The 57,671-nt window shown below is 39.2% G+C and carries 55 protein-coding genes and 2 pseudogenes (1 of these 57 running past the window's edge); 50 read left to right on the forward strand and 7 right to left on the reverse strand.

Annotated features, from left to right (window positions below; genetic code table 11):
• Positions 1–132: 132 nt before the first annotated feature.
• From ispE to SFC32_RS03455, 4 genes are all read left to right on the forward strand, one after another.
• Entirely contained in the window at positions 133–981 is an 849-nt protein-coding gene (gene ispE / locus SFC32_RS03440; protein WP_039697348.1) for a 4-(cytidine 5'-diphospho)-2-C-methyl-D-erythritol kinase, read from the forward strand.
• Positions 982–1,061: 80 nt separating this feature from the next.
• The gene (locus SFC32_RS03445) at positions 1,062–1,508 is read left to right on the forward strand and encodes a zinc-dependent MarR family transcriptional regulator (protein ID WP_039697349.1); all 447 of its coding nucleotides are present in this window, start codon (positions 1,062–1,064) and stop codon (positions 1,506–1,508) included.
• Positions 1,505–2,215 carry a metal ABC transporter ATP-binding protein gene (locus tag SFC32_RS03450; RefSeq protein ID WP_039697350.1) on the forward strand — a complete coding sequence of 237 codons (711 nt, stop codon included), beginning with the start codon at positions 1,505–1,507 and terminating at the stop codon, positions 2,213–2,215. The genes SFC32_RS03445 and SFC32_RS03450 overlap by 4 nt, the downstream gene beginning before the upstream one ends.
• Positions 2,205–3,023 (forward strand): metal ABC transporter permease, encoded by an 819-nt coding sequence (locus SFC32_RS03455; RefSeq protein ID WP_020915966.1) that lies wholly within the window; start codon positions 2,205–2,207, stop codon positions 3,021–3,023. The genes SFC32_RS03450 and SFC32_RS03455 overlap by 11 nt, the downstream gene beginning before the upstream one ends.
• 76 nt (positions 3,024–3,099) lie before the next feature.
• Here the strand turns inward: SFC32_RS03455 and tyrS are convergent, their stop codons facing one another.
• A complete protein-coding gene (gene tyrS / locus SFC32_RS03460) occupies positions 3,100–4,356 on the reverse strand; it encodes a tyrosine--tRNA ligase (RefSeq protein WP_074564832.1) in 1,257 nt (418 codons plus the stop codon).
• Between the two features lie 161 nt (positions 4,357–4,517).
• Here tyrS and pbp1b point away from each other — a divergent pair, with 161 nt between their 5' ends.
• From pbp1b to SFC32_RS03545, 17 genes are all read left to right on the forward strand, one after another.
• Positions 4,518–6,839 carry a penicillin-binding protein PBP1B gene (pbp1b, locus tag SFC32_RS03465; protein WP_411049737.1) on the forward strand — a complete coding sequence of 774 codons (2,322 nt, stop codon included), beginning with the start codon at positions 4,518–4,520 and terminating at the stop codon, positions 6,837–6,839.
• Between the two features lie 342 nt (positions 6,840–7,181).
• Positions 7,182–10,751: a DNA-directed RNA polymerase subunit beta gene (rpoB, locus tag SFC32_RS03470; RefSeq protein ID WP_039697354.1), complete on the forward strand. Its 3,570-nt coding sequence runs from the start codon at positions 7,182–7,184 to the stop codon at positions 10,749–10,751.
• A 178-nt stretch (positions 10,752–10,929) separates the two neighbouring features.
• A complete protein-coding gene (gene rpoC, locus SFC32_RS03475) occupies positions 10,930–14,568 on the forward strand; it encodes a DNA-directed RNA polymerase subunit beta' (RefSeq protein ID WP_411049736.1) in 3,639 nt (1,212 codons plus the stop codon).
• Between the two features lie 155 nt (positions 14,569–14,723).
• Positions 14,724–15,092 (forward strand): DUF1033 family protein, encoded by a 369-nt coding sequence (locus tag SFC32_RS03480; RefSeq protein ID WP_074564836.1) that lies wholly within the window; start codon positions 14,724–14,726, stop codon positions 15,090–15,092.
• 72 nt (positions 15,093–15,164) lie between these two features.
• Positions 15,165–16,106 carry a competence type IV pilus ATPase ComGA gene (gene comGA, locus SFC32_RS03485; protein WP_411049735.1) on the forward strand — a complete coding sequence of 314 codons (942 nt, stop codon included), beginning with the start codon at positions 15,165–15,167 and terminating at the stop codon, positions 16,104–16,106.
• Positions 16,030–17,073 carry a competence type IV pilus assembly protein ComGB gene (gene comGB / locus SFC32_RS03490; RefSeq protein ID WP_411049734.1) on the forward strand — a complete coding sequence of 348 codons (1,044 nt, stop codon included), beginning with the start codon at positions 16,030–16,032 and terminating at the stop codon, positions 17,071–17,073. Before comGA ends, comGB begins: the two co-directional genes overlap by 77 nt.
• On the forward strand, positions 17,073–17,375 hold the full coding sequence (comGC, locus tag SFC32_RS03495; RefSeq protein WP_411049733.1) for a competence type IV pilus major pilin ComGC: 303 nt from the start codon (positions 17,073–17,075) through the stop codon (positions 17,373–17,375). Before comGB ends, comGC begins: the two co-directional genes overlap by 1 nt.
• Positions 17,350–17,781, forward strand: coding sequence for a competence type IV pilus minor pilin ComGD (comGD, locus tag SFC32_RS03500; protein ID WP_411049732.1), 432 nt, complete (start codon positions 17,350–17,352; stop codon positions 17,779–17,781). The genes comGC and comGD overlap by 26 nt, the downstream gene beginning before the upstream one ends.
• Positions 17,735–18,028 carry a competence type IV pilus minor pilin ComGE gene (comGE, locus tag SFC32_RS03505; protein WP_411049731.1) on the forward strand — a complete coding sequence of 98 codons (294 nt, stop codon included), beginning with the start codon at positions 17,735–17,737 and terminating at the stop codon, positions 18,026–18,028. Before comGD ends, comGE begins: the two co-directional genes overlap by 47 nt.
• Positions 18,012–18,449: a competence type IV pilus minor pilin ComGF gene (comGF, locus tag SFC32_RS03510; protein ID WP_411049730.1), complete on the forward strand. Its 438-nt coding sequence runs from the start codon at positions 18,012–18,014 to the stop codon at positions 18,447–18,449. Before comGE ends, comGF begins: the two co-directional genes overlap by 17 nt.
• Positions 18,421–18,771, forward strand: coding sequence for a competence type IV pilus minor pilin ComGG (gene comGG, locus SFC32_RS03515; protein ID WP_411049729.1), 351 nt, complete (start codon positions 18,421–18,423; stop codon positions 18,769–18,771). The genes comGF and comGG overlap by 29 nt, the downstream gene beginning before the upstream one ends.
• Before the next feature lie 53 nt (positions 18,772–18,824).
• On the forward strand, positions 18,825–19,781 hold the full coding sequence (locus SFC32_RS03520; RefSeq protein WP_074561136.1) for a class I SAM-dependent methyltransferase: 957 nt from the start codon (positions 18,825–18,827) through the stop codon (positions 19,779–19,781).
• A 53-nt stretch (positions 19,782–19,834) separates the two neighbouring features.
• Positions 19,835–21,034 carry an acetate kinase gene (locus SFC32_RS03525; protein WP_411049728.1) on the forward strand — a complete coding sequence of 400 codons (1,200 nt, stop codon included), beginning with the start codon at positions 19,835–19,837 and terminating at the stop codon, positions 21,032–21,034.
• A gap of 159 nt (positions 21,035–21,193) precedes the next feature.
• Entirely contained in the window at positions 21,194–21,391 is a 198-nt protein-coding gene (locus SFC32_RS03530) for a helix-turn-helix transcriptional regulator (RefSeq protein ID WP_039697420.1), read from the forward strand.
• A 15-nt stretch (positions 21,392–21,406) separates the two neighbouring features.
• The gene (locus tag SFC32_RS03535) at positions 21,407–21,607 is read left to right on the forward strand and encodes a hypothetical protein (protein WP_006531740.1); all 201 of its coding nucleotides are present in this window, start codon (positions 21,407–21,409) and stop codon (positions 21,605–21,607) included.
• Positions 21,608–22,063, forward strand: a complete 456-nt coding sequence (locus SFC32_RS03540) for an ABC transporter permease (RefSeq protein WP_411049727.1) — start codon at positions 21,608–21,610, stop codon at positions 22,061–22,063.
• 15 nt (positions 22,064–22,078) lie between these two features.
• Entirely contained in the window at positions 22,079–22,714 is a 636-nt protein-coding gene (locus SFC32_RS03545) for a CPBP family intramembrane glutamic endopeptidase (RefSeq protein WP_411049726.1), read from the forward strand.
• Between the two features lie 34 nt (positions 22,715–22,748).
• On the opposite strand, the gene proC is transcribed toward SFC32_RS03545, so the two are convergent.
• Together proC and pepA are read right to left on the reverse strand one after the other, a co-directional pair.
• Positions 22,749–23,519, reverse strand: a complete 771-nt coding sequence (gene proC / locus SFC32_RS03550; protein WP_039697503.1) for a pyrroline-5-carboxylate reductase — start codon at positions 23,517–23,519, stop codon at positions 22,749–22,751.
• Positions 23,520–23,580: 61 nt separating this feature from the next.
• Positions 23,581–24,648, reverse strand: coding sequence for a glutamyl aminopeptidase (gene pepA, locus SFC32_RS03555; protein WP_411049725.1), 1,068 nt, complete (start codon positions 24,646–24,648; stop codon positions 23,581–23,583).
• Between the two features lie 117 nt (positions 24,649–24,765).
• Between pepA and SFC32_RS03560 the strand changes: the two genes are divergently transcribed.
• Genes SFC32_RS03560 through ytpR form a run of 3 tightly spaced genes read left to right on the forward strand, consistent with a single transcriptional unit; the run spans position 24,766 to position 26,004 of the window.
• Positions 24,766–25,059 (forward strand): DUF4651 domain-containing protein, encoded by a 294-nt coding sequence (locus SFC32_RS03560; RefSeq protein ID WP_411049724.1) that lies wholly within the window; start codon positions 24,766–24,768, stop codon positions 25,057–25,059.
• Positions 25,052–25,369 (forward strand): thioredoxin family protein, encoded by a 318-nt coding sequence (locus SFC32_RS03565; RefSeq protein ID WP_039697426.1) that lies wholly within the window; start codon positions 25,052–25,054, stop codon positions 25,367–25,369. The genes SFC32_RS03560 and SFC32_RS03565 overlap by 8 nt, the downstream gene beginning before the upstream one ends.
• Positions 25,370–25,377: 8 nt before the next feature.
• Positions 25,378–26,004 (forward strand): YtpR family tRNA-binding protein, encoded by a 627-nt coding sequence (gene ytpR / locus SFC32_RS03570; RefSeq protein WP_411049723.1) that lies wholly within the window; start codon positions 25,378–25,380, stop codon positions 26,002–26,004.
• Positions 26,005–26,040: 36 nt separating this feature from the next.
• On the opposite strand, the gene SFC32_RS03575 is transcribed toward ytpR, so the two are convergent.
• Positions 26,041–26,757, reverse strand: coding sequence for a class I SAM-dependent methyltransferase (locus tag SFC32_RS03575; RefSeq protein WP_411049722.1), 717 nt, complete (start codon positions 26,755–26,757; stop codon positions 26,041–26,043).
• A 110-nt stretch (positions 26,758–26,867) separates the two neighbouring features.
• On the opposite strand from SFC32_RS03575, the gene SFC32_RS03580 reads away from it, so the two are divergent.
• The 19 genes and pseudogenes from SFC32_RS03580 to SFC32_RS03670 all read left to right on the forward strand — a co-directional run bounded on the left by SFC32_RS03580 (position 26,868) and on the right by SFC32_RS03670 (position 48,358).
• On the forward strand, positions 26,868–27,263 hold the full coding sequence (locus SFC32_RS03580) for a single-stranded DNA-binding protein (protein WP_411049720.1): 396 nt from the start codon (positions 26,868–26,870) through the stop codon (positions 27,261–27,263).
• Positions 27,264–27,436: 173 nt separating this feature from the next.
• Positions 27,437–28,237: a Cof-type HAD-IIB family hydrolase gene (locus SFC32_RS03585; RefSeq protein WP_411049719.1), complete on the forward strand. Its 801-nt coding sequence runs from the start codon at positions 27,437–27,439 to the stop codon at positions 28,235–28,237.
• A 191-nt stretch (positions 28,238–28,428) separates the two neighbouring features.
• A pseudogene (locus SFC32_RS03590) lies at positions 28,429–31,296 on the forward strand (GH32 C-terminal domain-containing protein); the annotation flags it as partial.
• A 99-nt stretch (positions 31,297–31,395) separates the two neighbouring features.
• A pseudogene (locus SFC32_RS03595) lies at positions 31,396–31,497 on the forward strand (LPXTG cell wall anchor domain-containing protein); the annotation flags it as partial.
• A 144-nt stretch (positions 31,498–31,641) separates the two neighbouring features.
• Positions 31,642–32,607 (forward strand): sugar ABC transporter substrate-binding protein, encoded by a 966-nt coding sequence (locus SFC32_RS03600; RefSeq protein WP_074561142.1) that lies wholly within the window; start codon positions 31,642–31,644, stop codon positions 32,605–32,607.
• Positions 32,598–33,923, forward strand: a complete 1,326-nt coding sequence (locus SFC32_RS03605; protein WP_200769394.1) for a sensor histidine kinase — start codon at positions 32,598–32,600, stop codon at positions 33,921–33,923. Before SFC32_RS03600 ends, SFC32_RS03605 begins: the two co-directional genes overlap by 10 nt.
• On the forward strand, positions 33,920–34,603 hold the full coding sequence (locus SFC32_RS03610) for a response regulator (protein ID WP_411049718.1): 684 nt from the start codon (positions 33,920–33,922) through the stop codon (positions 34,601–34,603). The genes SFC32_RS03605 and SFC32_RS03610 overlap by 4 nt, the downstream gene beginning before the upstream one ends.
• The gene (locus tag SFC32_RS03615; protein ID WP_411049717.1) at positions 34,590–35,903 is read left to right on the forward strand and encodes an ABC transporter substrate-binding protein; all 1,314 of its coding nucleotides are present in this window, start codon (positions 34,590–34,592) and stop codon (positions 35,901–35,903) included. Before SFC32_RS03610 ends, SFC32_RS03615 begins: the two co-directional genes overlap by 14 nt.
• A gap of 145 nt (positions 35,904–36,048) precedes the next feature.
• Complete coding sequence (locus SFC32_RS03620) at positions 36,049–36,477, forward strand: PTS sugar transporter subunit IIA (protein WP_074482733.1); 429 nt, start codon at positions 36,049–36,051, stop codon at positions 36,475–36,477.
• 17 nt (positions 36,478–36,494) lie between these two features.
• The gene (locus SFC32_RS03625) at positions 36,495–36,989 is read left to right on the forward strand and encodes a PTS system mannose/fructose/N-acetylgalactosamine-transporter subunit IIB (RefSeq protein ID WP_074561147.1); all 495 of its coding nucleotides are present in this window, start codon (positions 36,495–36,497) and stop codon (positions 36,987–36,989) included.
• Between the two features lie 156 nt (positions 36,990–37,145).
• Complete coding sequence (locus SFC32_RS03630; RefSeq protein WP_411049716.1) at positions 37,146–37,994, forward strand: PTS mannose/fructose/sorbose/N-acetylgalactosamine transporter subunit IIC; 849 nt, start codon at positions 37,146–37,148, stop codon at positions 37,992–37,994.
• A gap of 1 nt (position 37,995) precedes the next feature.
• Positions 37,996–38,829, forward strand: coding sequence for a PTS system mannose/fructose/sorbose family transporter subunit IID (locus SFC32_RS03635; RefSeq protein ID WP_074561149.1), 834 nt, complete (start codon positions 37,996–37,998; stop codon positions 38,827–38,829).
• Positions 38,830–38,855: 26 nt separating this feature from the next.
• Positions 38,856–39,140: a PTS fructose transporter subunit IA gene (locus SFC32_RS03640; RefSeq protein ID WP_074561150.1), complete on the forward strand. Its 285-nt coding sequence runs from the start codon at positions 38,856–38,858 to the stop codon at positions 39,138–39,140.
• Between the two features lie 583 nt (positions 39,141–39,723).
• Positions 39,724–41,697: an ABC transporter substrate binding protein gene (locus tag SFC32_RS03645; RefSeq protein ID WP_411049715.1), complete on the forward strand. Its 1,974-nt coding sequence runs from the start codon at positions 39,724–39,726 to the stop codon at positions 41,695–41,697.
• Complete coding sequence (locus SFC32_RS03650) at positions 41,697–42,500, forward strand: ABC transporter ATP-binding protein (protein ID WP_411049714.1); 804 nt, start codon at positions 41,697–41,699, stop codon at positions 42,498–42,500. Before SFC32_RS03645 ends, SFC32_RS03650 begins: the two co-directional genes overlap by 1 nt.
• A 152-nt stretch (positions 42,501–42,652) precedes the next feature.
• Positions 42,653–42,937: a co-chaperone GroES gene (groES, locus tag SFC32_RS03655; RefSeq protein ID WP_039697445.1), complete on the forward strand. Its 285-nt coding sequence runs from the start codon at positions 42,653–42,655 to the stop codon at positions 42,935–42,937.
• A 69-nt stretch (positions 42,938–43,006) separates the two neighbouring features.
• The gene (groL, locus tag SFC32_RS03660) at positions 43,007–44,635 is read left to right on the forward strand and encodes a chaperonin GroEL (protein ID WP_039697446.1); all 1,629 of its coding nucleotides are present in this window, start codon (positions 43,007–43,009) and stop codon (positions 44,633–44,635) included.
• 154 nt (positions 44,636–44,789) lie between these two features.
• Positions 44,790–45,632: a helix-turn-helix domain-containing protein gene (locus tag SFC32_RS03665; protein ID WP_039697504.1), complete on the forward strand. Its 843-nt coding sequence runs from the start codon at positions 44,790–44,792 to the stop codon at positions 45,630–45,632.
• A 1,109-nt stretch (positions 45,633–46,741) separates the two neighbouring features.
• Complete coding sequence (locus tag SFC32_RS03670) at positions 46,742–48,358, forward strand: zinc ribbon domain-containing protein (RefSeq protein WP_411050136.1); 1,617 nt, start codon at positions 46,742–46,744, stop codon at positions 48,356–48,358.
• A 118-nt stretch (positions 48,359–48,476) separates the two neighbouring features.
• Here SFC32_RS03670 and SFC32_RS03675 read toward each other — a convergent pair whose 3' ends face one another.
• The gene (locus tag SFC32_RS03675; RefSeq protein ID WP_074564866.1) at positions 48,477–49,337 is read right to left on the reverse strand and encodes an RluA family pseudouridine synthase; all 861 of its coding nucleotides are present in this window, start codon (positions 49,335–49,337) and stop codon (positions 48,477–48,479) included.
• A 54-nt stretch (positions 49,338–49,391) separates the two neighbouring features.
• A complete protein-coding gene (locus tag SFC32_RS03680; RefSeq protein WP_411050135.1) occupies positions 49,392–49,595 on the reverse strand; it encodes a hypothetical protein in 204 nt (67 codons plus the stop codon).
• A 174-nt stretch (positions 49,596–49,769) separates the two neighbouring features.
• Between SFC32_RS03680 and pbp2a the strand changes: the two genes are divergently transcribed.
• The 5 genes from pbp2a to nusG all read left to right on the forward strand — a co-directional run bounded on the left by pbp2a (position 49,770) and on the right by nusG (position 53,718).
• Positions 49,770–52,079: a penicillin-binding protein PBP2A gene (pbp2a, locus tag SFC32_RS03685; RefSeq protein ID WP_411050134.1), complete on the forward strand. Its 2,310-nt coding sequence runs from the start codon at positions 49,770–49,772 to the stop codon at positions 52,077–52,079.
• 51 nt (positions 52,080–52,130) lie between these two features.
• Positions 52,131–52,283 (forward strand): 50S ribosomal protein L33, encoded by a 153-nt coding sequence (rpmG, locus tag SFC32_RS03690; RefSeq protein ID WP_003067827.1) that lies wholly within the window; start codon positions 52,131–52,133, stop codon positions 52,281–52,283.
• A gap of 64 nt (positions 52,284–52,347) precedes the next feature.
• Complete coding sequence (gene secE, locus SFC32_RS03695; RefSeq protein WP_006531712.1) at positions 52,348–52,524, forward strand: preprotein translocase subunit SecE; 177 nt, start codon at positions 52,348–52,350, stop codon at positions 52,522–52,524.
• 230 nt (positions 52,525–52,754) lie between these two features.
• Positions 52,755–53,081: an HXXEE domain-containing protein gene (locus tag SFC32_RS03700; RefSeq protein ID WP_411050133.1), complete on the forward strand. Its 327-nt coding sequence runs from the start codon at positions 52,755–52,757 to the stop codon at positions 53,079–53,081.
• A 97-nt stretch (positions 53,082–53,178) separates the two neighbouring features.
• Entirely contained in the window at positions 53,179–53,718 is a 540-nt protein-coding gene (gene nusG, locus SFC32_RS03705; protein WP_074564868.1) for a transcription termination/antitermination protein NusG, read from the forward strand.
• Between the two features lie 44 nt (positions 53,719–53,762).
• Here nusG and SFC32_RS03710 read toward each other — a convergent pair whose 3' ends face one another.
• Positions 53,763–54,479 carry an ion transporter gene (locus tag SFC32_RS03710; RefSeq protein ID WP_074626723.1) on the reverse strand — a complete coding sequence of 239 codons (717 nt, stop codon included), beginning with the start codon at positions 54,477–54,479 and terminating at the stop codon, positions 53,763–53,765.
• 108 nt (positions 54,480–54,587) lie between these two features.
• On the opposite strand from SFC32_RS03710, the gene SFC32_RS03715 reads away from it, so the two are divergent.
• Together SFC32_RS03715 and leuS are read left to right on the forward strand one after the other, a co-directional pair.
• Positions 54,588–55,445: a patatin family protein gene (locus tag SFC32_RS03715; RefSeq protein WP_074561159.1), complete on the forward strand. Its 858-nt coding sequence runs from the start codon at positions 54,588–54,590 to the stop codon at positions 55,443–55,445.
• A gap of 118 nt (positions 55,446–55,563) precedes the next feature.
• On the forward strand, positions 55,564–57,671 hold the 5' portion of the coding sequence (gene leuS, locus SFC32_RS03720) for a leucine--tRNA ligase (protein WP_411050132.1). It continues 394 nt past the right edge of the window; 2,108 of the gene's 2,502 nt are visible here — the first part of the coding sequence; it begins with the start codon at positions 55,564–55,566; its stop codon lies off the right edge, out of view.

The following is a 57,671-nucleotide window of genomic DNA, read 5'->3' on the forward strand; positions in this document are numbered from 1 at the left end:
CAATTTGAAAATATAGTATTTTAAAAATAGTTTTCCTGAAAATATGATGTTTTTCATAGAAGGAGACTATTATGGTGTGTTCTTTTCAGAATATTTGTTATAATAGATGTAATATTTTAAAAGGAATGTTTAATGGTTATTATTGAAAAGGCACCTGCTAAGATTAATTTAGGCTTGGATATTGTTGGGAAAAGGCCTGATGGTTATCATGATTTATCAATGGTTATGGTTAGTGTTGATTTGAATGACTATATCACAGTATCTGAGATTTCTGGTTCAGATATTATTGTTGAGTCTAATAATCACAAGATGCCTTTAAATGCTAAAAATGATGTTTTTAAGGCAGCTCAGCTCATTAAGGATAGATATGGCATCAAGTCTGGTGTTAAGATTGAACTGGAGAAAACTATCCCTATCTGTGCTGGTTTGGGCGGCGGGTCAACTGATGCTGCTGCCACTATCAGGGCTTTAAATAAGTTATGGCAACTTAAGTTATCTAAAGAAGAAATGATTGAGATTGGCTTTCAAGTGGGGAGTGATGTGCCTTATTGTTTGGGAGCTGGTTGTGCCTGCATTTCTGGTAAAGGTGAAATTGTTGAGTGTTTAAATACATCTTTGTCTGCTTGGGTTGTTTTGGTTAAGCCTGATTTTGGTGTTTCAACGCGCACGGTTTTTCCTGAGATTGATTGTGAGACAATTTCTCGTGTTGATATTGATTCTTTAAAGGAAGCTGTTTTGGCTAATGATTATGAACAGATTATTGCTCATATGGGGAATTCTTTAGAGGATATTACGATTAAGCGCAAGCCATTTATCCAAAAAATAAAAGATCGTATGATGAAGTGTGGGGCTGATGCTGCTTTAATGACAGGAAGTGGTCCAACGGTTTTTGGTTTGTGTCGCTCAGAGAAAAAAGCAGATCGTTTGGTTAATAGTATGCGAGGCTTCTGTAAAGAAGTTTACAAAGTACGGATATTGTGAAGAAAGGGAATCAGGTAATTGATTCTTTTTTTTCTTTTTGATATAATTAACTGGTTAATGAAGTGAGAGGGGTGTTGATAATGCAGCTAGAAAAACAAATTGATTGTCTAGTAAATGAAATTTTATTAAAAGCCGAAAATCAGCACGAGTTATTATTTGGTGCTTGTCAAAGTGGTGTCGAATTAACCAATACACAAGAACATATTCTGATGCTTTTGTCGCAAGAACGCTTGACTAATTCAGCCTTGGCAAAACGTTTGAATATTAGCCAAGCAGCTGTTACGAAAGCTATTAAGTGTTTGGTCAAAGAGGGAATGCTTGCTCCTGTGAAAAATAAGGATGATGCCCGTGTGACTTATTTTGAATTGACTGAGCTTGCTAAACCTGTCGCAGATGAACATACTCACCACCATCATGCGACATTGTCAGTGTATAAAAAAATGATTGATGATTTTTCAGATGAAGAACAGTCTGTTATTTCAAGATTTTTGACTGCTTTTTCAGATGAGCTAGAAGGGTGTAAATGAGATATATTACAGTAGAAGATTTATCTTTCCAATATGACAGTGAACCTGTCTTGGAAGGGATTAATTACCATTTAGATAGTGGTGAGTTTGTTACTTTAACTGGTGAAAATGGTGCAGCAAAATCAACTTTGGTTAAGGCGACGCTTGGTATTTTGACACCAAAGAGTGGTCAAGTGACAATCTCTAAAACAAATAAAGATGGCAAGAAACTTCGTATTGCCTATTTGCCACAGCAGATTGCTAGTTTTAATGCTGGTTTTCCATCAACGGTTCATGAATTCGTCCGTTCTGGTCGATATCCTCGAAATGGTTGGTTTCGTCGTTTGACTAAGCATGACGAAGAACACGTTAAGGTTAGTCTAGAATCAGTTGGTATGTGGGAAAATCGTAATAAGCGCATTGGGAGCTTATCTGGAGGTCAAAAACAACGTATTGTGATTGCGCGTATTTTTGCTTCAGATCCTGATATTTTTATTTTAGATGAACCAACAACTGGTATGGATGCTGGAACAACTGAAAGATTTTACGAATTGATGCACCACAGTGCACATACGCATGGAAAATCCGTTTTGATGATTACGCATGATCCAGATGAGGTGAAACGTTATGCTGATCGTAACATTCACTTGGTTCGTAGTCAAAAGACACCTTGGCATTGCTTCGATCTTCATGCTTTAACAAAGAAAGGAGCTAAGAATGCTGACTGAGATTTTTTCATATGATTTTATGCAACGCGCCATTATGGCAGTAGTTGCGATTAGTATTTTTGCTCCGATTTTGGGGATTTTCTTAATTTTACGTCACCAAAGTTTGATGAGTGATACACTTAGCCATGTTTCTTTGGCTGGTGTTGCTCTTGGTATTTTACTTGGAAAATCAACAACCTGGTCAACGGTCATTGTGGTGACGATTGCAGCTGTTGTTTTAGAATATTTGCAGACGGTTTATAAGCACTATATTGAAATTTCTACGGCAATTCTGATGTCGCTTGGTTTGGCGGTTGCTTTGATTGTGACAAGTAAGTCAGAGAATGCTGGTAGTGTGAATTTGGAACAGTATTTATTCGGTTCGATTGTGACGATTAACATGGGTCAAGTCATTGCTTTGTTTGTGATTGCAGTTATTGTTTTGATTTTGACTTTATTATTTATCAGACCGATGTATGTTCTAACATTTGATGAGGAAACAGCTTTTGTTGATGGCTTGCCAGTTCGTTTGATGTCATTGTTGTTCAATATTGTGACTGGGATTGCAATAGCTTTGACGATTCCGGCAGCAGGAGCTCTTCTGGTGTCAACGATTATGGTTTTACCAGCAAGTATCGCTATGAGGCTTGGGAAAAACTTTAGATCAGTGATTTTCATTGGTGTTTTAGTTGGTTTTATTGGAATGGTAACTGGCATTATCACATCGTATTATTGGGAAACACCAGCAAGCGCAACGATTACAATTATCTTTGTGGCAATTTTCCTTTTGGTGAATTTGTTTAATGTGGTAAGTCGTCGTAATAGTTAAAAAAGAGAGGAAGTTCCTCTCTTTTTTGATGGCATAAAAAAACAGATGCTTAGAGCATCTGTTAATGATTTTAAAATTAGTAAGTCAATACGAAGTATTTTTTCTTACCGCGGCGGATAACAGTAAGTTCGTTATCGATTTTATCGTCATCAGAAAGTGTGTAGTCCAAATCTTGAACACGTTCACCGTTGATGTAGATAGCACCATTTTGAACGTCTTCACGTGCTTGACGTTTTGATGGTGAGATTTTAGCAGCAACAAGCATTTCAACGATGTTGCGGTTATCATCGTCTGAAACAGCATAGTTAGGAACGTTGTTTAGACCTTGTTTTAATTCTTTTGCTGAAAGGCTCTTGATGTTTCCAGCGAAAAGTTGTTCAGTGATTTTAAGAGCTTCTTTGTAAGCTTCTTCACCGTGAACAAGTGTGACAACTTCACGTGCTAGGACTTTTTGTGCCAAACGTTCGTGACGTGCAGCGTTAAATTCTTTTTCGATTTCAGCGATTTCATCTAGTGAAAGGAATGTGAAGATTTTCAAGAAGCGAACAGCATCGTCGTCCATAACGTTGAGCCAGAATTGGTACATTTCGTATGGAGATGTTTTATCAGCATCAAGCCAAACCGCATTTCCTTCAGATTTACCGAATTTTTTACCTGTAGCATCAGTGATAAGTGGCACTGTCATCACGTGGCCAGTTTTATCAGCTTTACGACGAAGAAGTTCTGTACCAGCAGTCATATTACCCCATTGGTCAGAACCACCAATTTGCAAAGTAACGTTGTATTTATCGTTTAATTCGTAGAAGTCGTAACCTTGCATGATTTGGTAGGCAAACTCAGTGTATGAGATACCTGTTTCAATACGTTTTTTAACTGATTCTTTACTCATCATTGCATTGACAGTAAAGTATTTACCGACATCACGTAGGAAGTCGATGAAGCTAATGTTACCAAACCAGTCATAGTTGTTAACCATAACGGCTTTGTTGTCGCCATTTTCGAAATCAAGGAAACGTGACAATTGATTTTGAATTTTAACAACCCATCCATCAACAGTTTCTTTTGTTTGAAGACTGCGTTCAGCGTCTTTAAATGATGGGTCACCGATAAGTCCTGTAGCTCCTCCAACAAGAGCATATGGTTTATGTCCTGCCATTTGAAGGCGACGTGATGTTAGAATGGCAACCAAGTGACCAAGGTGAAGACTATCAGCTGTAGGATCATAACCAGTATAATAGGATACTTGCCCTTCTGTTAATGCTTTGACAAGGGCTTCTTCATCAGTTGTTTGAAAAACTAAGCCACGTTCTTTGAGTTCTTCGAATATGTTCACGAGCTTTCTCCTTACTTAAAATTTTGAGGGTGATATTTGTGTCTTCTAGCTGGGCTAGATTTTCCCTCAATGATATTGTAGTTTACAGGCTATTATATCAAAAAGCGGTGCCTCTATGCAAGCTTTATCAAAGTTTGGTATAATATTATCGAGGTATTAGAATGAGTAAGAAAAATAAAAATAAGAAAAAAGCAGATCGTCAGAAGCTTGGCTTACTTGATTTTGGATCAGTCTTTTTGAGGACAGTTAAGTTGTTAACCGACTTTTTTTATATCATTGTCATCTTGTTTGGCATGTTGGGAGTCGGTTTAGCTTTTGGTTATCTTGCTAGTCAGATAGATGCGGTTAAAATTCCTGATAAGGAGAGCTTGGTCAGTCAGGTGACTTCCTTGACGCGCGTGTCACAGATGTCTTATTCTGATGGCAGTTCGATTGCTGCCATTGATACGGACTTGCTACGTACACCAGTTGCTAGCGAAGCTATTTCAGAAAATATCAAACATGCCATTGTAGCAACTGAGGATGAAAATTTTGAAGGGCATGATGGTGTGGTTCCTAAGGCGGTTTTCCGTGCAACTTTGGGATCTGTTCTTGGCCTAGGTGAAACTAGTGGTGGGTCAACGTTGACGCAACAATTAATCAAGCAACAGGTCTTAGGTGACGATCCAACATTTAAGCGTAAGTCACGTGAAATTATCTATGCTTTGGCATTAGAACGTTATTTGAATAAAGATGAGATTTTGACCGATTACCTGAATGTGTCACCTTTTGGACGTAACAATAAGGGTGAAAATATTGCTGGGATTGAAGAGGCTGCTCAAGGGATCTTTGGGGTGTCTGCAAGTGATTTGACGATTCCACAAGCTGCATTTTTAGCTGGTTTGCCACAAAGTCCAATTGTTTATTCGCCTTACACAGCTGCTGGTCAGCTAAAAGATGCGGAAAATATGGCTTATGGTCTTTCTCGTCAACAAGATGTTCTTTACAACATGTACCGCGCAGGCTATTTGACAAAAGATGAGTACAATGAGTATAAGTCATACGATGTTAGTCAAGACTTTATTCAACCAGCATCTGCAACGACAAGTTCTCACGATTTCCTTTACTATTCTGTCTTAGAAGAAGCACAAGATATCATGTATGATTACTTGATTGAGAAAAATGGTGTTTCTGAACAAGAATTGAAAAACGATACAACGAAAGAATCTTACCGCAAATTAGCTTCAGAAACCTTGCAACAAGGTGGCTACACGGTCAAGACAACAATTGATAAGAATGTCTACAATGCTATGCAAAATGCTGTAGCGCAGCATGGTGGCACACTGGATCAAGGAAGTTCTCAACAAGTCGATGTTGGGAATGTCTTGATGGATAATTCTACTGGTGCGATTTTAGGATTTATTGGTGGCAGGGATTATTCAACCAACCAAAATAACCACGCTTTTGATACTGCGCGCTCACCAGGTTCAAGTATCAAACCGATTATCGCTTACGGTATTGCTATTGATCAAGGGCTTCTTGGCAGTGCAAGCATTCTTTCTAATTACCCAACGAATTTCTCAAGTGGTCAACCAATCATGCACGGTAACGACGTCGGAACTGGCATGATTAACCTTCAAGAAGCACTTAATACATCATGGAATATTCCAGCTTATTGGACTTACCAGATGTTGCTCAATCACAATGTTGATATTGAGTCTTACATGAAGAAAATGAATTATAGCGTTGACAACTACGCGATTGAAAGTCTGCCTTTAGGTGGTGGTATTGAAACAACCGTTCTTCAACAAGTAAATGCTTATCAAATGATTTCAAACGGTGGTGTTTACATGAAAGGATACTTGGTTGATAGCATCACTGATAATAAAGGTAATGTCATTTACCAACACAAGGCAAATCCAGTTCGTGTCTTCTCAGAAGCAACAGCTAGTATTTTGAACCAGTTATTGAAAGATGTTGTTAAAGGTGGCGCAACTACTGAGTTCTACAAAGATTTACAAGCTTTGAATGGTCAAGCAGCGCAAGCAGATTGGTCAGGAAAAACAGGTACGACCGACAATTATACGGATGTTTGGTTGATGCTTTCAACACCAAAAGTAACTTTAGGTGGTTGGGCAGGTAATGATGATAATACTTCTCTAGACTCAATGGCTGGTTACAAATACAACGCTCAGTATATGGCTGATTTGGTTAATAGCATTTATAATGCTAATGCGAATACATTTGGAACAGACAAATACAACTTGTCTTCAAATGTGATTAAGTCAACGGTTCTAAAAGCAACTGGTTTGCAGCCTGGTACGGTAACGGTAAATGGTCGCTCGCTTAATGTTAGCGGCGAGACAACAACAAGTTATTGGGCTAAGACTGGCGCTGGTAATATGACCTATAAATTTGCTATCGGTGGAACAGATAGTGACTACACGAAAGCATGGGATGCATTGCTTCATAATCCGGCGATTAAAACCAACAGCAGTAACTAAAAACACTTGCAAAAATTGAAAAAATAAGGTATAATATTAATAACTATTTGTCGTCTGCTTTAGTTGAAATATTGTCCAACTAAGGTTTGCAGCAGTTAAATCACACTTTTTATGGTCAGATTTAGCTGCTCTTTTTGTGCCTAATTTTAGAAAAAATGCGGTTTGTAACCTATATTTAAAGTTTCTAAAAATTCACATCAACGACACACTTGGCGGGGTGTTTTAAGCATCCTAACTATAAAGGTCAAAATGAAAAAGTAATGATTGTTCTCGTCGTATGAAGAGAATTGTGGTTATGATGGAGTTTATAGACCTCTGTATTTTAATGAAGGAGTAAAAAACTTGGCAGGACATGAAGTTCAGTACGGGAAACACCGTACACGTCGTAGCTTTTCAAGAATCAAGGAAGTTCTTGATTTACCTAACTTGATTGAAATTCAAACGGATTCTTTTAAAGACTTCTTGGATAACGGATTAAGAGAAGTTTTTGAAGATGTACTTCCAATTACAAACTTTACGGATACTATGGAACTTGAATTTGTTGGTTACGAATTGAAAGAGCCTAAGTATACGCTTGAAGAAGCTCGTATCCACGATGCATCTTACTCAGCACCTATTTTTGTAACCTTCCGTTTGATTAACAAAGAAACAGGAGAAATCAAAACTCAAGAAGTTTTCTTCGGTGATTTCCCAATTATGACTGAAATGGGTACATTCATCATCAACGGTGGTGAACGTATTATCGTTTCTCAGTTGGTTCGTTCTCCTGGTGTTTATTTCAACGATAAAGTTGATAAAAACGGTAAAGTTGGTTACGGTTCAACTGTAATCCCTAACCGTGGAGCATGGCTTGAATTAGAAACAGATTCAAAAGACATTGCTTACACACGTATCGACCGTACACGTAAAATTCCATTTACAACACTTGTACGTGCTCTTGGTTTCTCAGGTGATGATGAAATCATGGATATCTTTGGTGACAGCGAACTTGTTCGTAACACTATCGAAAAAGATATTCACAAAAACCCAGCAGATTCACGTACTGACGAAGCACTTAAAGAAATTTACGAACGTCTTCGTCCAGGTGAACCAAAAACAGCTGATAGCTCACGTAGCTTGCTTGTAGCTCGTTTCTTTGACCCACGTCGTTATGACTTGGCAGCTGTTGGTCGTTACAAAATCAACAAAAAACTTAACATCAAGACTCGTCTCTTGAACCAAACAATTGCTGAAAACTTGGTTGATGCTGAAACAGGTGAAATCCTTGTTGAAGCTGGTACAGTAATGACACGTGACGTTATCGATTCAATTGCTGATCAATTGGATGGTGACCTTAACAAATTTGTTTACACACCAAATGATTACGCTGTTGTCACTGAACCTGTTGTTCTTCAAAAATTCAAAGTTGTATCACCGGTTGATCCAGACCGCGTTGTTACAATCGTTGGTAATGCAAATCCTGATGACAAAGCACGTGCGCTTACACCAGCTGATATCTTGGCTGAAATGTCATACTTCCTTAACCTTGCTGAAGGTCTAGGTAAAGTTGATGATATCGACCACCTTGGTAATCGTCGTATCCGTGCCGTTGGTGAATTGCTTGCTAACCAATTCCGTATCGGTCTTGCTCGTATGGAACGTAACGTTCGCGAACGTATGTCAGTACAAGATAACGAAGTGTTGACACCACAACAAATCATCAACATCCGTCCTGTAACTGCAGCCGTTAAAGAATTCTTCGGTTCTTCTCAATTGTCACAGTTCATGGACCAACACAACCCACTTTCTGAGTTGTCTCACAAACGTCGTTTGTCAGCCTTAGGACCTGGTGGTTTGACTCGTGACCGTGCTGGTTATGAAGTTCGTGACGTGCACTACACTCACTATGGTCGTATGTGTCCGATTGAAACTCCTGAAGGACCTAACATCGGTTTGATCAATAACTTGTCTACATACGGACACCTTAACAAATATGGTTTCATCCAAACACCATATCGTAAAGTTGACCGCGCTACAGGTGTGGTTACAAACGAAATCGTTTGGTTGACTGCCGATGAAGAAGATGAATACACAGTAGCACAGGCTAACTCAAAACTTAACGAAGATGGAACATTTGCTGAAGACATCGTTATGGGTCGTCATCAAGGTAATAACCAAGAGTTCCCATCAAACATCGTTGACTTCGTTGACGTTTCACCTAAACAAGTAGTTGCCGTTGCGACAGCATGTATTCCTTTCCTTGAAAACGATGATTCTAACCGTGCCCTCATGGGTGCCAACATGCAACGTCAAGCGGTGCCATTGATCGATCCACACGCACCATATGTTGGTACCGGTATGGAATATCAAGCAGCCCACGATTCAGGTGCTGCCGTCATCGCTAAACACGATGGACGAGTTGTCTTCTCTGACGCTGAAAAAGTTGAAGTTCGTCGTGAAGATGGTTCACTTGATGTTTACCACATCACTAAATTCCGTCGTTCTAACTCAGGTACAGCTTATAACCAACACACACTTGTTAAAGTTGGCGATATCGTTGAAAAAGGTGACTTCATCGCTGATGGTCCTTCAATGGAAAAAGGTGAAATGGCTCTTGGTCAAAACCCAATCGTCGCTTACATGACTTGGGATGGTTATAACTATGAAGATGCCATCATCTTGAGTGAACGTCTTGTTAAAGAAGATGTTTATACATCAGTTCACTTGGAAGAATTTGAATCAGAAACACGCGATACTAAGTTAGGCCCTGAAGAAATCACTCGCGAAATTCCAAACGTTGGTGAAGAAGCTCTTAAAGACCTTGACGAAATGGGTATCATCCGTATTGGTGCTGAAGTTAAAGAAGGTGACATCCTTGTAGGTAAAGTAACACCTAAAGGTGAAAAAGACCTTTCTGCTGAAGAACGTCTTCTTCACGCAATCTTCGGTGATAAATCTCGTGAAGTTCGTGATACATCACTTCGTGTACCACACGGTGGAGATGGTGTCGTTCGTGACGTTAAAATCTTTACACGTGCAAACGGTGATGAATTACAATCAGGTGTTAACATGCTCGTTCGTGTTTACATCGCACAAAAACGTAAAATCAAAGTCGGAGATAAAATGGCCGGTCGTCACGGTAACAAAGGGGTTGTTTCTCGTGTTGTTCCAGTTGAAGACATGCCTTACCTTCCAGACGGAACTCCAGTCGATATCATGTTGAACCCACTTGGGGTGCCATCACGTATGAACATCGGACAAGTTATGGAACTTCACCTTGGTATGGCTGCTCGTAACCTTGGTATCCACATTGCAACACCGGTCTTCGACGGGGCAACTTCAGAAGATCTTTGGGATACTGTTAACGAAGCTGGTATGGCTAGCGACGCTAAGACAGTTCTTTACGATGGACGTACTGGTGAACCATTTGATAACCGTGTGTCAGTTGGTGTCATGTACATGATCAAACTTCACCACATGGTTGATGATAAACTTCACGCACGTTCAGTTGGTCCTTACTCACTCGTTACACAACAACCTCTTGGTGGTAAAGCACAATTTGGTGGACAACGTTTCGGTGAAATGGAAGTTTGGGCTTTGGAAGCTTACGGTGCATCAAACGTCCTTCAAGAAATCTTGACTTACAAGTCAGATGATGTGACTGGTCGTCTTAAAGCTTATGAAGCCATCACTAAAGGTAAACCAATTCCAAAACCAGGTGTGCCAGAATCATTCCGAGTACTTGTTAAAGAATTGCAATCACTTGGTCTTGACATGCGCGTGCTTGACGAAGATGACAACGAAGTTGAACTTCGTGACCTTGATGAAGGTGAAGATGACGACGTAATGCACGTTGATGATCTTGAAAAAGCTCGTCAAAAACAAGAAACAGAAGAAGCTGAAAAAGCTGAAGTTTCTGCAGAAGAAAAATAATAATAGGAAAGAACAATTTGGGCATAAGAGTTGCAAGTAAATTTTGCTTCTCTTAGTCGGATTGTTTGGATAAGTCCTATAACGATAAATGATGTCTTACAGTCAATGATTTGTAAGTCATGACAGTTAGAAAGTAGCTCAGCTATTTTCAAAAGTACAATAAAGAAAGGTAAAACTAGTGGTTGACGTAAATCGTTTTAAAAGTATGCAAATCACATTAGCCTCACCAAGTAAGGTCCGTTCATGGTCTTATGGTGAAGTTAAAAAACCTGAAACAATCAACTATCGTACGCTCAAACCAGAACGTGAAGGTCTTTTTGATGAAGTTATCTTCGGACCTACAAAAGACTGGGAATGTGCTTGTGGTAAATATAAACGTATTCGTTATAAAGGAATTGTTTGTGACCGCTGTGGTGTTGAAGTAACACGTGCTAAAGTTCGTCGTGAACGTATGGGTCACATCGAATTGAAAGCTCCAGTATCACACATTTGGTACTTCAAAGGTATTCCATCACGTATGGGACTTACTTTGGACATGAGCCCACGTGCACTTGAAGAAGTTATCTACTTCGCAGCTTATGTGGTTATCGATCCAAAAGATACTCCGCTTGAACCCAAATCACTTTTGACAGAACGCGAATACCGTGAAAAAATCCAAGAATATGGACAAGGTTCATTCGTAGCGAAAATGGGTGCGGAAGCTATCCAAGATCTTCTTAAACGCGTTGATTTGAAATCTGAAATCGCTGAACTTAAAGAAGAATTGAAAACAGCAACTGGTCAAAAACGTATCAAAGCTGTTCGTCGTTTGGATGTTCTTGATGCCTTCTACAAATCTGGTAATAAACCAGAATGGATGGTACTTAACATCTTGCCAGTTATTCCACCAGATCTTCGTCCAATGGTTCAATTGGATGGTGGACGTTTCGCTGCATCTGACTTAAACGACCTTTACCGTCGTGTTATCAACCGTAACAACCGTTTGGCTCGCTTGCTTGAATTGAATGCCCCTGGTATCATCGTGCAAAACGAAAAACGTATGTTGCAAGAAGCTGTTGATGCACTTATCGATAACGGTCGTCGTGGTCGTCCGATTACAGGTCCTGGTAGCCGTCCTCTTAAATCTTTGAGCCACATGCTTAAAGGTAAACAAGGTCGTTTCCGTCAAAACTTGCTTGGTAAACGTGTTGACTTCTCTGGACGTTCAGTTATCGCCGTAGGTCCAACACTTAAAATGTATCAATGTGGTGTGCCACGTGAAATGGCTATCGAATTGTTCAAACCATTCGTAATGCGCGAAATCGTTGCACGTGACTACGCTGGTAACGTTAAAGCTGCTAAACGCATGGTTGAACGTGGAGATGAACGTATTTGGGATATTCTTGAAGATGTTATTAAAGAACACCCAGTACTTCTTAACCGCGCACCGACTCTTCACCGTTTGGGTATCCAAGCCTTTGAACCAGTCCTTATCGATGGTAAAGCACTTCGTCTTCACCCACTTGTTTGTGAAGCCTACAATGCCGACTTCGATGGTGACCAAATGGCCATCCACGTACCACTTTCTGAAGAAGCTCAAGCAGAAGCACGTCTTCTTATGCTTGCCGCAGAACACATCCTTAACCCTAAAGATGGTAAACCAGTCGTAACTCCATCTCAAGATATGGTTCTTGGTAACTACTACCTAACTATGGAAGAACCAGGTCGTGAAGGTGAAGGAATGGTCTTCAAAGACCGTGATGAAGCAGTTATGGCATACCGCAATGGTTATGTTCACTTGCACACACGTGTTGGTATTACAGTTGATAGCATGCCAAACAAACCATGGACTGATGAACAAAAACACAAAATCATGGTTACAACTGTTGGTAAGATCCTCTTTAACGACATCATGCCTGATGATCTACCTTACCTTCAAGAACCAAACAATGCTAACTTGACTGAAAAAACTCCAGATAAATACTTCTTGGAACCTGGACAAGATATCCACACTGTTATCGACAGCTTGGACATCAACGTTCCATTCAAGAAGAAAAATCTTGGTAATATTATCGCGGAAATCTTTAAACGTTTCCGTACAACAGAAACATCAGCCTTCCTTGACCGCTTGAAAGACCTTGGTTACTACCATTCAACTCTTGCTGGTTTGACAGTGGGTATCGCCGATATCCCAGTTATCGATAACAAACAAGAAATTATCGATGCAGCCCACACGAAAGTTGAACAAATTAACAAAGCCTTCCGTCGTGGTTTGATGACTGATGATGATCGTTATGTTGCTGTTACAACAACATGGCGTGAAGCTAAAGAAGAACTTGAACAACGTCTGATTGAAACACAAGATCCTAAGAACCCTATCGTTATGATGATGGACTCAGGAGCTCGTGGTAACATCTCTAACTTCTCACAACTTGCCGGTATGCGTGGTTTGATGGCTGCTCCGAACGGACGTATCATGGAATTGCCTATCTTGTCTAACTTCCGTGAAGGTTTGTCTGTCTTGGAAATGTTCTTCTCAACTCACGGTGCTCGTAAAGGTATGACCGATACAGCCCTTAAGACTGCCGACTCTGGTTACCTTACTCGTCGTTTGGTTGACGTTGCCCAAGACGTTATCATTCGTGAAGACGATTGTGGAACTGACCGTGGTCTTGTTATCCGTGCAATCACTGACGGTAAAGAAGTTACAGAAACTCTTGAAGAACGTCTTGTTGGTCGTTATACTAAGAAATCTGTTAAACACCCTGAAACTGGTGAAGTTATCGTTGGTGCTGATGTATTGATTACTGAAGATATGGCAGCTGAAATTGTTAAAGCTGGTGTTGAAGAAGTAACAATCCGTTCAGTATTTACATGTAACACTCGTCATGGTGTATGTCGTCACTGTTATGGTGTCAACCTTGCTACAGGTGATGCGGTTGAAGTTGGTGAAGCAGTTGGTACAATTGCCGCTCAATCTATCGGTGAACCTGGTACTCAGCTTACAATGCGTACCTTCCACACGGGTGGTGTTGCGTCAAATACCGATATCACACAAGGTCTTCCTCGTATCCAAGAAATCTTTGAAGCTCGTAACCCTAAAGGGGAAGCAGTTATCACTGAAGTTAAAGGTACTGTTGTTGACATCGAAGAAGATGCTTCTACACGTACTAAGAAAGTTTACGTTCAAGGTAAGACTGGTATGGGTGAATACGTGGTACCATTCACAGCTCGTATGAAAGTAGCTGTTGGTGACGAAGTTCACCGTGGTGCACCACTTACTGAAGGTTCTATCCAACCTAAACGTCTCCTTGAAGTTCGTGATACATTATCAGTTGAAACTTACCTTCTTGCCGAAGTACAAAAAGTATACCGTAGCCAAGGGGTAGAAATCGGTGATAAACACGTCGAAGTAATGGTTCGTCAAATGCTTCGTAAAGTTCGTATCATGGATCCAGGTGATACAGATCTTCTTCCAGGTACACTTATGGATATCGCAGACTTCACAGATGCTAACAAAGATGTTGTTATCTCTGGTGGTATTCCTGCAACTGCACGTCCAGTACTTATGGGTATTACTAAAGCTTCGCTTGAAACTAACTCATTCTTGTCAGCTGCATCATTCCAAGAAACAACTCGTGTTCTTACAGATGCTGCTATCCGTGGTAAAAAAGATCACCTTCTTGGTCTTAAAGAAAATGTTATCATCGGTAAAATCATTCCAGCTGGTACAGGTATGGCACGTTACCGTAACCTTGAACCACAAGCTGTTAATGAACTTGAAACAAGTGAAGAAGCTGAAACAGTTGAAGCATCTGCATCAACAGACGCTGAATAATCTGATTTCACATTTGAGTTTAATAAATGAAAAGGCCTGAGTTTATCTCAGGCCTTTTTGTTAAGCTTTTTTAGATGATAATGATTATAAATAAGCAAATATATTTTAAATTAGCTTTAATTCTTATATAATAAAGACCATAAGGAAGTGAAAAAATGTATCAAGTAATCAAAATGTTTGGGGACTGGGAACCCTGGTGGTTTTTGGATGATTGGCAGGATGATATCATCGAAGAACAAACTTTTGAATACTTTGAAGAAGCTGTGTCATTTTACAAATCAGAATGGCAATCGTTAAGAATGAACCTGCCGAGCTGTAAGTGTCATGATAATTTTCAAGCTGCTTTCTGGGATCAAACCGAGAAACGTTGGTGTGAAAATTGTGGTGATTATTTGCAGCAATATCATTCTCTTTTAATCTTAAAGGATGGGCAAGAATTGACTAAAGAGCATTTTGCTTATCATTTTAATGTTCGAAATGACGAACCAAGCCCCAGACCTCAAAATTGCAAATTTAAACCTTAATCATGGAAGTTTTTTCCATGGTTTTTTTCTTTTTTTGAGATTTTTTACGAATATAAAAGTGAGGAGGTCAACATGATTCAGGAAAAAGCAAAGCAGCTGATCAAGGATGCTGTTGAAAAGAATGCGCAAGATATTTACATTGTTCCTAAGAAGGAGCACTATGAAATTTATCAACGTGTTGGTGATGAACGTCAGTTTATTCAGGAGCTTGCTAGTGATGAGATGACAAGTGTGATTAGTCACTTTAAATTTGTAGCTGGGATGAATGTTGGTGAGAAACGTCGTAGTCAGCTAGGCTCTTGTGATTATGAATTTGCTGAGGGTGAAGTGATTTCACTGCGTTTATCCACTGTTGGTGATTATCGCGGTCGTGAGAGCCTGGTCATCAGACTTCTTTATTCAGGTCGTCATGATTTGCAATATTGGTTCGATGGGATGAAAAATATTCTAGAGGCGATTGATAGTCGAGGTCTTTATCTTTTTTCCGGGCCGGTAGGGAGTGGAAAGACTACTCTCATGTATCAATTGGTTCGTGAAAAGTTCCCTGATAAGCAGGTCATTACGATAGAAGACCCTGTTGAGATTAAGCAGGACAATATGTTGCAGCTGCAACTTAATGATGAGATTGGCATGACTTATGATAATCTTATCAAGCTCTCGCTTCGTCATAGACCTGATATTTTGATTATTGGTGAGATTCGTGATAGTGAGACAGCGCGTGCGGTTATTAGAGCTAGTCTGACAGGTGTGCTCGTCTTTTCAACCATTCATGCGAAAAGTATTCCAGGTGTTTATGCTAGGTTATTAGAATTGGGTGTTAGTAGGCAAGAACTTGAAAATAGTTTACGAGCTATCATTTATCAGCGATTAATTGGCGGTGGAGGTGTTGTGGATTTTGCCAAAGGAGATTTTGAACAGTATCCCCCAACAAGGTGGAATGAGCAAATTGAAAGCCTTGCTAGGGACGGACATATTAGCCTTGAGGAAGCAAAAATCGAAAAAATTGCCCTTTAAAAAACAGCAGAAGGTGATTCAATTATTTAACAATCTCTTTAACAGTGGCTTTAATTTAACAGAAATTGTTTCTTTTTTGAGACGAAGTCAATTGTTGGCAGAAGTTTATGTGGATAGTATGCAAGAATCTTTGTTAAGCGGTGAGAGCTTGGCGGATATGATGGCAAAACTAGGCTTTTCAGATACAATTGTCACTCAGATTGCTTTGGCAGATGTCCATGGAAATTGTCAGCAGAGTTTGTTAAAAATCGATGGCTACTTGGCCAGTATGTCAGTTGTTCGAAAGAAATTGATTGAAGTGGCGACTTATCCTTTGATTTTGCTCAGCTTTTTAATTCTGATTATGTTGGGCTTGAAAAATTATTTGCTGCCGCAGTTGGAAAATCAAAATTTTGCGACTCAGATTATCAGCCATTTTCCTATGATTTTTTTAGGTGGCTTTGCTCTTTTAGCTTTAGGAATTCTGCTTGGGGTTCTGTATGCCAAGCGCTTATCGCCAATTTATCTGTATAGTCAGTTGAGTCGTTTGCCAATCTTTGGGCGGTACGTGCGTCTTTATTTGACCGCCTATTATGCGCGTGAGTGGGGAAATCTTATCGGGCAAGGTATTGAGCTTACGGAGATTGTAGAACTCATGCAGCGGCAAAAATCACGCCTTTTTCAGGAAATTGGAAAAGACATGCAGGAAGCTTTATTGTCAGGTCAATCTTTTCATCAGAAAGTGCTGGATTACCCTTTCTTTTTGCGTGAACTTAGTTTAATGATTGAATATGGCGAGGTCAAGTCAAAATTAGGTCGGGAGTTAGATATTTATGCCGAAGAGACTTGGCAGAATTTCTTTAGTCAATTGACACAAGCAACGCAGTTGATTCAGCCTTTGGTCTTTGTCTTTGTTGCTTTAATCATCGTTTTAATTTATGTGGCAATGCTTTTGCCAATGTATCAAAATATGGGAGGAAATTTTTAATGAAAAAAATCTGGAAAAAACTACGTAAAAAGTCTGTGGAAGCTTTCACACTTGTGGAAATGCTGATTGTTTTGCTAATCATTGGTGTCTTGATGCTATTATTTGTGCCAAACTTGAGTAAGCAAAAGGATGTTGTGCATGAAAAAGGAGATGCTGCTGTTGTGAAAGTTGTCGACAGCCAGAAGGAACTTTACGAAGTGAAAACAGGTAAAGAAGCAACTATTAAAGATTTGGTGAAAGAAGGATTTATTTCACAGGAACAAGCTCAAACCTACAATGAAGCTAAAAAACAAACCCCTTAGAGCCTTTACCCTTATCGAAAGTTTATTGACCTTAGCAATTTCTTGTTTCATGGTCATCATGCTATCAGGTTCGGTCAATCATATTTTTCAATCGGTCGATGAAACTCTGTTCTTTCTTTCCTTTGAAAATCTTTATCGTGACACACAAAAATTGGCCAGTATTAAGCAGGAAAGTCAAACTTTGCAGATATCGCAAGATGCTATCTCAAATGGGGTCACTAGTGTTAGGATTCCTAAAACTGTATCGGTTGCTCAAAACTATCAACTTGTTTTTGATAAAGCAGGGGGCAATTCGTCTCTTACAAAGATACAGTTTCATACAGAAACCCAGGCAATCGATTATCAATTGTACATAGGAAGTGGTAACTATAAAAAAACAGAAACTAAAAGCTTACATACTCCTTGAGGGCTTAGTAGCTCTTGCTTTATTAGCAACGATTACCAGTCTGGTCTTAGGAGAAATGGACCGTAGTCGCACTCAAATGCAAGAGAGTTTGCATCAGCAAGAAGTACTTAATGTAGCGACCATGACCGTTCAAACAGGACAAGACCATTTGGCCATTAATGGGGTTGAGGTGCGTATGGTTAAGCATGATAATGAGATTTCCATTTATGATGGGCAAAACGAGGTGCTACATGTCACGAAAAATTAGGTTAAGAGCTTTTACCCTTTTAGAGAGCTTAGTGGCTTTGCTGGTTATCTCAGGTTCTATATTGGTTTATCAAGGATTGACCCAAAGCATTTCAAGCAATGTCCATTATTTATCGGTGAATCAAGAGGAGAAATGGTTGCTGTTTTCTCAGCAATTGCGTTCTGAGCTTGCTGGTTGTCAGTTAGATAAAGTTGCCGACAACAAACTCTATGTTAGTAAAGGTAATCAGCAATTGGCTTATGGCTTGTCTAAGGCTGATGATTTTCGAAAAACAAATGCCTCAGGTCAGGGGTATCAGCCCATGCTCTTTGGTGTGACGTCATCAAGCATTAGTCAGGATGGCAATAAGGTGATGATTAAATTGCAATTAGGCAGTGATATGGAGAGATGTTTTGTTTACACTTTTGAGACGACAAGTTAAAGCGGGAATTTTATTATATGCTTTGCTAATGGCGGCTATCTTTGCCCTGCTTTTGCAATTTTATTTGGGGCGCGTGGTTGCAAGTGAGCGTCAACATCAGGCACAATTAAAATCGGCTCAAGCTTACCTGATGGCAGAAATGAGTAAAGACTTGGCTGATGAAGAATCAGGACAATGCCAATTTGATAAAGGGACAGTGAGTTATCACTACGACGATAAAATCTTAGTTGAAACCGTTACGTTAGATAGCAAAGAGGAGTTTCAATACACGTTTTACCTTCCTAAGAAAGAAAAACAAGCACTTGAAAAAGAAAGTCACTAGTGCTTTCTTTTCATTTTCAAGGTTTTTTGATATGATTAGTCTTGGAGGGGAAAATGAATTTTGAAAAAATCGAAACAGCTTATGGGCTGATTCTAGAAAATATACAGTTAATCGAAAATGAGTTGAAAACACACATTTACGATGCTCTTATTGAACAAAACTCTTTTTATCTTGGTGCTGAAGGTGCCAATGAGACAGTAGCTGCTAATAATGAAAAACTACGCCAACTTGATTTAACTAAAGAAGAATGGCGTCGTGCTTTTCAGTTTATTTTCATTAAAGCTGCTCAAACAGAAGCACTTCAGGCAAACCACCAATTTACACCTGATGCTATTGGCTTTATCTTAATGTTCCTTATTGAGAATTTGACAGCCTCAAAAGAACTTGATGTTTTAGAAATCGGTAGCGGAACAGGTAACCTTGCACAAACCTTGCTCAATAATTCATCTAAAGACTTGAATTACCTTGGAATTGAAGTTGATGATTTGTTGATTGATTTGTCAGCAAGTATTGCCGAAGTGATGGATTCTAAAGCTCAGTTCATTCAAGAAGATGCTGTGCGCCCACAGATTCTTAAGGAAAGTGACGTCATCATCAGTGACCTTCCAGTCGGCTTCTATCCAAATGATGAGATTGCAAAACGCTACAAAGTAGCAAGTAGTGAAGAACACACTTATGCGCATCATTTGTTGATGGAACAATCTCTCAAATATCTCAAAAAAGATGGTATTGCTGTCTTTTTAGCACCGGTTAGTCTTTTGACAAGTAAACAAAGTGATTTGTTAAAGGCATGGTTGAAGGATTACGCTGATGTTATTGCGGTGATTACTTTACCAGAATCTATTTTCGGCAATGCGGCCAATGCTAAGTCAATTTTTGTCTTGAAGAAACAGGCTGAACATACTCCAGAAACATTTGTTTACCCGCTTGCTGACTTGCAAAGTCGCGAAGCTTTAACAGATTTTATTGAGAAATTTAAAAAATGGAATGTTGAAAATATGATTTTTTAAAATAGTTGTGCTAAAATAGAGATATATTATGAAAGCGCTTTAGAGGTAAATTTATGGCGAAAACTATTTCTATTAATGCAGGAAGTTCAAGTCTCAAATGGCAGCTGTATAAGATGCCTGAGGAAGAAGTTATTGCAAAAGGTTTAATCGAACGTATCGGCCTTTCAGACAGTGTTTCTACAGTGAAATTCAATGGTCAGAAGTATTCGGAAACGAAAGATATTCCAGACCATACAGCTGCTGTAAAAATTCTCCTCGATGACTTGATTTCGATGGACATTATTGCTAGTTATGATGAAATAACTGGTGTTGGTCACCGAGTGGTGGCTGGGGGTGATTATTTCAAAGAATCGGCCCTGGTAACCGATAAGGTGATTCAACAGGTTGAAGAATTGTCAATGCTAGCACCGCTTCATAATCCTGGAGCAGCTCTTGGGATTAAAGCGTTTAAAGAAATATTGCCTGATATTACGAGCGTTGTTGTTTTTGATACTGCCTTCCATATGACAATGCCTGAAGTAGCTTACCGTTATCCTATTGCTAATCGTTATTACACTGATTATAAGATTCGTAAATATGGAGCACACGGTACAAGTCATCAGTACGTTGCCCAAGAGGCAGCTAAGGTTTTAGGCAAACCTTTAGAAGACTTGAAATTGATTACTTGTCATATTGGTAATGGAGTCTCTATTACAGCCATTAAAGGTGGTAAATCTGTTGATACTTCAATGGGATTAACTCCACTTGGTGGTACAATGATGGGAACACGTTCAGGAAGTATTGATCCAGGTGTCATTACTTATCTTCTAGAATGTGAGCCAGCGATGGCTGATCCTAAAAAAATTCGTACCATATTGAATCGTGATTCAGGTTTACTCGGTATTTCGGAAAAATCAAGTGACATGCGTGATATTCTAGCAGGAAAAGCAGAAGGTGATGAAAAATGCCAACTTGCTTACGATATGTATGTTGATCGCTTGAGAAAATATATTGGACAATACTTCGCCGTTTTAAACGGTGCCGATGCTATTGTCTTCACCGCTGGTATCGGTGAAAATTCTAGTGATGTTCGTGCGGATGTCATTTCTGGAATGACTTGGTTTGGTGTCGATGTTGACCCAGCTAAGAATGTTTCAGGTGCTTATGGTGTGATTTCAACAGATCAAGCTCGCGTGAAAGCAGTTGTTATTCCAACGGATGAAGAACTTGTGATTGCGCGTGACGTTGAACGTTTCAAACACCCTACTAATTAGTTATCAAAATATTATGATAAGACCAGAAAAGCTGACCTAAGGGTCAGCTTTTTTGATGCTTTTATAAAAAATGTAAAATAAACTTGACATAAAATGTAAAGCGTACTATACTTTAAATGTAAAGCTAACTTTACTAATGAGAACTCATTGGAGGGATAAATGGAAACAAGAATTCAAGAACTCCGAAAAGTAAATAAAGTCAGCCAAGCTGAGCTTGCTGAGGCACTTGGAGTTACCAGACAAACCATTATTTCCTTAGAAAAAGGACGCTACAATGCTTCTTTAGAATTAGCGCATAAAATTGCCAAATATTTTGGTATGACAATTGAGGAAATCTTTATTTTTGATGAAGCGTAAAGAGGAGATGTAGAGATGGAAAAGATTAGAGCTATAGTTGATAGGCAAGAAAGTAGAAAAGAAACTGGAATGTTCTTGTTATTTTTAGGAGAAAGTTTATTTGTTTTTAGCTACTTCATGAAGATGAGCGATTTTCTTCATGGTATGGGGCTTGGTATGAGTATGATATTAAATTTACTTGCAGTGATTTTTCTATCAGCAAAGGGAGAGGAGTAAATGATGTTATTAAAAGCTGTTGCTAGCTGGAATCGTAAGAAGAGTTTGGAAGAGTATCGCCGATATTTACTAAGACTTTCCTACTTTATCTTAGCTTTGGCTGGTCTTAGTTTAGTGTTAGCTAGTTTGATAAGAGACAATGATTTTGCGTCAGGATTACTGCTTGGTGGTGGTAGCGCTGGTCTTATTTTTGCTATTTACTATTGGCTGCTTTCTCGTCAGCCAAAACGTTTAAAAGCTGCTTACATTGCTCTTTATGATGAACGTAATCAGTATATTTTGCGAGTGACTGCTGTATCAACTTTGATTTTTATGTTTCTTGTAAATGTGATGTTGATTGCTTTGTATGCCTTCCTGGGCATTGCCTTTTCTTATGTTATTTTATTGATGATTTGGTTGTATTGTTTGCTTTTAGGATTTTTAGGCTTACGAATTATTTTTTCAAAGATTTTATAATGGGGGGAGATTCTTATGAAAAAATTGGGATCATTTTTTAAATATTTGGGGCTAGCAGTAGGTGTGATTTTCTTGGAACAATTGCCTATTGCTTTTCTAAGAAAAAATCAGCCTTTTTGGCAAACTCTTATGCTAATCCTAGCTTTTTTAGTGGTGACTTTAGTAACGGTTTTGATTGCTAAGCGTTTAGGATTTTTAAATCATGCTAGTCAGTTGTTGACGGGAGATGCTTGGAAGAGTATTTTTATGGGATTTTTAGTTATGGTTCCTGTGAGAATGCTTGGAGGCATTACTTTAGTTTTGGAGCATGGTACAAAGGCAAATACGCTGAATCAATCAGTTATTGAAAATCTTGGTATGTCACCAGCTTTGCTTTTTGTGATGACAGTTGTGGCAGCTCCGATTGTTGAAGAATTTGTTTTTCGTGGATTGATTGTCAAACAAGCCTTCCAATTTTCGAAACTTGGTGTTTTTGTTAGCAGTTTTCTTTTTGGGGCACTTCATATGCCGACAGATTTGGGAAGTTGGATTCTTTACGGTGGTATGGGATTAGTGCTGGCGATGATTTATCGAAAAACACAAAAACTAGAGTTTTCTATTGCTGTTCATGCTCTGAATAATTTTCTAGGTGTTCTAAGTATGATTTTATAAAAAAAGCGACTGAATTCAGTCGCTTTTTAGTGTATTACAAGGCTTTTGCTTTTGCAATTGTCGCATCAATACTTGAAACAACGCTTGCGGTTAAGCCAGTTTTTTCAAGGTCTAGAAGGCCTGCAATGGTTGTTCCACCAGGACTTGAAATTTTATCAATCAAATCGTGTGGACTGTCAGAGCCTTGAAGAAGATTTTCAGCACTAGCAAGGACTGTTTGTGTCACGATGTCTAGTGATTTTTCCTTTGGAATACCGTATTTAACGCCAGCTTTGGCAAGTGCCTCGATAAAGAGGTAAATGTAAGCTGGGCTTGATCCAGCAAGGGCTGTAAAGGTATCAAAATCTTTTTCAGGGATATCAAAGGTTGAACCAAAACTGTCAGTGATTTCTTTGGCAGTTGCTAGAAGTTCAGCAGAGACTTTGTCATTTGTACAAATAGCAGTCGTACTTTTCAAGATTTGTGCATTGAGGTTCGGCATAATACGGATTAGTGGAAGATTTGGATCAGTTAATTTGCCAAGACGTTCAAGTGTTACCCCTGCTGCCATTGAAAGAATGGGTTGATGGAAGTGAAGTCCAGCAAGGACAGGTTCAAACATTTGTGGCTTGATGCCAAGGACAACCAAATCAGATTGGTCGATGAGTTCTTGGTGTGAAAGAGCTGCTTCAACTTCAAGTTGCTCTGCAATTTCGCGTGAGCGAGGAAGTGAAGAACCTGAAATGATGATATCGTGTGATGTTGCATTAAGTCCATTGATGATGGCAGTAGCCATTTTTCCGACTCCGATAAATCCGATTTTCATAGTAAGACAAAGGGGAAAGTACAAGAGAAATGTTTAATGACCTGAGTCCCCTAGCTCCTTTCTAGTATTTTTTGATGAGGTCAACAGTTGAGCGGTCTAGTTTTTTAACAATAGCTTGGATGAAGGCTTGTGCTTGCAAGAAGTCATCCATAGCATAAAGGCTTTGATGTGAGTGAATGTAACGCGCACAAACACCGATAGTTGTTGATGGAATACCACCGTTTTTGAGGTGAGCAGCACCAGCGTCTGTACCACCTTTGGCGGCATAGTATTGGTATTTGATACCAGCTTCTTCTGCAGTTGTGAGCAAGAAGTCACGCATATCTTTCAACATCACGTGTCCTGGATCGTAGAAACGGAAAAGTGTTCCGTCGCCAATTTTACCTTGGTTACCATAGATGTCTCCGGCTGGTGAACAGTCAACAGCAAAGAAAAGTTCTGGTTGGAATTTTGTAGCAGAAACATGCGCTCCGCGAAGACCAACTTCTTCTTGGACGTTAGCACCAGCGATAAGGGTATTATCAAGTTTTTGACCTTTAAGGCTTTCAAGTAATTCTGTTACCATAAGCACACCAAAGCGGTTGTCCCAAGCTTTAGAGATAACATTTTTTTGGTTTGCTGTGAGGATAGTTTCAGATTTTGGAACAATGATATCACCTGGAAGGATACCAAATGCTTCGGCTTCAGCTTTGTCTGTAAATCCTGCATCAAAAATGATGTCATCGATTTTTGGAAGAGTAGCAGAGCCATTTGCTCCGCGAAGGAAATGTGGTGGGACTGAGCCAGAAACAACTGGAATGGCAGAACCATCACGTGTGTAAAGAGTGAAACGTTGTGAGCTTAGAACTAGTGGATTCCAGCCACCGATGCCAACAGCACGCAATGTACCGTCAGCTTTGATGTCGCTGACCATGAAACCAACTTCATCCATGTGAGCAGCAACCATGATGCGTGGGGCGTTTTCAGCGTCAGAGTGTTTGATACCGAAAATACCACCAAGTCCATCAGTTTGCACGTCATCAACAAGTGGTGTGATTTTTGAGCGAAGATAGTCACGAACGCTGTGTTCGTATCCAGCGATACTGTCAAGTTCAGTGACTTCTTTTATTTTTGAAAATAAATCTGACATAAAAACCTCGATTCTATGGTTTCTATTTTACCACGTTTTCTGACAATTTTTAGATTGAAATAACATTAAATATTTGGACCTTGGTATTATGTGCTGAAATATGCTAAAATAAAGCGTATGAGAAACAAAAAGAGAAGCTTACTGCCAAGTCTTGGTTTAGTGGGAGTCGGCGGTGTCATCGCTTTGGGAGCAATCTTAAAGAAGAAACGCGAAGAAAAGCGACAAGAACAGATTAAAGATGCCATTCGTGAATATTTCAGCCGATTTGGTAGCATTTCAGTGCTTTATTTGAATGCTTATGAATCTGATGAGGAAAAGACGACTGGGGGTCTCGTTTTAGAGGACGGCCGCGCTTTCCAATTTATTTACCAAAATGGTGAGATTAGCTACGAGGAGGAGAAAAATGATTAGTCCAAAATCCTATGAGGAAATGGCTACCTACCTAGAAAATGATGGCAAAGTAGTTTTCTTTTTTACGGCAAATTGGTGCCCAGACTGCCAATTTATTTATCCAGTAATGCCAGAAATTGAAGCGGAAAACCCAGAGTTTACTTTCGTTCGTGTTGACCGTGATGATTTCATGGAAGTTGCTCAACGTTGGAATATCTTTGGCATTCCAAGTTTTGTGGTAACAGAAAATGGGAAAGAAATTGGCCGTTTAGTTAATAAATTACGCAAAACCAAAGCAGAAATTAACAGCTTCTTAGCTGGATTGAAATAGGAGAGAAAATGATTTTTACGTACAACAAAGAACACGTCGGTGATGTCCTTATGGTGATTGTCAAAGATAGCAAAGGTGCTAAACTTGACTACGAACGTAAAGGTAACGTATCACGTGTTTTCCTTGAAAAAAATGGTGAAACAGTCGCTTGGAATATTTTTGAAGTATCAAGTCTAATTGCAATTGACGGTGTTGGACAAGTGACTTTGTCTGATGAAGATGTTGCTAAGCTTAACGCTGAATTGACAAAAGAAGGCTTTAGCGAACAATTGGAAAATGACCCTTCACCCAAATTTGTCGTTGGTCAAATCAAAGAAATGGTTGCTCACCCAGATAGTGACCACTTGAACGTTTGCCAAGTGCAAATCTCAGATGATAAAACTGTTCAAATCGTTGCAGGTGCTCCAAATGCTGCTGTTGGACTTAAAACAATCGTTGCCCTTCCAGGTGCTATGATGCCAAACGGAAGCCTTATCTTCCCAGGTGCCCTTCGTGGTGAAAAGAGCTTTGGTATGATGTGCTCACCTCGTGAATTAGCTCTTCCAAATGCTCCACAAAAACGTGGTATCATTGAACTTGATGACACAGCTGTTGTCGGTGAAGCCTTTAATCCAGAAAAACACTGGAAAGGATAACATAATAAAAAACGAGTTAGAATAATCTAGCTCGTTTTAGTTTTTTCGTAAAGTAAGGTGCTGTAGAAAAGCAATATCTTTATAGGGCATTTGGTTAGCTACAGCTAGTTCCATTTTTGTTAAACGTTCTAGCCAACCGTCCTCAGTTTTGAAGGCATTTGGTTGGAGGGCATAAAATGTGCGCAGACCTTGGTAATTTTCAAGAGCCAAGTTAGTTTTGTTGGTAAGCTCTTCAATACTGTAAGTTTCCCCACGTCCGAATGATGAACTATTGTAACTGTCTTTCCCATCTAAGAGATAAAGTGCATCTTCAATATTATTGTTAAAAATGACTTGATGTAAGACTTTTCCAGTAAGATTGTGCTTAATTAAGGAAAGTTCACCATGTGGTTTTAAGAGGCGTTCAAATTCATTAAGGTATTTTTGATGTTGAGATTTGTCGATGTATTCAAAGACATTGTGACAAACGATGATATCAAAAGACGAATCAGGCAATTCTTTTAAAGCATCTAGACTACCATTGATTTTTGTGAAGGTCTGTGTGCCATCTGCAAAAAGCATATCAGCATTTGGCTCAATCGCAGTAACGGTATTATTTTGTGATAAATATTCTGAGGTTGTTCCAAAACCAGCACCAAAATCAAGGATTTGTTTATCTTTGATGTGGTTGAGTTGTGCAAAAATCAAACGGTACATGATTTTTCCCCAAGGCTGATTCAGCATTTCTTTGTAGGCATTGATGTTGACTGTCATAAAATCTCCTATTTGTAAAAATTGATTTTATTTTAGCAGAATTGTTTGAAAATTTCATTTTTCAAGTAGATTAACTGCTTCTTTTTCGAATAATAAGATAGGAGGTAGTGATGTATAACAAAGTTATTATGATTGGGCGTTTGACGGCGCAGCCTGAGCTTGTGACAACGCCAAATGAGAAATCTGTTACACGTGTAACACTAGCCGTTAACCGTCGTTTTAAATCGCAAAATGGTGAGCGTGAAGCGGATTTTATTTCGCTTGTGGTTTGGGGGCGTTTAGCAGAAACGCTCGTTTCTTATGCTGGAAAAGGGAGTTTGATTTCTGTTGATGGAGAGCTTCGTACGCGTAAATACGAAAAAGATGGTCACATCAATTATGTGACAGAAGTGCTCTGCCATTCCTTCCAACTGCTAGAAAGTCGCGCACAACGTGCCATGCGAGAAAATAATGTGGCCAATGATTTGGCTGACCTTGTGCTGGAAGAGGAAGAATTACCCTTTTAATAGTGATGAAGTCCGTGTGTTTACTCGGACTTTTTTTGTCAGAATAATGAAAGGAATGTCAGATTTTCTGGATATTATCGTCTTGTTAACTTTTTTTACTGAAATAATGAAAAAACCTCTTGGAAAGCCCTTTCAAAAATGCTATACTGGAGAAAATGTGTGGAGAAAGAGCAATGTTTAAAATTATTTTTAGTGATATTGATGGGACACTCATCAATGACGCTTTGGAAGTTACTTCTAAAACACGTCGTGCTTTGAGTGATGCTGTCAATTCAGGTGTCTTATTTGTGCCCGTATCGGCGCGCATGCCTGAAGCAATCAAGCCAATCATCAAAGATTTTTTGCCTGAAGTGCCGATGATTTCATATAATGGTGCTTTTATTCAGGATGAATCTGGTCAAGTGATTGATAGTTGTCCGATGAGCCCACAAGCAGCGCAAGCAATTTGTCAGTACTTGGAAAAAGAAGTGGCTGATGTTGCTTGGAATGTTTATAGCGGTGAAAAATGGTTGTCACAAAACCGTATGAACAAATGGATTTCTCGTGAAGAGCAGGTTGTCGGTCTGGTTTCACAGGAAGCAGACCTGGAAAGCATTGGTCATTTGCCAGAAGTTCATAAGTTGTTGTTAATGGGTGAGCCGGATCGCATGGAAATCTTGGAAGACAAGCTCAAAGAACTTTATCCAGGATTATCAATTGCAAGATCTTTACCTTATTACATTGAAGTTATGGCAAATGGCATCCAAAAAGGGCGTGCAGTCAGCCTATTAGCCAAACACTACGGTGTTGAGATGTCAGAAACCTTAGCTTTCGGTGATAATTTTAATGATTTGGACATGCTAGAAGCGGCTGGTGAAGCTTATGTCATGGCAAATGCTCCGCAAGAAGTTAAAGAGCGCATTGGTCATGTCACTGCCAACCACAATCATGACGGCATTGCTTTAATTCTAGAAAAATTTAAACTTGCTAGATAAAATGGATTTCTCTTTTTTCACGACTTTTCGAAATTCTCGCACCTAGTGTGGGAATTTTTTTAAATGACTTTTGCCACTTAAATTATTGAGATTTGTCACCTTGAGGAGATGACAAACGTCTGATGATAACGCTTTCTTGGTTTGGTATCCTTATCTTGTTGAATGTTTGAGACAGGAGGAAAAAAGGAATTATGAACAAAGAACATGAAACGAAGTGTGTGAATTGGTACATGCATAAAAGTGGGAAAAAATGGGTTTATGGTTGCAGTCTTTTGGTCTGTGGTCTTCTTTTGGGAGGTGTGACTGGTCTTGCTAAAGCTGATGAAGTGACTGTCCCAAACACTCAAACTGAAGTTGTCGCGAGTAGCCCTGAAGAGTCAGAAGCTGACAATTCAAGTCAACCTTCAGAAGATATGCCAGAAAAAACTGTAGCTCAAGGTGTCGAAGATACAAATGTAGCACCTGAAGAAAATACAGTAGAGCCCGTTGACTCTCTTGCTCAACAAGAGACATCAGATAATGCTCTAGCAGAAGCTACTAATATGCCGTCAGCTGAGACAACAGCGCCAGCAAGTAGCGACCAAACTCAGACAGTAGCGACATCAGACTTAGTTACAGCTAACCAAGCTAACTCAAAAGCTGCTAAAAAACTTGTCGCTACCAATCTAACCCAAACACCTCAAAGTGCTTATCACACCAATCTTCAAGGCTTAAGCTATGATGCCACTGTTTGGCAAGAAGGGGAAAATGGTCTTTACAGCAACGCCGTTGGGAAAGGGGATAATTTCCTTTATTCAGATTCGACAGGGAAAAATTTTGTTTATCAGACCGACGTTACTTTCTTACAAAATAGCGGAGCAGCTTCACTTGTTTTTCGTTCAAATAATGACGCAGCCAATTTCAAAGGCTATGTTGTTAACTTAGATGGCAACTCTCACAAAGTCAAATTCATGCGCTGGGGCGAAGCAAACTTGATTGATGAAAAAGAAATCGCAGCAAGCCCAGATAACAAATACGCTCTTAAAGTGGTTGCTTTGAATGGGAAAATTTCCTATTATGTTAACGGCATTCTAGTCGCTAATTTAGGAGATTATACACTTCAGCGTGATGATAAAGGTCAAACCACTTACATCTCCGATGGTCATTTTGGTTTGCTCAATTGGAATGGTGAGATGGTCTTTCAAAATACCTTCTACCGTGAATTAACTGATGAAGAGTTACCAATTATTGATGATGTTACGGTGACTTCAAAAAATGGTCCTGTTGAATCTAAAGGTCAATTCTTCCCTGAAGAAGCAGCTTATATTCAATACGTGTCAAACGATGCCTCGACTGTTGATTTGAGTTTTGTGGGTCATAATCCACGAGCTGTTGTCACTGTAACAGATGCTAATGGAAATGTTTATGCAAATGCTAGCGACATTCCAGTAGCAGTCGGAGTGAATTATCTTACTGTGACAAGTAGCTACACAACAGCAGATGGCTATACAGCGACAGCAACTTACCGCATCAATGTTCACCTTCGTCAACCAGCTTCGGTTTACTATAATGAAAATTTTCGCGACCAATATCACTATTCTGCCAAAGATGGCTGGGCAAATGACCCAAATGGTATGGTTTACTATGACGGTGTTTACCACATGTTCTACCAATTTTACGATGATACCAAATGGGGACCAATGCATTGGGCACATGCGACAAGTACGGATTTGATTCATTGGACGGACCAACCGATTGCATTTTACCCAGACTATAACGGAACCATGTTCTCAGGATGTATCGTAGCTGATAATAACAACACAAGTGGTTTGTTTGATGGTAACAACGGCGGCCTGGTTGCTTTGATTACAGCAGATGGTGAAGGGCAACGTATTAAACTCGCTTACAGTAAAGATGCTGGTAAGACTTGGCAAAAAGTGGATAAAGTTGTGGCTGACTGGTCAACTGATCCTTTGCAAAATCGTGATTTCCGTGATCCGAAGGTCTTTCGTTGGGAAGATAAGTGGTTCATGGTAGTGGCTGGTGGACCGCTCCGCATTTATTCATCAGATAATTTGCTTGATTGGTCAGTGGAATCAACTTATCCAGACATCCATACAGAATGTCCAGATCTTTATCCTATCCAAACAGAAGACGGAACTGTCAAATGGGTACTTTCTCGTGGTGGTCGTTATTATAAAGTAGGTGATTTACAACAAGTTAATGGACATTGGACATATACGCCTGACGAAGCTTATAAGACGACAGATGGTATCATGAACTTTGGTAAAGATTCTTATGCTGCTCAAACTTACTTTACACAAGATTTTGGTACAAGTGCACACCCAACGATTCCAAAGATTATTGAAGTGAACTGGATGAATACTTGGGATGATTATGCTTTGCTTGTTGCTGATCGTCTTGGTCAAAAATTTAATGGTACTTTCAACCTTAATTTGACACTGGGTCTTGTCAAAGACGGTGATAAATATGTTCTCACTCAAACACCGATTAAAGCCTATGAAAGCTTGCGTGATCTTGACCACAGCGTTGAATACAAGGATGTAACGGTTGCTAGTGATAATAATCTCTTTAAGGACTTTTCTGGTGATACTTATGAAATTATCGCTCACTTTAAACCAAGTGCAGGTACAACAAAAGTTGGCTTTAACCTTCGTGTCGGACCAGGTGAAGTGACTAAGGTTTATTATGATTTGCAGACGGGTAAAATCGTCATTGACCGCAGCCAGTCGGGAATTATCATTTCAGATAAATTTAGAGAAATTGATAGTCAAGCAGTGACACGAAATGCTGACGGAAGTATCGACCTTCACCTTTTTGTTGACCGTGCTAGTGTTGAAGTCTTTACTAAAGGTGATACGGTAATTGGTGCGAACCAACTTTTCCCATCACCGCAAAGTCTCGGTCTTTCAGTCCTTGTTGAAGGAGATGCAGCTACAGCTGATATTGCTCTTTACCCATTGAAGAGCATTTGGCATGATAGTAATGTTGTCGGTGCAGATTCAATTTCTGGAGAAACAGGAAATGATGCTTCTGCTGTTGAATCAGCACAATCAAGCGTGACTGGTCTTGTTAACGCTGTTAAGGAAGCGGTTGGTCTGGGACAAACTGTTTCGGCAGATACTGTGATAAAGACAAGCACAGCTCAATTACCACAAACAGGTGAAAAAGACAGTCACTTAGCTGGTCTAGGAATCTTATCATTGCTTGCTGCTGTGGGAGCTTTTGCAAGTAAATGCTTTAAGAAAAAAGAATTGTAAATTCAAGTAGGGAGTAAAACGGGAGGACAGCATGTTCTCCCGTTTTATTGTTTGTTCTATGGAGGTAAATTGTCTATACATTTTAAACGTGTTATAATAAAACTACGTTTGAGTGTTGTTATTTTGTTAAGTAAAAGGTATAAGATGAAAAATCGAAAAATTTTAGGTATTGTGGTAAGCGCTTTTATAGCACTTTTTGCGATGCTTGGTATTTATTTCCATTATAAATTAGTGCCTTATAATGCTAATCGGGTCAAAATCGGGGCAACCTACATGACCATGAATAATGATTTTTATAAGGTTTTAAATAATGAAATTGATAAAATCGTTGAAGAAAAAAATGATATTCTCTACACCAGAGATCCAGCCTTGAATGTTGATAAGCAAGCGCAGCAGATTGAATCTTTTATTCAAAAAAAGGTTAATGTCATTATCATCAATCCCGTTGACGCTAATAGCAGTCGCTTGATCAAGGCATTGAAAAAAGCTAAAAAAGCAGGTATTAAAGTTGTGGTTGTGGACAGTCAGTTGTCTGATAATTCTTCAGTTGATACAACCATTGTCTCTGATAATTATCAAGCAGGCGTTTTGTGTGCTCAAAATTTGATGCAATCGCAAAGTAGCGCTAAAATCCTGCTACTTGAGCATCGCAGTGCAGTCTCAGCGGTAGATCGTATCAATGGATTTTTAGATACGATTAAAGGACATGATGCTTATCAAGTGGTAGACCGTAAGGATTGTTTGGGTCAGACAGAACTCTCAATGCCGCAAGTTGAATCAGTGATTAATTCGGCGGAATCTTTTGATACGGTGATGGCACTTAATGACCAAGTGGCTATTGGTGCCCTAGCGGCGATTGAAAATATGGGCTTGACGGATACGGTGAAAATTTACGGTGTCGATGGTTCGCCAGATATGAAAACTCTTTTGGCAACAACATCATCAATTCAGGCAACCGTAGCTCAATCACCGATAACGATTGGCGAAAAGGCTATTCAAGCAGGTTATCAGCTGGACAAAGGAAAAAAAGTGGCTAAAGAGATTGTCATCCCAGTCAAATTTATGACTAGTGAGACAGTTTCTAATACAGATATCACGGGGTGGCAATGATGAAAGCTTTGAAGAATGTTGAATTGGCCAAACGTGCCTTGGTTGCCATTAATTTTTTAGCAGTGCTTTTTTATAGTACGGTTTATTTGTCAGCGACAAAATATATCATCGAAAATGGTTTTAGTCGGTCGTTGTTGGAAAAAATCAATATTATCCCAAGTTCACCAGAGTTGATTTTCTGGCTGTCTAATTTATTTTTCTTAGGACTTCTGGCTGTGATTTATATGCGTAATCGTGCTTTTGAAAAGCAAACTAGGGCACGTGATTGGCTTGCAGTTTTAGAAGTGATATTACTTTTTGCTACTTTTTTTGCTCTGCAATTGTCTTACAATGGCTTGATTTTGATGGTTTTCATGGACATCTTCTTTTCTTACACGGATTTTTACACTTTTCGTGAAAAGAAATCATGGTTGCTTTTTATTTTGGCTAGTTTTGGGGCGCTTTTGCTATCGAATTATGATGTCCTGTCGCTTTTGGTGCGGACACCAGATTTGGATGTTTACATTAATTTCTTCCCAGCTAGCACACGCTTGATGGTTCTTTTTATCAAGAATTGCTTGGTATCGCTAAATATGATTGTCTTTATCATTTCTTTGATGATTTACATCATTTATTCGGTAACGGAAAATCATAAAATTGAAGAAGAGTTATTAATGGCTTCGCAGGCTAACACGCGTTTGAAAGAATATGTAGCGGTGTCTGAAAAGATTACTGAGGACCGTGAACGTAGACGTATTGCGCGTGAAATTCATGACACCATAGGGCATGCTTTAACAGGTATTTCAGCAGGGATTGATGCTGTAACGGTTTTGATTGACCTCGATCCTGAGCATGCTAAGAAGCAATTAAAGAGTGTGTCAAACGTTGTTCGTGAGGGAATTGTCGACGTTAGACGCTCCCTTAACAAGATGCGCCCAGGCGCTCTAGAGAATCGTACCTTAAAAGATGCTCTTGAAAAAATGCTCGATGAATACCAAGAATTATCTCATTTGCAGATTGATTTGAATTATCATTGGGACCATGTCGATTTTGATAAAACTAAAGAAGACGTGATTTTCCGTGTGATTCAGGAATCTGTGACTAATTCTTTGCGTCATGGGCGAGCAACAAAAATTAAGATTAGCATGCTTAATCAAGAGGATTACGTTTTGTTGATTAAGGATAACGGGACAGGTAGTGAGAAAATCACTTACGGCTTTGGATTGACACAAATGACAGAACGTTTGGCCATTATTGGTGGTCAGGTCGCTTTTTCAGGTAAAGATGGTTTTGCGACGACCATTCATATCCCCAAAATAAAAGGAGAAGAAGAATGATACGAGTACTTATTGCAGACGACCAAGAATTAATACGAGAATCCTTGAAAATCGTCTTGTCTGCTTATCCTGATATAGAAGTTGTTGGTGCAGTGAGCGATGGGACAGAAGTCTTGGAAGTCTTACCAACTGCCAAACCAGACGTGATTTTAATGGATATTCGTATGCCTAAAATGGATGGCGTGGTCTGCACTAAAGCTGTGAAAGCTCATTTTCCAAATGTTAAAGTTATTATTTTGACGACATTTGACGACGATGATTTCATTTACAGTGCCTTAAAATATGGTGCCAGTGGTTATCTGCTAAAGGGAACATCGATGGATGAGTTGCATGATGCGGTCGTGACCGTTAATGACGGTCGTGCCATGTTGAATCCAGATATCGCGACAAAGGTATTCAAACTTTTTTCGCAAATGGCACAGTCAAATTATGCTATTCAAGTTGATGACAGCTTAACGCAAGATATCAATAAAATGGAGTGGCGTATTATTCAGCAGATTGGGTTCGGACTATCCAATAAAGAAATCGCTGCAAAATTATATTTGTCGGAAGGAACGGTCAGAAATTATCTGTCTAATATTCTCTCGAAATTGAACTTGCGTGACCGCACGCAGTTAGCTATTTGGGCAGTTCAAACTGGAGTTACCTTAAAATCTTTTGAGGCTGATGACCATGACTAAGCTAAAAAAATATCGCTTTTTGCTTGTTTTTCTGCTTGCCCTTTGCGTGGGGCTTGGTGGTTATGCTTATTATCGCATGCAGCAAAAAACAGTTCTCAAAATTGGTGTCTATGCTGGTAGCAGCTGGGATGTGCCAAACGGGAATGATTATAAAGTCATTGATAGCGCGATTAAGCGTTTTGAAAAATTGCATCCTAACGTTAAAGTGGTTTATGAAAGTGGGATTTCAAAGTCAGATTATTCGACTTGGTTGACCGACCAGATTGTCGCGGGTACACAGCCTGATGTTTTCATTGTGCCAGAAGATGACTTTAACCTTTTATCTTCAACAGGTGCACTGGCAAATCTGGATAGTAATATCAGCACGAGTTTTTACGATTCGATTTTTTACCAATCTTCTTATCAAGCCGGCGAGTACAATCACACACACTTCGCTTTGCCATTTGAAAGCAATCCAACCATGATGTGTATTAACATTGATTTGCTGAAAAAAGAAGGTATCCAGATTCCAAAATCTGGTTGGACAGTGGATGATTTTTATAAGATTTGTAAACAAGTCACTAAGGATACTGATGGTGACGGGGCGATTGACCAGTATGGCTGTGCAGGTTATGATTGGCAGCAAGCAGTCGCAGCTTACGGAGGAAAGTTGTTTAATGCGACGGGAACGAAGGCTTATTTTGATAGTGACAAGGTTAAAAAAGCTTTGTCATTGATTACGCAATTAAAAGCTTTAAATGGGAATTATGATGTGACTAGTAAAGACTTTGACGAAGGAAAGGTTGCTTTTCTACCTATGTCTTTAGCCACTTACCGTACCTACAAACCTTATCCTTATCATGTAGCCAAGTATTCTACTTTTTCTTGGTCTTGTGTCACCATGCCTGCTAGCAAAAAAGGCGTGGATGCAACCCAAGTGTCAACATCGCTTTATGCTATTTCTTCTCAAACCAAACACCGATCAGCAGCTTGGGAATTTTTAAAACTCCTCTGCACGGATAAAGAAACCCAGCAGTCTGTTTTTGATTATTCACAGGGAAGTTCTGTTTTGAAGTCAGTCATGCAAAGTAAAGCTTCTAAGGAAAAATTAAAAGAAGAAGGCTTCGGACCAGATTCTTTGACGGTATCGACTCTAGACTCTATGCTAAGTCAAGGAATTACCAAGCCAACGTTTAAAACTTATAACAGTGTGATTGGGCAAGCTGATTATCTCATTAGCAAAGCCATTGCTGAAAATAGCGTTGAGACGGATTTGTTTTCAATTCAAAAAAGGATTGAGGACAATTTGAATAATAAATAAAGAGAACCAAGCGTGTGCTTGGTTTTTTGTGTGACAATTGTCATTTTTGAGATGACATTTATCAGCCCAAGCGTGTGACAATCGAGAGTGTGAAAACGCTTAATGACTTGCTAGAATAATAATCAGAGAAGGAGAGATAAAAACTATGAAGTATTTACTACTGGTTAGTCATGGTGGTTTTGCTGAAGGTCTGAAAACATCTCTAGCAATGTTTGCGGGAGATAAAATGGACCAAGTTATCGCTATTGGTTTGAAAGATGGCAAAACAGTTGATGACTTTGCAAAAGACTTTCGACAAGCCATTTCAGGTTTGACAGCTGAAGATTCAGTTGTAGTTCTTGCAGATATTGTTGGCGGAAGCCCACTGACAACAGCTTGCAGTGTCTTGGATGAAGTTGGCAAACTTGATGACGCTATTGTTTTAGGCGGTATGAATTTACCAATGGCAATTACCTCAGCAGTGATGAAAGATATGCTTGAGGGCGATGCTTTTGTTCAAGCTGTGTTGCCAGAAGCTCAAGCAGCTCTTCAAGAATTCAAAATCGTTTCAGACGATGAAGAAGACGATATTTAAGGTAAGGGGAAGAAAAAATGACAGTTTCATTTGTACGTATTGATGACCGTATGATTCACGGTCAAACTGTAACACGTTGGGCAAAAGAATACCCATGCGATGGTTTGATTGCTGTAAACGATGCGGCAGCTAGCAACAAAGTGTTGACACAAGCATATAAAGGTGCTTCTGATAAGAAAACCTTCGTTTGGTCAGTAGATGCTTTTGGTAAAAAATCACAAAAAGTTTTGGATTCAGATACGCGTTATTTCGTGATTACTAAAAATCCAATTGACATGAAAAAAATCTTGGTGGATCAAGGTTTTGTTCCAAGTGATGTGAAAGAAATCATCGTTGGCCCATGTAACGACCGTCCAGGTGCTGTCAAACTTGGTAACAACCAATCTATCACACAAGAAGAAGCTGATGCCATTGAAGCGATTGAAAAAGCTGGCTACAAAGTAAAATTCCAATTGTTGCCAGACGTTTCAATTGGTTACTGGTCAGATTTCAAATCAAAATTTGGTTATTAATGAGCTAACAAAGTAGCTCTTTGTATCTTGTTAATTGAACACGGCCTACGAGTTGTGCAAAAAAGATAGCTTTGTGTGCAAGCACACAACGTCAACCTCCTTTTTTTGCTTTACTCGTCAACGGCCTTTGTATCTTAATATAGGAGAAGAAGTATTATGACAATTTCTTGGTTTCAAGCAGCTTTGCTAGGGCTGTTTGCATGTTTGTCTTCAATGCCTGGGCTTGGTGGTACAACCATTGGTAACTATACTCTTGGTCGTCCTCTTGTCGGTGGTCTTGTTTGTGGACTTATTCTTGGTGATATCAAAACAGGTGTCATCTGTGGTGTGGCAATGCAATTGGTTTACATTGCGCTTGTAACACCAGGTGGTACAGTTTCAGCCGATGTGCGTGCGGTATCATACATTGGTATTCCTTTGGCAATGGTAGCCATCCATTCACAAGGTTTGTCAGCTGATTCAGCTGATGCGGCTAACTTGGCTAAATCAATGGGTACTCTTGTTGGTACTGTTGGTACTGTTCTTTTCTACGGAACAGCTACAATGAACCTTGTTTGGCAACATATCGGTTGGCGTGCTGTTGAAAAAGGAAACTTCAAACAACTTTACAAAGTTGACTGGCTCTATCCTTGGGTATCACACATTGTCTTCTCATTTATTCCAACTTTGATTATGTGTAAACTTGGTGCGACAGCTGTTACAGCAATGAAAGATGCTCTTCCAATGGATGGTATCCCAATGAAAACCCTCTTCACAGTTGGTGCTTTGCTACCATGTGTCGGAATTGCCATTCTTTTGAAACAAATTGTTGAAAAAGTGACTGACTTCATCCCATTCTTTGTTGGTTTCACTTTGGCAGCTTCACTTGGTTTGAACTTGGTATCATGTGCAGTGATTTCATTGATTTTTGCGGTATTGTTCTACGAACTTGAAATGGCAAAACACGTAAAAGCAACTGCTACAGTAGCTGATGATTTTGATGACGATGATGAGGAGGATATCTAAGATGGCTCAAAAGAAATTAACTAAAAAAACCTTGATGAAATCTTTCCATCATTGGTACTACGGTAACTTGACATGTTTCTCACAAGAACACATGCAAACCTTTGGTTATTTGACATCAATGCTTCCAATCGTAGAAGAATTGTATGACAAGAAAGAAGACCAAGCGCGTTCAATGCAAACTTACACAGCATTCTTCAATACTGAACCTCAACTTGGTGCCCTTATCGTTGGTATCACAGCAGGGCTTGAAGAAGCGCGTGCTAATGGTTCTGAAGAAGTCGATGATGAAACCATCAACGGTCTTCGTGCAGGTCTTATGGGACCAGTTGCTGGTATCGGTGATTCACTTGTCGTTGGTACTTTGATACCAGTTATCTTGGGTATCGCTCTTGGTCTTTCAACTGGTGGCTCACCAATCGGTGCTATCTTCTACATTCTTGTGTGGAACTTGCTTGCTTACTTTGGTATGAAATTTGCCTACTTCAAAGGATATGAACTCGGTGATAAAGCCGTTGAATTCCTAGTTGGTGCTCAAGGTCAAGCCATTCGTAAAGCTGTCTCAATCGTTGGTGGTATGGTTGTCGGTGGTGTTGCCGCAACTTGGGTATCAGTTAAAACATCATTCCAACTTGGTAGTGCCAAACACCCTTACTTGGTACTTCAAGATAAATTGGATGCTGTTTACCCAGGATTCTTAACAGCACTATTTATCGTCTTTTGCTGGTGGTTGATGGCTAAGAAAAACATCTCACCAATCAAAGTAATGCTTCTTTTAGTAGTCATTGCCTTTGTCGGTGTTCTTGTCGGATTCTTCAATCCAGGTCTATCTTACTAATCCAGCAGATATTGAAGGGAATTATTATGACAAAATCAGAATTAATCAGAGGTTATGAAACTGAAATAGCTTATCAAAAACACATGCTTGAAAATTTAGGCCGTTGGATGACCTTATTTCTAGCAGTAACGAGTTTAGGATTTTTACTCATTTATTTCTTTAACAAACACATCATTTTGCTAATTCTCGGTTTTGTCTTAATGATTTCTGGAAGTATAGGAATGCTGCTATTTGGTTACGGCATATACCATGGCAAAAAGAATGTTGCCAAGGTTATTGATGATTTTGAAACAAAACTCCAATCTTTTTAAAAAAACTATTCTAAAATAACAATACAAAAAATTACAATACTTACTCAAACACTCAACATGAAAAAGTTTCTAGCAGATAATCTCCGTGCTAGGAACTTTTTTATTGCTATTTTTTCTGAATTTTAAAAATATATTGACAAAATATCAAAATAAGGGTAGACTAGTTTACAATCAAAAACAATTGATGCAAGTCAATACCTAGCACTCATTGATTTGTTATTCTTAACAGGAGAAAAAGTATGCTTAATTTAACGTCTATAACGACTGAAAAACTGAATCGATACTATTACTTTAGTTTCTTTAGATAGACGTTTGTAGCCGCCATGGATGCAAACGTCACCTGCGTTTGTATCTATGAAGCTAAAGCATTTTGTCTGTTTTGAAAAGCCGATTAGATACTCAAAAATCTAACTGGCTTTTAAGTGTTTCTACTTTTTTTGCATACGCGTAAAAACCAGTTAGTTTTTTGAACTAGCTGGTTTTTGTTGTGATTGATTTAGGGGAAATCCCTAATGGTGATATTAGGTTAGATTGTCTAGCGCATGCTTTAGACAAGTGAGTAAAAAGTAGAGGAAGGTAAATTATGAAAAAAGGTTTAACGGCTTTAATGGCAGTTATGTTAGCTGCCCTCACCTTAGCAGGGTGTTCGTCAAACAAAAATGCAAGCAAAGATGTTGTCCATCTTGGCATTCTCCAATATGTGGAACATCCATCATTGACTGCTGCGCGTAAAGGCTTTGTGGATGAATTGAAAAAAGAAGGTTATGTCGAAGGTAAGAATCTTAAGCTAGATTATGAAAATGCTCAAGGTGACCAGTCTAACCTTCAAACCATTTCAACTAACTTGATTTCTAACAATGATTTGGTTCTAGGGATTGCCACTCCAGCAGCGCAGACTTTGTCAAATCTATCAACAGATGTTCCAGTAGTCTTTACAGCTGTTACAGATCCTGTGTCAGCTAAATTAGTGGATACCATGGAAAAACCAGCTGGCATTGCGACAGGGACAAGTGATATGTCACCTATTTCAAAACAGGTTGAATTACTGCAAAAAGTTATGCCTGATGTGAAAAAAGTTGGGATTATGTACACCACTAACGAACGTAATTCAGAAGTTCAAGTTGAAGAAGCGCAGAAAGAATTTGCTAAAGCAGGCATTGATGTCATTACCAAAGGGATTTCATCAACGAATGACGTGCAAGATACGGCTAAAAGCTTGATGAGCCAGACACAAGTTCTTTTCATTCCAACAGATAATATGATTGTCAGTGCCATTTCACTACTTACAGAACTATCAAAAGAAATGAAAGTTCCAGTTGTTGGTGGTTCTGCAGACGTAGTTGACCAAGGCGTCCTTTTCACTTACGGTGCCAATTACGAGGCGCTTGGTCGTCAAACAGCTAAATTAGCAGTTCGTATTATCAAAGGTGAAGACGTAAGCAAGGTTGCTGCAGAATATCCTAAAGCTCTCAATGTTGTTGCTAATGATGATATGGCAAAAACGCTTGGCATTGACTTAAGTAGCATTGAAAATGAAGCAACTAAAGCATCGACTGATGATAGTGAAAAGACAAGTACGCAGGCAAGTAGCACTGCTAAAGCAAATCCGACAAAAACATCAAATAAGTCAGCTAAAAAAGCTTCAAATGCTTGGTTTGATATTGTTTTGACAGCTATCTCACAAGGTCTTTTGTGGGCTATTATGGCAATCGGGGTTTTCATTACTTTCCGTATTTTGGACATTGCAGACCTTTCTGCTGAAGGTTCATTCCCACTTGGGGCAGCTTCAACAGCTATCATGATTGTCAACGGCATTAACCCGTTGATTGCGACTATTGGTGGTTTTGTGGCTGGGATGTTAGCTGGAGCCGTTGCTGGTTTCTTGCATACCAAGATGAAAATTCCAGCACTTTTAACAGGGATTATCGTGTTGACAGCTCTTTACTCAGTTAACCTTTTGGTTCTTGGTAGTGCCAATGTTTCCCTAGCGGGTCAAACGACTTTGGTTACAGTCCTCACATCAGCGCTCAATCTTTCAAAACTATACGCTGTGATTTTGATTGGTGTGATCTTTGTGGCTTTGGTGATTTTACTACTTGTCGTCTTGTTGAACACACAAATGGGACTCGCTCTTCGTGCGACAGGTGATAATCTTGCCATGGGGGAAGCTAACGGGATTAAAGTTGACCGTATGAAGATTCTAGGTTACATGATTTCAAATGGTTTGATTGCTCTTGCTGGTTCACTCTTAGCGCAAAATAACGGCTACGCTGATATGAACATGGGAACAGGAACAATCGTTAATGGCTTGGCTTCAATTATTTTGGCTGAAGTGATTGTCAAATACTTGCCACTTGGCAAACGTCTCTGGTCAATCGTTCTTGGATCAATCTTGTACCGTTTGGTTCTTGTCATTATCTTAGCCATGAATGTAGATGCGCAAATGCTTAAACTAGCTTCAGCAGTCCTTCTTGCATTGATTCTTTATGTTCCAGAAATTCGCAATAAACTACACATTAAACCCTCAAAAACATTGACTCCAGGAGGTAACGACTAATGGCACTTTTAAGCTTATCAAATATTCATAAAACCTTTGAAAAAGGGACAGTTAACGAAAATCACGTCTTGCGAGGCCTTGACTTGGACATTGAACAAGGTGATTTTATCTCAGTTATCGGGGGAAATGGTGCTGGTAAATCTACTTTGATGAACTCTATCGCAGGTGTGGTTGAGATTGACGAAGGAGATATTGTCCTAGATGGTCAATCCATTCGCAAAGCTTCTGTTGCTGCACGTTCAAAAGATATCAGCCGAGTTTTTCAAGACCCTCGGATGGGAACAGCAACTAACTTAACGATTGAAGAAAATATGGCCATTGCTTATCGTCGTGGGAAAAAGCGCAGCTTCTTCAAAAAATCAATCACTGAGGCAGAACGCCAACTCTTCAAAGACAAATTGTCTGAGCTTGGCTTAGGTTTGGAAAATCGTATGAAGACTGATGCTGCCTTTTTATCAGGTGGGCAACGCCAAGCGCTCACACTTGCCATGGCAACTTTAGTACGACCAAAAGTCTTGCTTCTTGACGAACACACAGCTGCTCTCGATCCCAAAACGAGTGATATGGTGATGCAACTGACTAAAAAAGTTGTTGAAGAGCAAGAACTCACAACCTTGATGATTACCCACAATATGGAACATGCTATTGAGTATGGTAACCGTTTGGTTATGCTTTACCACGGTAAAATCGTTGTGGACGTTCGTGGCGAAGAAAAGAAAAATCTAACCGTTGCCCAACTCATGGACCTCTTCCATAAAAACAGTGGTCAAATCCTAAACGATGACGCTTTGGTTTTGGGGTAATAAGAAAAACAACTTAGATGACTTAGCGTCTAAGTTGTTTTTTAGTGTTTTTTTCTTGACTATTTTTGACCAAGTGTTAGAATAGTTTTTGTAGACATTAGCACTCTAATGTAAAGAGTGCTAACAACAATAAAAATATTGGAGGCAAAAGCATGTTGAAACCATTAGGTGACCGTGTGGTCTTGAAAGTTGAAGAAGAAAAAGAACAAACAGTTGGTGGTTTTGTCCTTGCTGGCGCAGGCAAAGAAAGCACACAAACGGCAACTGTTGTAGCTGTTGGCACTGGTGCCCGTACATTGACAGGTGAATTGGTCGCACCAAGTGTTGCAGCTGGAGATAAAGTGATTATTGAAACTGGTGCAGGTGTCGAAGTGAAAGATGGTGACGATACAGTTACTATCGTTCGTGAAGCAGAAATTTTAGCTGTATTAGCATAAGATAGATGGTAGCCTTCAGCTACTTAGTTTTATTTGGAATATAAATAGAAATCAAATAGAGGAATAGATATGGCAAAAGATATTAAATTTTCATCAGATGCACGCGCAAGCATGATGCGTGGGGTTGATATTTTAGCGGACACTGTTAAAGTAACCTTAGGCCCTAAAGGTCGTAACGTTGTTCTTGAAAAATCATTTGGTTCACCACTTATTACAAATGATGGTGTGACAATTGCCAAAGAAATCGAATTAGAAGACCACTTTGAAAACATGGGTGCAAAATTGGTTTCAGAAGTTGCTTCTAAAACAAATGACATCGCTGGTGACGGTACAACAACTGCTACAGTGTTGACACAAGCTATCGTTCGCGAAGGTCTTAAAAACGTGACTGCTGGTGCTAACCCAATCGGTATTCGTCGTGGTATTGAAGCAGCTGTTAAAGTAGCTGTTGACGAATTGAAATCAATCGCTCAACCAGTTGCTAATAAAGAAGCTATTGCCCAAGTCGCAGCCGTTTCATCACGTTCTGAAAAAGTTGGTGAATACATCTCAGAAGCCATGGAAAAAGTTGGTAACGATGGTGTTATCACAATTGAAGAATCACGTGGTATGGAAACAGAACTTGACGTTGTTGAAGGTATGCAATTTGACCGTGGTTACCTTTCACAATACATGGTTACTGACAATGAAAAAATGGTTGCTGACCTTGAAAATCCATACATCTTGATTACAGACAAGAAAATCTCAAACATTCAAGATATCTTGCCACTTCTTGAAGAAGTGCTTAAAACAAGCCGTCCACTTCTTATCATCGCTGATGACGTTGATGGTGAAGCTCTTCCAACACTTGTTCTTAACAAAATCCGTGGTACATTCAACGTTGTAGCTGTTAAAGCTCCAGGATTTGGTGATCGTCGTAAAGCAATGCTTGAAGATATCGCTATTTTGACTGGTGCTACAGTGATTACAGAAGATCTTGGTCTTGAGTTGAAAGATGCTAACATGGCGGCTCTTGGTCAAGCAGCTAAAGTAACTGTTGATAAAGACAGCACAGTTATCGTTGAAGGTGCTGGTGATGCAGATGCTATCGCTAACCGTGTCAACGTGATTAAATCACAACTTGTTTCAACAACATCAGAATTTGACCGCGAAAAACTTCAAGAACGTTTGGCTAAATTAGCTGGTGGTGTTGCAGTTATCAAAGTTGGTGCGGCTACAGAAACAGCTCTTAAAGAAATGAAATTGCGTATTGAAGATGCCCTTAACGCAACACGTGCCGCTGTTGAAGAAGGTATAGTTGCTGGTGGTGGTACTGCCCTTGTTAACGTTATTTCTAAAGTTGCTGAACTTGAACTTGACGGTGATGAAGCTACAGGTCGTAACATCGTTCTTCGCGCTCTTGAAGAACCTGTTCGTCAAATTGCCTTCAACGCTGGTTACGAAGGTTCAGTTATTATTGAACGTTTGAAAAACTCAGAAGTTGGTACAGGCTTCAACGCTGCTAACGGTGAATGGGTGAACATGGTTGAAGCTGGTATTATTGACCCAGTTAAAGTAACACGTTCAGCTCTTCAAAATGCTGCTTCAGTCGCAAGCCTTATTCTTACAACAGAAGCAGTTGTAGCTAACCATCCAGAACCTGCTGCAAGCACACCAGCAGCTCCTGGCATGGATCCATCAATGATGGGCGGATTCTAATCCAAAATTCGAATAGATTAATTAGAAAGAACACCTCAAGCGAGGTGTTCTTTTTGTTGATTATGTGATTTATTTATCTAAAAAGAATTTGATATAATTAAAAAAAGCAATTTTTTAGGAAGAGGGGTGTGTTATCGTGGATGAAAAAGAAATGATGAGCTTAGGCGAGCTATATCGTGAATTACGTATGGCGCGGGGCTTAAAGTTAAAAGATGTTGCTGGTCAGAAGTTGTCAGTTTCGCAGTTATCAAAGTTTGAAAATGGGCAAAGCATGCTTACAGCAGACAAACTTTTAGTGGCGATTTCAGCGATTCACATGAGCTTTTCAGAATTTGGACACGCCCTGAATCATTATCAAGAAAGTTCTTATTTTAGACTTGGAAACCAGTTGGCTAATTTACAAGTGGCTGGTGATATTGAAGGCCTTAAAGAGGTGCTGAAAAATTTTGAAGCTGACGAAAATTTTGATACCTATAATCGTTTGACGAGGATTGATATTGTCAGTGCTATTTATGCCCTTGATCCAAGTTATGAGATTAAAGAAGATGATAAGCAATTTTTGACGCAATATCTCTATAGCATCGAACAATGGACAGAGTATGAACTTTATCTTTTTGGAAACACCATGTCGATTTTATCTGATGCTGATTTGATTTTCTTAGGAAGAGCGCTTGCTGAACGCAATGAATTTTATCTGTCACTTCCTCAACATAAAAAAGCTGCGCAGTTGACCTTTATTAATATTATCTTAGCTTTGATTGAGCGTAATCAGCTTTACTACACGACTTATTTTATGACTAGGCTAGAAAGCATGATTAATTATCAAGACATGTTTACCGTAGTATTTTTAACCTTTTTAAAAGATACCTTGGCTTATTTGAAAGGTGAGACTGATGATGTTCAACCGATGAGAGAGTGTATTGAAATGGTTAAAAAATTAGGAAATCCTACAATGGCTAAGCTCTTAGAGGAACATTTGGAACAATTTATTAAATGATATAAATAATAAAAATTGAAGGATTAAACTTTCCGGTTTTTATTAGAGTGAATAGACTTTGGATTAAAAAGGCCAGAATAAGAAGTGCTATTAATAAAAAAATTTTCTTAGGCATATAATGACCTCCTATGTCCTTATTGTACCGTAAAAAATAGGGAGATTTTAAAATTATCATATATGAAAAAACAAAAATTGAATTTTCATATTTGCGAATTTCTAATAAGTGCTTTTTTCCGTGGTATATTATACTCGTAAGTATTTGAAGAAGTACTTACAGAGCAATATTAGTCTTGGTTAGGCAAGATGTTTTTACATGTGAATAAATCAATTGTTTGGGAGCTTTTGATTTTTGGGAGTCATGTGTAATGGAAAGTATTGCTCTAAAGGGATGGATTTTTATCCAGGAGAGTTAGCAATATGCTAATCATGGCATCTGAATCTTTGGATTGAGATGTATAAGTCATATCTTTTTTTCTTATTGAGCGACACCGTCTGTAGTATTAGTAGTATTATGCGTTCAATTACAAAAATTAGTACATTTCCGAGAGGTATGACATGAGATAGGTTTATTGAGAGTGTTTTAGCTAGGTGATTGTTCACACCAAAAAACGACTGATAACTCAGCTAGGCATTCTTGTAAACTGATTTACTTTTGACATCGTATTTTCAGTTGGGGGCAGCTGAAAATATGTTGGTGCAGCTTGACTGTATAACTTTCTGAAAAGACTGACAGCTACACTAAAAAACTTAGGAAAAAGCAAACCTTTTTGATTTGGTAAGGTTTGCTTTTTTCTTTGGTAAAGATATAAAATAATCGTAAAAAAATGGTGTCTGTAGTATACTAAGGTTAGAAAATGTTGGTTTAGTTTTAGATATGCTTACTGTATGAAGGGAGTAGGCTTATGATGTTTTGGTTAGGTGTTGCAGGTGCTGTTTTAGGTGCGATTTATCTTGTTATTGTGGATAACAAAGATGACTTTTGAATGACAAAGGTGGCTTTTTGAGCCGCCTTTTTTAGGTGTCATATGGTGTGATTTTTCTGTAATGGTAGCTTAAAAAGTTTTTGGTATAATAATGACTTAAGATTTGATGGAATAGGGAGACTAAAGATGAAAAAGTTTAAACACACGCTAAAACATAAGAAAGTCTGGATTCCTAGTGTGATTGTGGGAGTGCTACTCTTGGTCTTTGTGGTTTGGGGAAGTTTTCACTACTCTAAAAAACAAGTCATTCGAGATTACGTAGCAGCCTACCAAAAATCTGGGGATACTTTTGACAATATCAAAGGTTATATTGTTTGGGCTGATAACAATGAAAAGGTTACAACTGATGAAGCCAAGTATGCGACATTTACCAAGTTATCACAATCAGAAGCTGATAAGCTAAGTAGAGCTTTAACAAAAGCGGACGCTTCTGATGATACTTACGTTAAAAAAATCGGTCGTAAGTTTTTGATTTTTCCAAACTATCGTATTGCTTTGAAACCCTTGGATTTGACTATTAAGACGAATGTTGATAAGGTCGACATTTTGCTCAATAAAAAGAAAGTTGCGCTTAGTGATTCAACTGATTACAGCGTCAAGCTTGAACGCTTGCCAATCGCGGATTACACGGCAAGTATTTCTGGAAAATACAATGGCAAACCAATCGAGTTAAGTAAAGATTACGATGGTAAGGACACGGTTCTTGATTTATCGGTGACTTTTAAAAACTTTAAAGTCACAAGTAACTTAGTTGATGGTGAGCTTTATTTTGATAATACACGCGTAGGCACTTTGGAAAATGGTGAGTACGAGGTTAGTGATTACCCGTTGACAGATTCAGCTAAAGCTTACGTGAAGAAGAAATTCTCAGATGGTGATTTGAAATCACAAAAACAAGCTCTAGCAAGTATCGCTGATGGGGACACGGTTGCTTTGAATGCCGATAATCTTTTGGACAATGAAACGGCTGGAAAAGTCTTGGTATCAGCTTTTGACCAAATGATTTTGTATTTGAACGCTGGGCAAGACTCATCAACGGTATCTACAGTTTTTGAAGACGGCGGTAATAATGACTTTTACAAAGGCTTGAAAGAAAGTATCAAGGCTAAGATGCAGACTGATAGCCGCAAGGCGACAAGTCTAACAGTGCCAAATATCACTTTGACCAGTCTATCTCAAGTCGGCAAGGAAACTTATGTGGCAGGATTTACAGCAACTTATGATTTCCACTACGATAAATCGACAGATACTGAAAAGCAAACATCAGGTGAAGTCATCCAAACCTTAGAAGGTAAAGTAACCTTGAAGAAAGCTGGTGCGACTTATGTCGTTGCTAATTCAGGTCAAAAGAGCATCACAGTGACAAATGAAGACAATCAAGTCAAAGGAGAGTCGCTCTTCCCAGAAGCTATGCTTGGCACATGGAAAGTTGACGATAAGAGTGATACGTCATTTACCTTTGAGGCTGATGGGACAATCACTCAAACGACTAAAAATAATAAGAAACAAACCAAGGTTACGGGTATTGAAGACAAAGGAAATAATGTCTATCATTACCTTTACGGGGACGATGCTGACACAAGCGTCTTTGTAGTAAGTGGTTTAGGTGGTGTAGGCGTTAAGTATACTTTCGGTATTAAAGTAGATGGTAACAAACTTACTCTAGTGGTATGGCAAGCAAATAAAGATGCTGATTTTGATTACAGTAAGCCAATGCTTGGTAGCACTTTGAGTAAAAAATAAGAAAAGGGAGTAGGGGTGTAAAAGTTGATTTATCAACGCATTAGAACCCACTTAATCACTCCGTTTTGCTTATTATAATTGCATAAATAAAGGGGTTGGTGACTTTTGTCCCAACCTCTTAATGTAATCCTGCTTCAAATGTTTTTGACTTGGCTTCAACACTGATTTTTTCAAGAGTAAATGGGTGTGTGAAGCTGAGTTTATGCGCGTGAAGCATGAGACGTTTAGCAGGAATTTTGCTGTATAATGGGTCACCGATGATGGCATGTCCGTGTGCTGACAGATGGACGCGGATTTGGTGCGTGCGTCCCGTTTTTAGACGACATTTGACCAAAGTTCCTTTTTGAAAAACTTTGAGGCGATCAACGATGGTTAGGGCAGTTTGACCATTCTTTCGGTCAACGACACGTTTTCTGCGGTCATGACGGTCACGTCCAATTTTATCTTGAAAGACTTGGTGTTTAGGTTCAAATTTTCCTTGAGCTAATGCCCAATATTCACGTGAAATGTCTTTGTTTTCAAGCAGACGATTTAGAATTGGCAGAACAAAAGGATTTTTAGCAAACATAACAGCGCCACTCGTTTCCATATCTAAGCGGTGAATGACGTAGCATGTTTTTCCGACATAGGCTGACACATGGTTGAGTAGAGCAATTTCATTTGGCTCGTTGCCGTGTGTCTTCATGCCTTCAGGTTTGTTGACAATGATGAGATGCTCATCTTGGTAAAGACAATCAACTAACTTGCTATCACCAAACGGAATCGTTTTTTGTGGGTAATCGTCGTCATCAAAAGTTAGCTGGATAGTGTCGCCTGTTTTGACCAAGCTCTGCCAGTTGATATTTTCCCCATTAATCAGTAAGTGTTTTTTGGTGCGTAAAAAATGGCGAATTTTTCGCGGAATCAGTAAATGCTCTTCTAATAGTTCCTTAACTGTGCTATCTGGATAAGGATTTTTAAGCGTATATGTTAAAGTCATAGCTCTATTATAGCATGAGTGCGCAAAAAAACGCACCTTATGGCGCGCTTAGATTTACTTGTCTTTAGCTTCGTTTTCATGTAGCCAATCGTGGTATTTTTCCAAAAGGTTAACTGCCATTTGAGTTGCGACAGCCATTGAGTAAGCTTCAGTGCCTTCAGCTTCACTTTCTGAAACTTCGATTTTTGTTTTGTCGTAAACGGCTTTTAAACTATCGTGTGACAATGTTTTTTTGAATGCTTCGAATCCTTTGTTCATGGTAAAATCCTTTCTAATACTCGTTCAAGTATCGTGGACAATTGTGACAACCAGATAGGTTGTGAGCGTTTTTATTGATACTTTTATTTTACCACAAAAGAGATGAAAACGTTGTAATCAAGATGAAATCCCTTTTCATCTGACGTTTTTCAAAAGAACTGTTATAATGTGGTTATGACAAAATTTAAAATGATTAAAGAAAAGCTTCTTTCTTTTTTCAAATCAGAAAAAGAAGAAGTACCTTTCAAGAATCACACCAGTCAGGAAAGTGATAATGATTATCTGGCTGATGACTTAAGTGACTTTGAAACTGAAAAGATTGAGGAGCAGGCAGCTCCAACCTACCAACGTAGTAAAGGGTATCACGAAAAAGCAAAGAAGCAGCCGGCTTGGTTGCAAAAGCTTTCGCGTTTTATGCCGTCGCCTAAGAATCCTATTAGACGTTTCTGGCGTCGTTACCGAGTTGGGAAAATCTTACTCATTTTGGTTGGTATTGGTGTTTTAGCCATTGGCTCTTACCTTTTTGCTGTTGCCAAATCAACTAATGTCTCGGATTTGCAGGACGCATTGAAGGCGACAACTGTTATTTATGATAAAGATGACAATCAAGTTGGTTCGCTTTCAGGGCAAAAAGGGACTTACGTTGAGTTAAACGCCATTAGCGATAACATGAAAAATGCGGTAATTGCAACAGAAGACCGTTCATTTTACAAAAATGGTGGGATTAATTACTCTCGTTTCTTCTTAGCTTTGTTCACCATGGGACGTTTTGGTGGTGGGTCAACCATCACGCAACAATTGGCTAAAAATGCTTATCTAAGCCAAGAACAAACGGTCACTCGTAAAGCTAAAGAATTCTTCTTAGCGATTGAATTGACCAAAAAATACAGTAAAGATGATATCTTGACCATGTATTTGAACAATGCTTATTTTGGAAATTCGGTCTGGGGTGTCCAAGATGCCAGCCGCAAGTATTTCGGAACGGACGCTGCCAATCTGACTGTTGAACAATCAGCTATCTTAGCTGGGATGCTAAAAGGTCCTGAAATTTATAACCCTTATTATTCTGTAGAAAATGCGACAAACCGACGCAATACGGTCTTAGGAGTTATGGTTGATGCAGGAAAAATCACACAAGCAGAAGCCAATCAAGCTAAGCAAGTTGATATCGCAAGTGAATTGAACGATACTTATACTGGAAATTCTGATGATTATCAGTACGGTTCATACTTTGATGCGGTTATTCAAGAAGCTGAGAAAAAATATGGCTTGTCTGAAAATGATATCGTCAACAACGGCTATAAGATTTACACAGAATTAGACCAAAACTATCAAGCAAATATGCAGGCTGTTTTTGATAACACGGCTTATTTCCCAGTATCTGATTATGATGGTCAAACAGCCCAAGGAGCTAGTGTTGCCATGGATCCGTCAACTGGTGCGGTTCGTGGTTTGGTTGGACGTGTCAGCCCAAGTTCAGCAACTTTCCGTAGCTTTAACTACGCGACACAAGCCTCACGAAGCCCTGGTTCAACCATTAAACCTCTAGTGGTTTACTCACCAGCTGTTGCTTCAGGTTACGCCATTACGACTGATTTACCAAATACACCTAGGGATTACGATGGTTATTCTCCAACGAACTACGCAGGTATTGAAACAGCAGACCTTCCAATGTATCAAGCTTTGGCAAATTCATACAATATCCCAGCGGTTTACTTACTTCATAAAATCGGTGTTAGCAAGGGAATGAGCTACGGTCAAAAATTTGGTCTTAACATGAAAAATGTTAAGGAAGAATTGGGCGTTGCCCTTGGTGGTGGTGTTACAACCAACCCACTTGAAATGGCTCAAGCTTACGCAACCTTTGCTAATGGTGGTGTAATGCCGAAAGGACATTTGATTACGAAAATTGAAAATGCCAGCGGTGATGTTATTGCGGAATTCAAGCCCTCAACCAAGCGCGTGATTAGCCAATCTGTAGCTAACAAAATGACCAGCATGATGCTTGGAACTTTCTCAAATGGTTCAGCGGTCAACGCCAATGCTTATGGTTACACAATCGCAGGTAAGACTGGTACCGTGGAAGCTAACTTCAATGCTGATTTGACCAGTGACCAATGGGTTATTGGTTATACGCCAGATGTGGTTATCGCACAGTGGATTGGTTATGATTCGACAGATGAAAATCACTACCTGACTGATGCAAGTTCTGGTACAGCGTCGACAATCTTTAGCGCAGTAGCCAGCAGCATTTTGCCATATACTGCGGGAACAGAATTTACCGTTGAAAATGCTTATAGCCAAAATGGTTACGACTTGGTTTACAGCGCAAATGGTCAAACAAGTACAAGTCAATCCTCAAGTTCTGATAACATTCTTGATAAAGTTCAAGAATCAGCTCAAGATGCAGGAGATAAGATTGGCCGTGCGGTTAAAGATGCTTGGGATAACTTCTCAAGTTGGTTCAACAAGCAGACTAACTAAGTCACTTGCCAAGTAGGAAAAAACATGATAAAATAAGGTCTCGGAGGAATTATGGCACAGAAAAAAGCAAGTTTAGCTTGTACAGAATGTGGAAGCCGTAACTACTCTATCGGAGTTAGTAGCAACCCCAAACCTGTACGACTAGAAGTTAATAAATATTGTAAACATTGTAAAAAATACACGCTACACAAAGAAACACGATAATTTGTAGCGGTCATTCTCAGCTTTAGAGTAATGAGCGAGATGATAGAATAAGGAGGAGTCGCCTGTGGCATTCATTAAGGGAGTATTTACGATTTTAAGTGAAACAACTTGGCCAGATCGTAAACAACGTTGGAAAGATTATATCTCTGTACTTGAATATACAGCATTCTTTACCATTGTTATTTTCATTTTCGATAAATTGCTCTCACTGGGAGTGATGAATTTGTTAAATCGATTTTAAAGTACAGCCGTAGCTTTGAGCTACGGTTGTTTATTTTTGTCATTAAAGAGTATAATGGAGCTGAAGTAACTAACAAAAGTTTTGGGGGTAATGAGCATGATAGCCTTTTTTATGGTTTTTCCAGCATTATTTATGATACATGAGATGGAAGAGTTGATTTTTATGCCTGGATTTGTGACAAAGTTACCAGCATCTAAGGCAACTAAAAAGTTCAAGCTTATTATAGCCCATTGGTTTTTAATCTTACGGTTTTGGAACAACTCTTGCTTTTGCTATTGATTTTAGGCATCAGCTATTACAGCAAGCATTTTGGTTTTTATGTGACAGTTATAATTGCTTATATCTACCATATTGTTGGTCATCTTGTGCAAAGTTTGGTGCTAAGGAGATATGTTCCGGGCTTGATTGGTGGTATTATAACTGCTGTTATCTCTCTTGTTTTTCTATTTTCTTTTGGCTTAGTTGATTATCGTTATTACCTTTATGCGCTAGTAACTTTGCTGATTATCTTTGGCAATATCTTGCTGTCTTTTAAAGTGTTAAATCAGCTTCTTTAGCAGTAATTCATTGACAGCGTTAGCGATTTTTCCTATAATAAAATAAAGAAAAACACCCAAGAAGCCTTTAAGGGGCTTTTTTATAATGGAGGAAATTATGTTAGATTCTTTTGATAAAGGTTGGTTTGTGCTACAAACTTACTCTGGTTACGAAAACAAAGTAAAAGAAACTCTTTTGCAACGTGCGCAAACTTACAACATGTTGGACAACATCTTGCGTGTTGAAATCCCAACACAAACTGTTAACGTTGAAAAGAACGGTAAAATCAAAGAAGTTGAAGAAAATCGCTTCCCAGGTTATGTTTTGGTTGAAATGGTTATGACAGACGAAGCTTGGTTCGTTGTTCGTAACACTCCAAACGTTACTGGTTTCGTTGGTTCACACGGTAACCGTTCAAAACCAACTCCACTTTTGGAAGAAGAAATCCGTTCAATCCTTATCTCAATGGGACAAACTGTTGATGTCGTTGACACAAACATCAAAGCTGGTGATGTGGTTCAAATCATCGACGGTGCTTTCTCTGGTCAAGAAGGACGTGTTGTTGAAATTGAAAACAACAAAGTTAAATTGATGATTAACATGTTCGGAACAGAAACACAAGCTGAATTGGAACTTTACCAAATCGCTGAATTGTAATATCAAAAAACTGAGCTCTTTTAAGAGTTCAGCTTTTTAGTTATTTAATGTTTATGTCTGTGTCGTCGTGTTTCGATTTCTTCAAGATAGCCTGCGGTCATGATGCTGACAGGAAGAGCGATGATTGCCACGCCAAGGATTGATGAAATCATGGTGATTAATTTTCCGATGGCAGAAACGGCGTAAATATCACCGTAACCAACGGTTGTCAGAGAAATGGTCGCCCAATAAAGTGCATCAAAGAAGTTGCCAAAAGTTGTTGGCTCGACATTGAAAATAACGAGAGCAGAAATGAAAATATAAATAACAACTAAAGCTCCAACGATTAACAAAGATTCTTTTTGCTTTTTAAGAACATGGATGAGCATGTTAATACTTCTAGAATAACGAAAGAGTTTGAAAACGCGAATGGTACGAATCATCCGCACGATTTTAAATAATCGAAAAGTATTATTCCAAAATAATAGAGAAGATAAAATGGCAATAAGGTCTGTCATCGCAAGGAAAGTAAAAGGGTATTTGATGAAAGAGATTTTTCCTTGTTTGAGTTTGAAATCAGCCGTCATCAAGCGTAACAAGTAATCAATGATAAAAATCAGAGTGGTTACATTTTCCAGAATCGCATAAAAAGTAAAATGTGTTTTGATAGTTAGCGGAAGTAAACTTGCAATAATGACAAGGATCATGAAAATATCATAGATTTTTTCAATGGTAGTTATATTTTTGGTTGGCTCGATAATGTTGTAGATTTTCTTTCGCATAACTATCTCCTTTGAATTCTTAGGACTATTATAACATAGTAAAATCCATCTAAATAGCGCAGTTTTTGGTATAATAAGTAACAAAATTAGAAAGAACGGAGGAAGAGAATGTCTGTTGGTTTAGTACTAGAAGGTGGCGGCATGCGAGGCCTGTATACAGCAGGAGTGCTAGATACTTTTTTAGAGGCTGGTATCAAGGTTGATGGTGTTGTTTCGGTATCAGCAGGGGCACTTTTTGGCGTTAATTTCTTGTCAAAACAAAAAGGTCGTGCCATTCGTTACAATAAAAAATACGCTTCTTACCCAAATTATATGGGGCTTCGTTCGTGGTTAAAAACAGGAAATGTCGTTAATAAAGACTTTGCCTATTACAAGGTTCCAATGGAATTAGATGTTTTTGATGAAAAAGCTTTTGAAGAGTCAGGAGTTCCTTTTTACGCAACGGTGACGAACCTAGCGACTGGGAAACCCGAATACCACAAAGTTGATAATGTCTTTGACCAAATGGAGCTGCTCCGAGCTAGCTCTGCTTTGCCATTAGCTTCAAAAATCGTGGAATGGAAAGGACAAAAATATCTTGACGGTGGTTTGTCAGACAGCATTCCAGTTGATTTTGCAAGAAGTCTAGGCTTTGATAAATTGATTGTGGTGCTAACGCGTCCGATTGATTATCGTAAAAAACCAAGTAGCGGTCGTCTTTACAAACTCTTTTACAGAAAATATCCAAAATTCGTAGAAGTAGCTTCAAAACGTTATCAGCACTATAATGACACGGTTGAGCACATTATTGATTTGGAAAAGAAAGGTGAGCTCTTTGCCATTCGCCCAAGTCAAAACCTGGAAATCGGCCGACTCGAAACAAACCCAGAAAAATACGAAGAAATCTACCAAGTTGGTTTAGCAGATGCCAAAAATGATATGGCAAAATTGAAAGAATATCTGTCAGATGAATCAGGAAATCTTTGATTTGTAAAAATTTTTTGATTAGCTACTAAAAGGCGTGAAATCCCCCGTGATTTCGCCTTTTTTCTTTATTCTTTTCGTGGTATAATAGTAACCAATACTAAGAACATGGAGAAATGACATGGCAACTTATAATCACAAAGAGATTGAGAAAAAATGGCAGGCCTTTTGGGCTGACAACCATACTTTTAAAACAGGGACAGACGCTGATAAACCAAACTTCTATGCGTTAGACATGTTCCCTTACCCATCTGGTGCTGGTCTTCACGTAGGACACCCAGAAGGATACACTGCGACTGATATCCTTAGCCGTTTCAAACGTGCTCAAGGCTACAACGTGCTTCACCCAATGGGGTGGGATGCCTTCGGTCTTCCAGCAGAACAATACGCAATGGACACTGGTAATGACCCAGCTGAATTTACAGCTCAAAACATTGCTAACTTCAAACGTCAAATCAACTCACTTGGTTTCTCATATGACTGGGACCGCGAAGTGAACACAACTGACCCTAACTACTACAAATGGACTCAGTGGATTTTCACAAAATTGTATGAAAAAGGTTTGGCATACGAAGCTGAAGTACCAGTTAACTGGGTTGAAGAATTAGGTACAGCTATCGCCAACGAAGAAGTGCTTCCTGACGGAACTTCAGAACGTGGTGGTTATCCAGTTGTTCGTAAACCAATGCGTCAATGGATGCTTAAAATCACAGCTTACGCAGAACGTTTGCTTGAAGACTTGGATGACCTTGATTGGCCAGAATCAATCAAAGACATGCAACGTAACTGGATTGGTAAATCAACTGGTGCCAATGTTACTTTCAAAGTAAAAGATACTGATAAAGATTTCACTGTCTTTACAACTCGCCCAGATACACTATTTGGTGCAACTTATGCTGTTTTAGCTCCTGAACACCCACTTGTTGAAGCTATTACAACACCAGAACAAGCTCAAGCAGTTGCTGATTACAAACACCAAGCAAGCCTTAAATCAGACCTTGCTCGTACAGACCTTGCTAAAGAAAAAACTGGTGTTTGGACTGGTAGCTATGCAATCAACCCAGTTAATGGTAAAGAAATGCCAATCTGGATTGCTGACTATGTTCTTGTAAGCTACGGAACTGGTGCTATCATGGCTGTTCCCGCCCACGATACACGTGACTGGGAATTCGCAAAACAATTTAACCTAGAAATCATTCCAGTTCTTGAAGGCGGAAATGTTGAGGAAGAAGCTTACACAGAAGATGGGCTTCACATCAACTCTGGTTTCCTAGATGGTCTTGATAAAGCGCAAGCTATTGACAAAATGGTCGAATGGCTTGAAGCAGAAGGTGTTGGTAATAAGAAAGTAACTTACCGTCTTCGTGACTGGCTCTTCTCACGTCAACGTTATTGGGGTGAACCAATCCCAATCATCCACTGGGAAGATGGTACAACAACAGCTGTTCCAGAAGATCAACTTCCACTTGTATTGCCAGTAACAAAAGATATCAAACCTTCAGGTACAGGTGAATCACCACTTGCTAACTTGACTGATTGGCTTGAAGTTACACGTGAAGACGGTGTTAAAGGTCGTCGTGAAACAAATACAATGCCTCAATGGGCTGGTTCAAGCTGGTACTTCCTACGTTACATTGATCCACACAACGATGAAAAATTGGCTGATGAAGAGCTTCTAAAAGCTTGGTTGCCAGTTGATATCTACATCGGTGGCGCTGAGCACGCTGTGCTTCACTTGCTTTACGCTCGTTTCTGGCACAAATTCCTTTATGATTTAGGTGTTGTTCCAACCAAAGAACCGTTCCAAAAACTCTTCAACCAAGGTATGATTTTGGGAACAAGCTACCGCGATCACCGTGGTGCCCTTGTAGCAACTGATAAAGTTGAAAAACGCGACGGTTCATTCTTCCACATCGAAACTGGTGAAGAACTTGAACAAGCCCCAGCTAAAATGTCTAAATCACTTAAAAATGTTGTTAACCCAGATGACGTCGTTGAACGTTACGGTGCTGATACACTTCGTGTATACGAAATGTTCATGGGACCACTTGACGCTTCAATCGCTTGGTCTGAAGAAGGTCTTGAAGGCTCACGTAAATTCCTCGACCGCGTTTACCGCTTGTTGACAACAAAAGAAGTTGTAGCTGAAAACAACGGCAACTTAGATAAAGTTTACAACGAAACTGTCAAAGCTGTCACTGAACAACTTGAAGCAATGAAATTCAACAC

The sequence above is a fragment of the Streptococcus sp. TATVAM-FAB8 genome (assembly GCF_046592795.1).
In the GTDB taxonomy this organism is placed as follows: domain Bacteria; phylum Bacillota; class Bacilli; order Lactobacillales; family Streptococcaceae; genus Streptococcus; species Streptococcus ruminicola.

Bases quoted from the DNA above. Each gene is read 5' to 3' on its own strand.
- rpmG (WP_003067827.1), top strand. From the start codon at position 52,131: ATGGCACAGAAAAAAGCAAGTTTAGCTTGTACAGAATGTGGAAGCCGT.
- comGD (WP_411049732.1), top strand. From the start codon at position 17,350: ATGAAGCTAAAAAACAAACCCCTTAGAGCCTTTACCCTTATCGAAAGT.
- groL (WP_039697446.1), top strand. From the start codon at position 43,007: ATGGCAAAAGATATTAAATTTTCATCAGATGCACGCGCAAGCATGATG.
- SFC32_RS03450 (WP_039697350.1), top strand. From the start codon at position 1,505: ATGAGATATATTACAGTAGAAGATTTATCTTTCCAATATGACAGTGAA.
- SFC32_RS03530 (WP_039697420.1), top strand. From the start codon at position 21,194: ATGGAAACAAGAATTCAAGAACTCCGAAAAGTAAATAAAGTCAGCCAA.
- SFC32_RS03670 (WP_411050136.1), top strand. From the start codon at position 46,742: ATGAAAAAGTTTAAACACACGCTAAAACATAAGAAAGTCTGGATTCCT.
- SFC32_RS03525 (WP_411049728.1), top strand. From the start codon at position 19,835: ATGGCGAAAACTATTTCTATTAATGCAGGAAGTTCAAGTCTCAAATGG.
- SFC32_RS03600 (WP_074561142.1), top strand. From the start codon at position 31,642: ATGAAAAATCGAAAAATTTTAGGTATTGTGGTAAGCGCTTTTATAGCA.
- SFC32_RS03620 (WP_074482733.1), top strand. From the start codon at position 36,049: ATGAAGTATTTACTACTGGTTAGTCATGGTGGTTTTGCTGAAGGTCTG.
- SFC32_RS03625 (WP_074561147.1), top strand. From the start codon at position 36,495: ATGACAGTTTCATTTGTACGTATTGATGACCGTATGATTCACGGTCAA.
- comGA (WP_411049735.1), top strand. From the start codon at position 15,165: ATGATTCAGGAAAAAGCAAAGCAGCTGATCAAGGATGCTGTTGAAAAG.
- SFC32_RS03580 (WP_411049720.1), top strand. From the start codon at position 26,868: ATGTATAACAAAGTTATTATGATTGGGCGTTTGACGGCGCAGCCTGAG.
- comGC (WP_411049733.1), top strand. From the start codon at position 17,073: ATGAAAAAAATCTGGAAAAAACTACGTAAAAAGTCTGTGGAAGCTTTC.
- pepA (WP_411049725.1), bottom strand. From the start codon at position 24,648: ATGTCAGATTTATTTTCAAAAATAAAAGAAGTCACTGAACTTGACAGT.
- SFC32_RS03480 (WP_074564836.1), top strand. From the start codon at position 14,724: ATGTATCAAGTAATCAAAATGTTTGGGGACTGGGAACCCTGGTGGTTT.
- SFC32_RS03540 (WP_411049727.1), top strand. From the start codon at position 21,608: ATGATGTTATTAAAAGCTGTTGCTAGCTGGAATCGTAAGAAGAGTTTG.
- SFC32_RS03565 (WP_039697426.1), top strand. From the start codon at position 25,052: ATGATTAGTCCAAAATCCTATGAGGAAATGGCTACCTACCTAGAAAAT.
- proC (WP_039697503.1), bottom strand. From the start codon at position 23,519: ATGAAAATCGGATTTATCGGAGTCGGAAAAATGGCTACTGCCATCATC.
- nusG (WP_074564868.1), top strand. From the start codon at position 53,179: ATGTTAGATTCTTTTGATAAAGGTTGGTTTGTGCTACAAACTTACTCT.
- SFC32_RS03675 (WP_074564866.1), bottom strand. From the start codon at position 49,337: ATGACTTTAACATATACGCTTAAAAATCCTTATCCAGATAGCACAGTT.
- pbp2a (WP_411050134.1), top strand. From the start codon at position 49,770: ATGACAAAATTTAAAATGATTAAAGAAAAGCTTCTTTCTTTTTTCAAA.
- SFC32_RS03445 (WP_039697349.1), top strand. From the start codon at position 1,062: ATGCAGCTAGAAAAACAAATTGATTGTCTAGTAAATGAAATTTTATTA.
- ytpR (WP_411049723.1), top strand. From the start codon at position 25,378: ATGATTTTTACGTACAACAAAGAACACGTCGGTGATGTCCTTATGGTG.
- SFC32_RS03665 (WP_039697504.1), top strand. From the start codon at position 44,790: ATGAGCTTAGGCGAGCTATATCGTGAATTACGTATGGCGCGGGGCTTA.
- SFC32_RS03615 (WP_411049717.1), top strand. From the start codon at position 34,590: ATGACCATGACTAAGCTAAAAAAATATCGCTTTTTGCTTGTTTTTCTG.
- SFC32_RS03645 (WP_411049715.1), top strand. From the start codon at position 39,724: ATGAAAAAAGGTTTAACGGCTTTAATGGCAGTTATGTTAGCTGCCCTC.
- SFC32_RS03535 (WP_006531740.1), top strand. From the start codon at position 21,407: ATGGAAAAGATTAGAGCTATAGTTGATAGGCAAGAAAGTAGAAAAGAA.
- SFC32_RS03585 (WP_411049719.1), top strand. From the start codon at position 27,437: ATGTTTAAAATTATTTTTAGTGATATTGATGGGACACTCATCAATGAC.
- SFC32_RS03560 (WP_411049724.1), top strand. From the start codon at position 24,766: ATGAGAAACAAAAAGAGAAGCTTACTGCCAAGTCTTGGTTTAGTGGGA.
- SFC32_RS03650 (WP_411049714.1), top strand. From the start codon at position 41,697: ATGGCACTTTTAAGCTTATCAAATATTCATAAAACCTTTGAAAAAGGG.
- SFC32_RS03635 (WP_074561149.1), top strand. From the start codon at position 37,996: ATGGCTCAAAAGAAATTAACTAAAAAAACCTTGATGAAATCTTTCCAT.
- SFC32_RS03455 (WP_020915966.1), top strand. From the start codon at position 2,205: ATGCTGACTGAGATTTTTTCATATGATTTTATGCAACGCGCCATTATG.
- SFC32_RS03575 (WP_411049722.1), bottom strand. From the start codon at position 26,757: ATGACAGTCAACATCAATGCCTACAAAGAAATGCTGAATCAGCCTTGG.
- SFC32_RS03640 (WP_074561150.1), top strand. From the start codon at position 38,856: ATGACAAAATCAGAATTAATCAGAGGTTATGAAACTGAAATAGCTTAT.
- SFC32_RS03710 (WP_074626723.1), bottom strand. From the start codon at position 54,479: ATGCGAAAGAAAATCTACAACATTATCGAGCCAACCAAAAATATAACT.
- pbp1b (WP_411049737.1), top strand. From the start codon at position 4,518: ATGAGTAAGAAAAATAAAAATAAGAAAAAAGCAGATCGTCAGAAGCTT.
- SFC32_RS03715 (WP_074561159.1), top strand. From the start codon at position 54,588: ATGTCTGTTGGTTTAGTACTAGAAGGTGGCGGCATGCGAGGCCTGTAT.
- SFC32_RS03630 (WP_411049716.1), top strand. From the start codon at position 37,146: ATGACAATTTCTTGGTTTCAAGCAGCTTTGCTAGGGCTGTTTGCATGT.
- comGB (WP_411049734.1), top strand. From the start codon at position 16,030: ATGAGCAAATTGAAAGCCTTGCTAGGGACGGACATATTAGCCTTGAGG.
- SFC32_RS03545 (WP_411049726.1), top strand. From the start codon at position 22,079: ATGAAAAAATTGGGATCATTTTTTAAATATTTGGGGCTAGCAGTAGGT.
- comGF (WP_411049730.1), top strand. From the start codon at position 18,012: ATGTCACGAAAAATTAGGTTAAGAGCTTTTACCCTTTTAGAGAGCTTA.
- groES (WP_039697445.1), top strand. From the start codon at position 42,653: ATGTTGAAACCATTAGGTGACCGTGTGGTCTTGAAAGTTGAAGAAGAA.
- SFC32_RS03520 (WP_074561136.1), top strand. From the start codon at position 18,825: ATGAATTTTGAAAAAATCGAAACAGCTTATGGGCTGATTCTAGAAAAT.
- SFC32_RS03610 (WP_411049718.1), top strand. From the start codon at position 33,920: ATGATACGAGTACTTATTGCAGACGACCAAGAATTAATACGAGAATCC.
- SFC32_RS03680 (WP_411050135.1), bottom strand. From the start codon at position 49,595: ATGAACAAAGGATTCGAAGCATTCAAAAAAACATTGTCACACGATAGT.
- ispE (WP_039697348.1), top strand. From the start codon at position 133: ATGGTTATTATTGAAAAGGCACCTGCTAAGATTAATTTAGGCTTGGAT.